The sequence below is a fragment of the Pantoea sp. EABMAA-21 genome, assembly GCF_030053335.1.
Classification (GTDB): Bacteria; Pseudomonadota; Gammaproteobacteria; order Enterobacterales; family Enterobacteriaceae; genus Pantoea; species Pantoea communis.
Window position 1 is genome coordinate 1 of sequence record NZ_JASGBX010000007.1, and the last position, 57,003, is coordinate 57,003.

The 57,003-nt window shown below is 51.9% G+C and carries 54 protein-coding genes and 2 pseudogenes; 27 read left to right on the forward strand and 29 right to left on the reverse strand.

Annotation, left to right across the window (positions count from 1 at the left end; translation table 11 throughout):
- Positions 1-173: 173 nt before the first annotated feature.
- From QMZ65_RS11935 to QMZ65_RS11950, 4 genes are read right to left on the reverse strand one after another with little or no spacing between them, the layout of a single operon-like run.
- Positions 174-1,343, reverse strand: a complete 1,170-nt coding sequence (locus QMZ65_RS11935; protein ID WP_283216034.1) for a dihydrodipicolinate synthase family protein — start codon at positions 1,341-1,343, stop codon at positions 174-176.
- Positions 1,344-1,359: 16 nt separating this feature from the next.
- The gene (locus QMZ65_RS11940) at positions 1,360-2,601 is read right to left on the reverse strand and encodes an MFS transporter (RefSeq protein ID WP_058961267.1); all 1,242 of its coding nucleotides are present in this window, start codon (positions 2,599-2,601) and stop codon (positions 1,360-1,362) included.
- 59 nt (positions 2,602-2,660) lie between these two features.
- Positions 2,661-3,494, reverse strand: a complete 834-nt coding sequence (locus tag QMZ65_RS11945) for a sugar phosphate isomerase/epimerase family protein (RefSeq protein WP_160866805.1) — start codon at positions 3,492-3,494, stop codon at positions 2,661-2,663.
- 10 nt (positions 3,495-3,504) lie between these two features.
- Entirely contained in the window at positions 3,505-4,656 is a 1,152-nt protein-coding gene (locus tag QMZ65_RS11950; protein ID WP_034827454.1) for a Gfo/Idh/MocA family protein, read from the reverse strand.
- Between the two features lie 247 nt (positions 4,657-4,903).
- Between QMZ65_RS11950 and QMZ65_RS11955 the strand changes: the two genes are divergently transcribed.
- A complete protein-coding gene (locus QMZ65_RS11955) occupies positions 4,904-5,539 on the forward strand; it encodes a TetR/AcrR family transcriptional regulator (RefSeq protein WP_283216035.1) in 636 nt (211 codons plus the stop codon).
- A gap of 4 nt (positions 5,540-5,543) precedes the next feature.
- Here the strand turns inward: QMZ65_RS11955 and QMZ65_RS11960 are convergent, their stop codons facing one another.
- The 5 genes from QMZ65_RS11960 to QMZ65_RS11980 form a co-directional block, all read right to left on the reverse strand.
- Positions 5,544-6,314, reverse strand: a complete 771-nt coding sequence (locus QMZ65_RS11960; RefSeq protein WP_097117779.1) for a 3-hydroxybutyrate dehydrogenase — start codon at positions 6,312-6,314, stop codon at positions 5,544-5,546.
- Positions 6,315-6,328: 14 nt separating this feature from the next.
- A complete protein-coding gene (locus QMZ65_RS11965; RefSeq protein WP_097117778.1) occupies positions 6,329-7,720 on the reverse strand; it encodes a GntP family permease in 1,392 nt (463 codons plus the stop codon).
- A gap of 66 nt (positions 7,721-7,786) precedes the next feature.
- Positions 7,787-8,971: an acetyl-CoA C-acetyltransferase gene (locus QMZ65_RS11970; RefSeq protein WP_283216036.1), complete on the reverse strand. Its 1,185-nt coding sequence runs from the start codon at positions 8,969-8,971 to the stop codon at positions 7,787-7,789.
- Entirely contained in the window at positions 8,968-9,636 is a 669-nt protein-coding gene (locus QMZ65_RS11975; RefSeq protein WP_283216037.1) for a CoA transferase subunit B, read from the reverse strand. Before QMZ65_RS11975 ends, QMZ65_RS11970 begins: the two co-directional genes overlap by 4 nt.
- Positions 9,623-10,342, reverse strand: a complete 720-nt coding sequence (locus QMZ65_RS11980) for a CoA transferase subunit A (RefSeq protein ID WP_034822730.1) — start codon at positions 10,340-10,342, stop codon at positions 9,623-9,625. Before QMZ65_RS11980 ends, QMZ65_RS11975 begins: the two co-directional genes overlap by 14 nt.
- Positions 10,343-10,487: 145 nt before the next feature.
- On the opposite strand from QMZ65_RS11980, the gene QMZ65_RS11985 reads away from it, so the two are divergent.
- From QMZ65_RS11985 to QMZ65_RS12015, 7 genes are all read left to right on the forward strand, one after another.
- The gene (locus QMZ65_RS11985; RefSeq protein ID WP_283216038.1) at positions 10,488-11,387 is read left to right on the forward strand and encodes a LysR family transcriptional regulator; all 900 of its coding nucleotides are present in this window, start codon (positions 10,488-10,490) and stop codon (positions 11,385-11,387) included.
- A 648-nt stretch (positions 11,388-12,035) separates the two neighbouring features.
- Entirely contained in the window at positions 12,036-12,734 is a 699-nt protein-coding gene (locus QMZ65_RS11990) for a LuxR family transcriptional regulator (protein ID WP_283216039.1), read from the forward strand.
- Between the two features lie 18 nt (positions 12,735-12,752).
- Entirely contained in the window at positions 12,753-13,295 is a 543-nt protein-coding gene (locus tag QMZ65_RS11995; protein ID WP_097117773.1) for a fimbrial protein, read from the forward strand.
- A 60-nt stretch (positions 13,296-13,355) separates the two neighbouring features.
- Positions 13,356-14,093 carry a fimbria/pilus periplasmic chaperone gene (locus tag QMZ65_RS12000; RefSeq protein ID WP_283216040.1) on the forward strand — a complete coding sequence of 246 codons (738 nt, stop codon included), beginning with the start codon at positions 13,356-13,358 and terminating at the stop codon, positions 14,091-14,093.
- Positions 14,065-16,629 (forward strand): fimbrial outer membrane usher protein, encoded by a 2,565-nt coding sequence (locus tag QMZ65_RS12005; protein ID WP_502921525.1) that lies wholly within the window; start codon positions 14,065-14,067, stop codon positions 16,627-16,629. Before QMZ65_RS12000 ends, QMZ65_RS12005 begins: the two co-directional genes overlap by 29 nt.
- A 36-nt stretch (positions 16,630-16,665) precedes the next feature.
- Positions 16,666-17,952: a fimbrial usher protein StbD gene (gene stbD, locus QMZ65_RS12010; protein ID WP_058961285.1), complete on the forward strand. Its 1,287-nt coding sequence runs from the start codon at positions 16,666-16,668 to the stop codon at positions 17,950-17,952.
- Positions 17,918-18,637 (forward strand): fimbrial assembly chaperone, encoded by a 720-nt coding sequence (locus tag QMZ65_RS12015; RefSeq protein ID WP_097117770.1) that lies wholly within the window; start codon positions 17,918-17,920, stop codon positions 18,635-18,637. Before stbD ends, QMZ65_RS12015 begins: the two co-directional genes overlap by 35 nt.
- Positions 18,638-18,881: 244 nt before the next feature.
- Here the strand turns inward: QMZ65_RS12015 and QMZ65_RS12020 are convergent, their stop codons facing one another.
- On the reverse strand, positions 18,882-19,349 hold the full coding sequence (locus tag QMZ65_RS12020) for a DUF1203 domain-containing protein (RefSeq protein WP_160833233.1): 468 nt from the start codon (positions 19,347-19,349) through the stop codon (positions 18,882-18,884).
- Between the two features lie 198 nt (positions 19,350-19,547).
- Between QMZ65_RS12020 and QMZ65_RS12025 the strand changes: the two genes are divergently transcribed.
- The 5 genes from QMZ65_RS12025 to glgX all read left to right on the forward strand — a co-directional run bounded on the left by QMZ65_RS12025 (position 19,548) and on the right by glgX (position 28,200).
- A complete protein-coding gene (locus tag QMZ65_RS12025; RefSeq protein WP_283216041.1) occupies positions 19,548-19,790 on the forward strand; it encodes a hypothetical protein in 243 nt (80 codons plus the stop codon).
- Positions 19,791-20,124: 334 nt separating this feature from the next.
- The gene (gene proP, locus QMZ65_RS12030) at positions 20,125-21,564 is read left to right on the forward strand and encodes a glycine betaine/L-proline transporter ProP (RefSeq protein ID WP_283216042.1); all 1,440 of its coding nucleotides are present in this window, start codon (positions 20,125-20,127) and stop codon (positions 21,562-21,564) included.
- A gap of 242 nt (positions 21,565-21,806) precedes the next feature.
- A complete protein-coding gene (gene treZ / locus QMZ65_RS12035; protein WP_283216043.1) occupies positions 21,807-23,591 on the forward strand; it encodes a malto-oligosyltrehalose trehalohydrolase in 1,785 nt (594 codons plus the stop codon).
- A complete protein-coding gene (treY, locus tag QMZ65_RS12040; RefSeq protein ID WP_160833229.1) occupies positions 23,588-26,083 on the forward strand; it encodes a malto-oligosyltrehalose synthase in 2,496 nt (831 codons plus the stop codon). Before treZ ends, treY begins: the two co-directional genes overlap by 4 nt.
- Positions 26,084-26,124: 41 nt before the next feature.
- Positions 26,125-28,200, forward strand: a complete 2,076-nt coding sequence (glgX, locus tag QMZ65_RS12045; protein WP_097117764.1) for a glycogen debranching protein GlgX — start codon at positions 26,125-26,127, stop codon at positions 28,198-28,200.
- A 33-nt stretch (positions 28,201-28,233) separates the two neighbouring features.
- On the opposite strand, the gene QMZ65_RS12050 is transcribed toward glgX, so the two are convergent.
- Both QMZ65_RS12050 and QMZ65_RS12055 read right to left on the reverse strand, forming a co-directional pair.
- Positions 28,234-28,572 (reverse strand): helix-turn-helix domain-containing protein, encoded by a 339-nt coding sequence (locus tag QMZ65_RS12050; protein WP_034822694.1) that lies wholly within the window; start codon positions 28,570-28,572, stop codon positions 28,234-28,236.
- Positions 28,544-28,951: a type II toxin-antitoxin system RelE/ParE family toxin gene (locus tag QMZ65_RS12055; RefSeq protein WP_283216044.1), complete on the reverse strand. Its 408-nt coding sequence runs from the start codon at positions 28,949-28,951 to the stop codon at positions 28,544-28,546. The genes QMZ65_RS12050 and QMZ65_RS12055 overlap by 29 nt, the downstream gene beginning before the upstream one ends.
- Before the next feature lie 290 nt (positions 28,952-29,241).
- Here QMZ65_RS12055 and QMZ65_RS12060 point away from each other — a divergent pair, with 290 nt between their 5' ends.
- Both QMZ65_RS12060 and QMZ65_RS12065 read left to right on the forward strand, forming a co-directional pair.
- Complete coding sequence (locus QMZ65_RS12060; protein WP_283216045.1) at positions 29,242-30,879, forward strand: methyl-accepting chemotaxis protein; 1,638 nt, start codon at positions 29,242-29,244, stop codon at positions 30,877-30,879.
- A 77-nt stretch (positions 30,880-30,956) separates the two neighbouring features.
- Positions 30,957-32,153 (forward strand): MFS transporter, encoded by a 1,197-nt coding sequence (locus QMZ65_RS12065; RefSeq protein WP_283216046.1) that lies wholly within the window; start codon positions 30,957-30,959, stop codon positions 32,151-32,153.
- Positions 32,154-32,223: 70 nt separating this feature from the next.
- Here the strand turns inward: QMZ65_RS12065 and QMZ65_RS12070 are convergent, their stop codons facing one another.
- The 4 genes from QMZ65_RS12070 to fliD form a co-directional block, all read right to left on the reverse strand.
- The gene (locus QMZ65_RS12070; RefSeq protein WP_097117760.1) at positions 32,224-32,559 is read right to left on the reverse strand and encodes an SRPBCC family protein; all 336 of its coding nucleotides are present in this window, start codon (positions 32,557-32,559) and stop codon (positions 32,224-32,226) included.
- Positions 32,556-32,870, reverse strand: a complete 315-nt coding sequence (locus QMZ65_RS12075; protein WP_034822684.1) for an ArsR/SmtB family transcription factor — start codon at positions 32,868-32,870, stop codon at positions 32,556-32,558. Before QMZ65_RS12075 ends, QMZ65_RS12070 begins: the two co-directional genes overlap by 4 nt.
- A gap of 25 nt (positions 32,871-32,895) precedes the next feature.
- The gene (locus tag QMZ65_RS12080; protein WP_283216047.1) at positions 32,896-33,504 is read right to left on the reverse strand and encodes an ATP-dependent Clp protease proteolytic subunit; all 609 of its coding nucleotides are present in this window, start codon (positions 33,502-33,504) and stop codon (positions 32,896-32,898) included.
- Positions 33,505-33,650: 146 nt separating this feature from the next.
- Complete coding sequence (gene fliD, locus QMZ65_RS12085; protein WP_283216048.1) at positions 33,651-35,069, reverse strand: flagellar filament capping protein FliD; 1,419 nt, start codon at positions 35,067-35,069, stop codon at positions 33,651-33,653.
- 340 nt (positions 35,070-35,409) lie between these two features.
- Here fliD and licT point away from each other — a divergent pair, with 340 nt between their 5' ends.
- Entirely contained in the window at positions 35,410-36,273 is an 864-nt protein-coding gene (licT, locus tag QMZ65_RS12090; protein ID WP_058961220.1) for a BglG family transcription antiterminator LicT, read from the forward strand.
- A gap of 30 nt (positions 36,274-36,303) precedes the next feature.
- Here the strand turns inward: licT and QMZ65_RS12095 are convergent, their stop codons facing one another.
- The 4 genes from QMZ65_RS12095 to QMZ65_RS12110 all read right to left on the reverse strand — a co-directional run bounded on the left by QMZ65_RS12095 (position 36,304) and on the right by QMZ65_RS12110 (position 41,247).
- Positions 36,304-37,698 carry a glycoside hydrolase family 1 protein gene (locus QMZ65_RS12095; protein ID WP_283216049.1) on the reverse strand — a complete coding sequence of 465 codons (1,395 nt, stop codon included), beginning with the start codon at positions 37,696-37,698 and terminating at the stop codon, positions 36,304-36,306.
- A 15-nt stretch (positions 37,699-37,713) separates the two neighbouring features.
- The gene (gene bglF, locus QMZ65_RS12100; protein WP_283216050.1) at positions 37,714-39,582 is read right to left on the reverse strand and encodes a PTS beta-glucoside transporter subunit IIABC; all 1,869 of its coding nucleotides are present in this window, start codon (positions 39,580-39,582) and stop codon (positions 37,714-37,716) included.
- A 205-nt stretch (positions 39,583-39,787) separates the two neighbouring features.
- Positions 39,788-40,510, reverse strand: a complete 723-nt coding sequence (locus QMZ65_RS12105) for a YoaK family protein (protein ID WP_058961215.1) — start codon at positions 40,508-40,510, stop codon at positions 39,788-39,790.
- Between the two features lie 134 nt (positions 40,511-40,644).
- On the reverse strand, positions 40,645-41,247 hold the full coding sequence (locus tag QMZ65_RS12110) for a LuxR C-terminal-related transcriptional regulator (protein WP_097117755.1): 603 nt from the start codon (positions 41,245-41,247) through the stop codon (positions 40,645-40,647).
- 198 nt (positions 41,248-41,445) lie between these two features.
- Here QMZ65_RS12110 and QMZ65_RS12115 point away from each other — a divergent pair, with 198 nt between their 5' ends.
- Positions 41,446-41,631: a con-10 family general stress protein gene (locus QMZ65_RS12115; protein WP_072016973.1), complete on the forward strand. Its 186-nt coding sequence runs from the start codon at positions 41,446-41,448 to the stop codon at positions 41,629-41,631.
- 41 nt (positions 41,632-41,672) lie between these two features.
- On the opposite strand, the gene lepB is transcribed toward QMZ65_RS12115, so the two are convergent.
- On the reverse strand, positions 41,673-42,608 hold the full coding sequence (gene lepB, locus QMZ65_RS12120) for a signal peptidase I (RefSeq protein ID WP_283216051.1): 936 nt from the start codon (positions 42,606-42,608) through the stop codon (positions 41,673-41,675).
- Between the two features lie 225 nt (positions 42,609-42,833).
- Here lepB and QMZ65_RS12125 point away from each other — a divergent pair, with 225 nt between their 5' ends.
- Positions 42,834-43,085, forward strand: a complete 252-nt coding sequence (locus QMZ65_RS12125) for a hypothetical protein (protein WP_034822671.1) — start codon at positions 42,834-42,836, stop codon at positions 43,083-43,085.
- Between the two features lie 69 nt (positions 43,086-43,154).
- Here QMZ65_RS12125 and QMZ65_RS12130 read toward each other — a convergent pair whose 3' ends face one another.
- Both QMZ65_RS12130 and QMZ65_RS12135 read right to left on the reverse strand, forming a co-directional pair.
- On the reverse strand, positions 43,155-43,280 hold the full coding sequence (locus QMZ65_RS12130) for a hypothetical protein (RefSeq protein WP_255253253.1): 126 nt from the start codon (positions 43,278-43,280) through the stop codon (positions 43,155-43,157).
- 262 nt (positions 43,281-43,542) lie between these two features.
- Entirely contained in the window at positions 43,543-43,743 is a 201-nt protein-coding gene (locus QMZ65_RS12135; RefSeq protein WP_283216052.1) for a hypothetical protein, read from the reverse strand.
- Positions 43,744-43,993: 250 nt separating this feature from the next.
- On the opposite strand from QMZ65_RS12135, the gene QMZ65_RS12140 reads away from it, so the two are divergent.
- Together QMZ65_RS12140 and QMZ65_RS12145 are read left to right on the forward strand one after the other, a co-directional pair.
- Positions 43,994-44,191 (forward strand): hypothetical protein, encoded by a 198-nt coding sequence (locus QMZ65_RS12140; protein WP_034822666.1) that lies wholly within the window; start codon positions 43,994-43,996, stop codon positions 44,189-44,191.
- Positions 44,192-44,980 (forward strand): hypothetical protein, encoded by a 789-nt coding sequence (locus tag QMZ65_RS12145; protein ID WP_160833220.1) that lies wholly within the window; start codon positions 44,192-44,194, stop codon positions 44,978-44,980.
- Here the strand turns inward: QMZ65_RS12145 and QMZ65_RS12150 are convergent.
- Positions 44,972-46,738, reverse strand: coding sequence for a sensor domain-containing phosphodiesterase (locus QMZ65_RS12150; protein ID WP_283216053.1), 1,767 nt, complete (start codon positions 46,736-46,738; stop codon positions 44,972-44,974). The two genes, QMZ65_RS12145 and QMZ65_RS12150, sit on opposite strands and share 9 nt — an antisense overlap.
- Before the next feature lie 757 nt (positions 46,739-47,495).
- On the opposite strand from QMZ65_RS12150, the gene QMZ65_RS12155 reads away from it, so the two are divergent.
- The 3 genes and pseudogenes from QMZ65_RS12155 to msrA all read left to right on the forward strand — a co-directional run bounded on the left by QMZ65_RS12155 (position 47,496) and on the right by msrA (position 49,166).
- The gene (locus tag QMZ65_RS12155; protein WP_034822655.1) at positions 47,496-47,741 is read left to right on the forward strand and encodes a ParD-like family protein; all 246 of its coding nucleotides are present in this window, start codon (positions 47,496-47,498) and stop codon (positions 47,739-47,741) included.
- Positions 47,738-48,526 carry a type I methionyl aminopeptidase gene (gene map, locus QMZ65_RS12160; RefSeq protein ID WP_182058365.1) on the forward strand — a complete coding sequence of 263 codons (789 nt, stop codon included), beginning with the start codon at positions 47,738-47,740 and terminating at the stop codon, positions 48,524-48,526. Before QMZ65_RS12155 ends, map begins: the two co-directional genes overlap by 4 nt.
- Before the next feature lie 103 nt (positions 48,527-48,629).
- Positions 48,630-49,166, forward strand: a pseudogene (msrA, locus tag QMZ65_RS12165) (peptide-methionine (S)-S-oxide reductase MsrA).
- Here msrA and QMZ65_RS12170 read toward each other — a convergent pair.
- Positions 49,163-50,068: a LysR family transcriptional regulator gene (locus QMZ65_RS12170; RefSeq protein WP_211729513.1), complete on the reverse strand. Its 906-nt coding sequence runs from the start codon at positions 50,066-50,068 to the stop codon at positions 49,163-49,165. The pseudogene msrA and the gene QMZ65_RS12170 overlap by 4 nt on opposite strands.
- 145 nt (positions 50,069-50,213) lie before the next feature.
- Between QMZ65_RS12170 and QMZ65_RS12175 the strand changes: the two are divergent.
- A pseudogene (locus tag QMZ65_RS12175) lies at positions 50,214-50,309 on the forward strand (hypothetical protein); the annotation flags it as partial.
- A 76-nt stretch (positions 50,310-50,385) separates the two neighbouring features.
- Here the strand turns inward: QMZ65_RS12175 and QMZ65_RS12180 are convergent.
- Positions 50,386-50,793, reverse strand: a complete 408-nt coding sequence (locus QMZ65_RS12180) for a hypothetical protein (protein WP_034822646.1) — start codon at positions 50,791-50,793, stop codon at positions 50,386-50,388.
- A gap of 80 nt (positions 50,794-50,873) precedes the next feature.
- On the reverse strand, positions 50,874-51,482 hold the full coding sequence (locus tag QMZ65_RS12185) for a LysE family translocator (protein WP_097117748.1): 609 nt from the start codon (positions 51,480-51,482) through the stop codon (positions 50,874-50,876).
- Between the two features lie 113 nt (positions 51,483-51,595).
- On the opposite strand from QMZ65_RS12185, the gene QMZ65_RS12190 reads away from it, so the two are divergent.
- Positions 51,596-52,492, forward strand: a complete 897-nt coding sequence (locus tag QMZ65_RS12190) for a LysR substrate-binding domain-containing protein (protein WP_160833216.1) — start codon at positions 51,596-51,598, stop codon at positions 52,490-52,492.
- 29 nt (positions 52,493-52,521) lie between these two features.
- Here QMZ65_RS12190 and QMZ65_RS12195 read toward each other — a convergent pair whose 3' ends face one another.
- Both QMZ65_RS12195 and QMZ65_RS12200 read right to left on the reverse strand, forming a co-directional pair.
- Positions 52,522-54,087 carry a methyl-accepting chemotaxis protein gene (locus QMZ65_RS12195; protein ID WP_211729512.1) on the reverse strand — a complete coding sequence of 522 codons (1,566 nt, stop codon included), beginning with the start codon at positions 54,085-54,087 and terminating at the stop codon, positions 52,522-52,524.
- 409 nt (positions 54,088-54,496) lie between these two features.
- Positions 54,497-55,003: a YciE/YciF ferroxidase family protein gene (locus QMZ65_RS12200; protein WP_283216054.1), complete on the reverse strand. Its 507-nt coding sequence runs from the start codon at positions 55,001-55,003 to the stop codon at positions 54,497-54,499.
- A gap of 453 nt (positions 55,004-55,456) precedes the next feature.
- Between QMZ65_RS12200 and QMZ65_RS12205 the strand changes: the two genes are divergently transcribed.
- Positions 55,457-55,660 carry a con-10 family general stress protein gene (locus QMZ65_RS12205; protein ID WP_034822638.1) on the forward strand — a complete coding sequence of 68 codons (204 nt, stop codon included), beginning with the start codon at positions 55,457-55,459 and terminating at the stop codon, positions 55,658-55,660.
- A 551-nt stretch (positions 55,661-56,211) separates the two neighbouring features.
- Positions 56,212-56,787: a TetR/AcrR family transcriptional regulator gene (locus QMZ65_RS12210; RefSeq protein ID WP_283216055.1), complete on the forward strand. Its 576-nt coding sequence runs from the start codon at positions 56,212-56,214 to the stop codon at positions 56,785-56,787.
- Positions 56,788-57,003 lie beyond the last annotated feature (216 nt).

Genomic DNA, 57,003 nt, shown 5'->3' on the forward strand with positions numbered 1-57,003 from the left:
TGAGAGATTACGGATTTTTGCAGAACTGCCGGATCATTCAACCGATCATTTTTGTCTTAACTGATCGGCATTACGCCAATGGCGGGCTTTTTTTCGCTCTAACCGAGTGAGTCTTCTTTTCCGTCAGAAATCCGGACGGCTTAAATAGCCTCTAACCGCGTTAAGCCGAAAGGCTAAATACCGTGCATTTTCGCCAGTAGCCACATGCGTTCAGCAGCCACATCCGCGTTATTCAGCAAACCAGCCTCATCCGCCAGTCTGAACGCTTCAGAGTAGTGCGTCAGACTGCGCGCACTCTGCATGCCGCCAAGCAAGGTGAAATGCTTCTGATGGCCATTCAACCAGGCCAGGAACACGATGCCCGCCTTGTAATACTGCGTGGGTGCCGAGAACAAATGGCGTGCCAGCGGCACTGTCGGTGCCAGTATGCGTTCAAAGGTGGCGCGATCGCCCTGCGCCAATGCATGCAGTGCGCTGGTGGCGGCCGGTGCAATGCCGTCGAGGATACCCAGAAGCGCGTGCGAGAAACCTTGCTCATCCCCGGCGATCAGTTCGGGATAGTTAAAGTCATCGCCGGTATACATTTTAACGGAAGCCGGCAGCAGGAGCCGCATCTCAATTTCACGATCTTTATCCAGCAAGGAGATTTTTATCCCCTCCACTTTTTCCTGATTTTCGCGAATCACCGCAAGGCAAACCTCCATCGCACTGTGAATCGTCGCGCCGCCCCAGTAACCGCGTAGTGCGGGATCAAACATGTCCCCCAGCCAGTGCAAAATAACCGGCTCACGCACCTGGCGCAGAAGCGTGCTGTAAACGGTGATGTAATCCTCTGGCCCTTTAGCAATGGCGGCGAGCGCGCGACTAGCCATTAAGATAATACGGCCGCCACAGGCTTCGATTGCTGAGATTTGCTGCTCATACGCGGCAATCACATCCTGTAAGGTCAGTTGGGAAAAGTCCGTCAGATGATCGGTGCCAGCCCCGCTGGCGACCCGTGCCCCCGGATACGCTTTCGCTTGCTCAACGCTGCGTTTTATAAGCTCCAGCGCGGTTGGCCAATCCAGCCCCATGCCGCGTTGCGCGGTATCCATGGCTTCCGCGATGCCCAATCCCAGCGACATTAAATGATCGCGATATTCCAGCGTGCTGTCCCAGTCAATCGCCATATCGCTATGTGGATTTTGCATGCGCTGCGGGTCGGCAACCACATGCGCAGCGGCATACACGTCACGGTTAAATAGCGGTTTCGCCGGTACGCTCCAGTGGCGCTCACCCTGCATGATGTAGCTGTAGGGCTGACCGTTGCGATCCAGTAAACGCACTTTATTGCTCACAGACATGGTTCTGTTCCTTATTTCAGTGTTTTGCCAGATGCCCGGACGGCATCACATTCTGCGAACTGTTGTGGCTTCCGATAGGCAGGCGACGCACCCCCAGCAATACCAGGCTGCTGCAGATAATGACGCAGGCGGCCACCAGCCAGACCGGTTGCAGGGTGTAATGCTGCGCGTAATAACCCGCCACAATTGGCGAGATGCCGCCCGCCGCCATCCCCATATTCATCACAAAGCCGATGGCGGAACCGCGCAGAGAAGGCGGCACCAGTTCAGCAGTGAGCGAGAGAACAATGGGTGTAATCGGATAGCCAAGGAAACCGAGGATCAGCACCAGCACAATCACCAACGGCACCGAAAGATTGAATGCCATGGCGGCCATCACCAGCCCGCTGATAAAAGTAATGGTCATCAGAATGGTGCGACGGCGTTTGAAATCGCCTTTATCACAGTAGCGTCCCAGCACAAAGCCGCCCAAAGCCCCGGTAATGCCGAGCAGGCTGGCGATGGTGCCTGCGGCACCAATCGACAGATTTTTTACCTGCATCAAATAGCTCGGTGCCCACAGCAGCACAATCCACCAGCCTGCCAGCAGCACGAAATAGAACGCAGCCATCAGCAACACCGGCGCATGGCGGAACAAGGTTTTTAATGGCACTTTTTCCGCTGCCTGGCGTGCAATCAACTCGGCAGGTTTACGATCATTTTTCACCAGCACCAGATACAACAGCGCCACCAGCATGCCCATCGCGCCCGCCACGTAGAACACCACGCGCCAGCCAAAGATCGGACCGAGCATGGCGCCCATCCAGGTGCCAAGGAATCCGCCAATCGGATACCCCATCCAATAGAGCGACATGACCGTTGTGCGCTGTTTTTCGCTGGTCACGTTGGCCACTTCGAGCGAGGCGGCAGGCCAGAAGATGCCCTCACCGATGCCCGTCATCACGCGGTAAAAAATCAGGCTGGTCATGCTGCCGGCGACACCCGTTAACAGTGTCGCCAGTGAAAACATCATCAGGCCGAGAATCAATACCGGTTTGCCGCTTAACTTGTCGGCGATAATGCCGGAAATGAACAGAAAGACGATGAAGCCAAAAAAGAAGGAGGAGAGCAGAATGCCACTCTCCGCTTTACCGAGACCAAACTCTCCAGCGATCAGCCCGATGGCTGATGACACCGTCATGCGATCCACCGAGTACATCATGTAGCCAAGGCCGCACAGCACGGTGACCAGAATCATTTTGCGGGTATCTGTATTCATCTTTTCCTCGACAATGTCTGTGACCGACGAAAACAGCTTTTCAGCTCTGTCAGATACGGTTAACCGTGCGCCAGATGGCGAGCCTTGCAGGTCTTAAGCACCTCATCTGGATCCTGAGTCCACCAGTTCAGGCGGGAGAAAATTTCCACTTCATGTAGTCCGCGATAACCCTGGGCTTCTACCGCTTCCCGCATCGCGCGGATATCGATAACGCCATCGCCCATCATGCCGCGATCCTCCAGCAGATCCCGCGTAGGCGTTAGCCAGTCGCAGATATGAAACGCCAGCAGCCGTTTCAGACCCGCACGGGCGATTTCCTGATAAAACTCAGCATCCCACCAGGTGTGATAGACATCGACGGCAATCCCCAGTCCGTCGTCGCCCAGCTCATCGCAGAGGTCGTTAGCCTGTTTCAGCGTGTTGATGCAGGCACGATCCGCCGCGTACATGGGATGCAGCGGTTCAATCGCCAGCGGCATGCCGCCCGCGCGGGCGTACTCCAGCAGAGCGCTGAGTCCATCACGCACTTGCTGTCGCGCCCCCGGCAGATCTTTCGAACCTGGCGGCAAACCGCCGACCACCAGCACAAGGCACTCTGCGCCCAATTCCAGCGCTTCATCCACCGCTCGCTGGTTGTCGGCCAGGGTCGCCTGGCGTGCTTGCTGATCAACGCCGGGAAACATGCCGCCCCGGCAGTAGCCACTCACCCGCAGATCGTGATGACGAATCAGCCGCGCCGCTTCTGCTAAACCGATGTTTGCTACCTGATCGCGCCACGGCGAGATGCCGCGAATCTCATGGCGCGCACAACCTTCAATGATTTGGCGTAAATCCCACTGCTGGCGCACGGTCGCCGTGTTGAGCGAAAGCTGTTCGGAATGGGGACGACTCATGTTCGGCTCCTTAGCGTTCCAGCGATGGCACATCAACCCAGCGACGCTCTTTCCAGCTTTTCAATGCCAGATCGACCAGTTGCAGACCTTTGGCTCCTTCCAACAGATCCCAGCGATATTCCCCTTCGCCCCAGACGTGGCGTAAAAACAGCTCCCACTGCACTTTGAATGCATTGTCGTAGACCTGGGTATCCGGCACGCTGGCCCAGTCATCGAAGAAGTTATGGGTTTGACGGATATCCGGATTCCAGACCGGCTTTGGCGTATTGACGCTAGCCTGCGTAAAGCAATCGCTAAGGCCAGCCACCGCTGAACCGTTGACGCCATCCACCTGGAATGTCACCAGATCATCGCGGCGCACGCGCACGCACCATGAACTGTTGATCTGAACAATCGCGCCGTTGTGCAGTTCGAAGGTGGCGTACACCGCGTCATCCGCCGTGGCGTCATAAGGTTGCTGCTGTTCATCCCAGCGCTGTGGAATGTGGGTTGCGCCGATGCAGCTCAGGCTTTTGATTTCACCGAACAGGTTGTCGATGACGTAGCGCCAGTGGCAAATCATGTCGAGGATAATGCCGCCGCCATCTTCGCTGCGGTAGTTCCAGGATGGACGCTGGGCCGGTTGGCGATCGCCTTCAAATACCCAGTAGCCAAATTCACCGCGCACCGATAACACACGACCAAAGAAGCCGGATTCATTTAGCAAACGCAGCTTTTGCAAACCCGGCAGCCACAACTTGTCCTGCACCACGCCGTGACACACGCCTTTTTCTTGTGCGAAATGGTATAGATCCAGCGCATCATCCAGCCCCATCGCTACCGGCTTTTCCGAATAAACGTGTTTCCCCTTGCTGATGGCTTTCTTCAGCAAAGCCGGACGTGCCTGGGTGGTGGCTGCATCAAAAAAGATGATGTCATGCGGATTATTCAGTGCTTCATCAATGTTGGTTCCCCAACGTTCGATACCAAATTCCCGCGCCAGCGCAGCCATTTTTTCCGCGTTGCGGCCAATCAGAATCGGATCGGGCATCAATCGGTCGCCATTGGCCAGCGCCACACCGCCCTGCTGCCGAATCTGCACAATCGAACGGATGAGATGTTGATTTTTACCCATTCGCCCGGTCACGCCGTGCATGATGATGCCCACTGGAATCTGCGCCATGTATTCACCTCAAAGTCGTTTGTGATGGAAGTAACACGTTCAACATCTATTTCAACGCTCCGCCGTTCGCTGATTCATAATCAATCAACTAACTGGTTGATGACGTCACTATAATGGGCAGAAAGAGACCTGACTTTGATCGAATTCACATAACCAACTAGTTAGTTGAAAATCTTTTGCCCTTGTTTTATGCGCAAAAAGAGGCACTATAATGCTCAGTAAAACAGTGATATGTGGGGATTCTGCTTTGGTTGATCGTGTTGCGAGTAACATTGAGGATGTCACGGATAAGCAGGTGCGGATACTGATGGCCGCGCGCGCAGAGTTCGCTGAGAAAGGATTCGACGGTGCACGCGTTGATAGCATCGCCGAACGCGCTCATGCCAATAAGCAACTGATTTACTACTACTTCACTAACAAAGACATTCTGTTTACCCGCGTGCTGGAAGAAGCCTATCGTGACATTCGCGAGCAGGAAGCAGCCTTAAAGCTCGATCACCTCCCCGCCGATCAGGCAATTTTGCAGCTGGTGGAGTTCACCTGGCACTATTACCTGAAAAACCCCGAGTTCATTCGCCTGCTCAACAGTGAAAATCAGCTCAAGGCGCGGCATCTCAAAGATTCTGACATCACCGTGCAGATTAATCAGAGCTGGAGCAGTATCACCCAGCAATTGCTGCAACGAGGACGCGCCGAAGGAAACGTGCGCGAGGATATCGATGTGATGCAACTCAACATCAATATCTCCGCGCTGGGCTTTTTCTATCTGATCAATCAGTCAACGCTGTCGATTATCTATCAGCAGGATCTCAGTGCCAAAGCGGCGCTGGATGAGCGCCTGCACGTGATGAAAGAGTGTATTGCCGCGTGGATAAAGCCGTGATGCATTACTGCGCCAGCCAGCCGCCATCCATGTTCCAGGCCGCGCCGCGCACCTGCGCACCGCCCTCACTGCACAGAAACAGCACCAATGCTCCCAACTGCTCAGGTGTAACAAAAGCCTGAGCAGGTTGTTTTTCTGACAATAACGCCAGGCGCGCGGTTTCGGCATCCTCGCCGGCTGCAATGCGTTTATCGATCTGCTGCTGCACCAGCGGCGTTAGCACCCAGCCCGGACAGATGGCGTTGCAGGTGATCGGTGATTGCGCGTTCTCCAGCGCAATCACTTTTGTCAGCCCTACCACCCCATGCTTCGCAGCGACATAGGCGGCTTTCTCTTTCGATGCCACCAGCCCATGCACGGAGGCGATATTAATGATGCGCCCCCAGTGACGTGCCTGCATGCCGGGTAAAACGGCGCGACTGGTGTGAAACACCGAAGAGAGATTGATGGCAATAATCGCATCCCACTTCTCTACCGGGAAAGATTCCACCGGCGCGGTGTACTGAATACCGGCATTATTTACCAGAATATCTACCGCACCATAGTGCGCTTCCGCCCACTCAATCATCGCGGCAATTTGTTGCGAATCGGACATGTCTGCCGCGTGATAGTCCACTGTTGCCCCGGTGGCAGCGATAACCGCTTTTGCGTGTTCCACTTCGCCAAAACCGTTGAGTATTACCGTGGCGCCTGCCAGTGCCAGTTGCTCCGCGATACCTAATCCGATACCGCTGGTAGACCCGGTCACCAGTGCCACTTTTCCCGTTAATTGCATCGATTCATCCTCCTTCAGACAATGCCGGTGAGGTAAAACACCCCAATCACAAACAGCACGGCCAGACTTTTGATAATGGTGATGGCGAAGATGCCACCATACGCTTCTTTATGCGTTAACCCGGTGATCGCCAGCAAGGTGATCACCGCGCCATTGTGAGGCAGTGTGTCCATCCCGCCGCTGGCCATCGCCGCCACGCGGTGCAGCACTTCCATCGGAATCCCCGTGGCCTGCGCCGCCTGCACGAAGTGTTCTGCCATCGCTGCCAGCGCAATACTCATCCCGCCCGATGCCGAACCGGTGATCCCCGCCAGCACGGTAATACTGATCGCTTCATTGAGCAGCGGGTTGGGAATCGCCTGCAGCACGCCAGACAGCACGACAAAACCCGGCAACGCAGCGATTACCGCACCAAAACCGTACTCGGAGGCGGTATTCATCGCCGCCAGTAACGCACCGGCGACCGCCGTACGACTGCCTTCTGCCAGACGACCGCGAATGTTGCGCCAGCCAAAAATCAGCACCACCAGAATGCCGCTGAGCAGCGCCGCCTGTACTGCCCAAATCGCGGTGGTTTTCTTAATATCGGTGAGAATCGGCGTGGGATTTCCCGGTAGCGTGACGCTGCTCTGCGCGCCGTACCATGACGGGATCCACCAGGTGAAGCAGAGATTGAGCACCCCGACCAGAATCAGCGGCAGAATGGCGATCAGCGGATGCGGCAAGCGAACATCTTCTGCTGTTTCTGGCTCATTCTTCAGGTTAGTGCCATAGGGTTCCTGGTTGGCCTGTGCCCGACGGCGTTGCCGATCCAGCCACAGTAAGCCCACCACAATAATGAAGAGTGAACCGATCAACCCCAACCATGGCGCAGCCCAGGCGTTAGTGCCGAAGAAACTGCCGGGAATGATGTTCTGGATTTGTGGCGTGCCGGGCAGTGCATCCATGGTGAAGGAGAACGCACCCAGAGCCACCGTTGCCGGAATCAAGCGCTTAGGGATATTGCTCTGACGAAACAGTTCTGCGGCAAACGGATAAACAGCAAAGGCCACTACAAATAGCGACACACCGCCGTACGTCAGCAGTGCGCACACCAGTACAATCACCGGGATGGCATGGCGACGCCCCAGCAGCGCAATGGCCGCCGTGACAATCGAGCGTGAGAAGCCGGATAGCTCAATCAACTTGCCAAAGATGGCACCCAGCAGAAACACCGGGAAGTAGAGCTTCACAAAGCCCACCATCTTTTCCATAAACAGACCGCTGAACACCGGCGCGACCGCAGCCGGTTCGGTTAACAGCACCGCTAACAGCGCGGCAATCGGGGCGAACAAAATTACGCTATAGCCGCGATAGGCGGCTAACATCAGCAACCCAAGCGCAGCGAGGGCAATAACGACACTCATGTTGCTTCCTTATTATTTTGTAGGGTTGAAGGTAAAGACATTGCCAAAAATTTGAATCGGTCCGCCTCAATCCGGGCGTTCAACCGCCAGGGCGACGCCCATACCGCCGCCAACACACAGCGTTGCCAGACCGCGCTTTCGCTCACGCTGCTGCAAGGCATGAATGAGCGTCACCAGAATGCGGCAGCCGGAGGCACCAATCGGATGACCCAGCGCAATGGCACCGCCGTTGACATTGATCCGTTCCGGCTGCCAGTTAAGCGCTTTGCCTACCGCCAGAGCCTGCGCGGCAAAGGCTTCGTTAGCTTCGATTAAGTCCACTTGATCCAGCTCCCAACCAGCCTGTTTCAGGGCTTTATTGGTGGCAGCCACCGGGCCGATACCCATCACCGCAGGATCCACACCGGCCATGCCGCTTCCGGTCAATCGCGCCAGCACCGGCAGCCCTAGAGCAGCGGCGCGTGATGCTGACATCAACAGCACGGCGGCCGCGCCATCATTCAGGCTGGAAGCATTACCTGCGGTCACGCTGCCGTCCTTTTTAAAGGCGGCATGCAAACGCGCCAGCCGCTCTGCTGAACTGTCCGCGCGTGGCTGTTCATCTTCACCGATCACCAATGTCTCGCCTTTAGCCTGCGCCACCGTGACGGGCGTGATTTCTGCACGGAAGGCGCCCTGCTGCTGTGCCGTCACCGCTTTCTGTTGGGATTGCAAGGCAAAGGCATCCTGATCGGCACGGCTAATGTGGTATTCGTCGGCCAGATTCTCGGCAGTGATCCCCATGTGGTAGTCGTTAAACGCATCCCACAGACCATCGTGGATCACGCTGTCCATCAGTTGACTGTGCCCCAAACGACAGCCGCCACGCGCATCCGGCAGCAAATAAGGGGATTGGCTCATACTCTCCTGACCGCCCGCGATAATGATCTCGGCGGCACCGCTTTGAATGGCTTGTGCGGCCTGAATCACCGCTTTCAGCCCTGAGCCACACACCATGTTCAGCGTGCTGGCTGGCACGCTGTAAGGCACGCCCGCCGCCACGGCCGCCTGGCGCGCAGGGTTTTGCCCGCATCCGGCGGTGAGTACCTGCCCCATAATGACCTCATCGATTAGCGCGGGATCGAGCGCGGTTTGATTCAGCAGTGTGGCAATCACCTGCTGGCCCAGTTCTGCAGCAGTAAGAGACGCCAGCGCACCGTGAAAACGGCCGATGGGCGTGCGGGTGGCTGCCACAATCACACATTCGTTCATGATGCCTCCTTTGAAAAACGCATTTCACGGACATCATCGGCGATGCGTAATTGCCCGGCCGTCTTTGCACGGATCTCATCCAGCGTGACGCCCGGCGCATACTCACGCAGCACAAAAGCGCCCTCTTCAATCTCCAGCCAGCCGAGTTCAGTAATCACTTTACGAATACAGCCGACGCCGGTAAGCGGCAAAGTGCATTCGGACAGCAGTTTTGATTCGCCATGCTTTGATGCGTGCGTCATCATCACGATGATGTTTTCCGCACCCGCCACCAAATCCATCGCGCCGCCCATGCCCTTGACCATTTTTCCGGGGATCATCCACGATGCGATGTTGCCGCTAACGTCCACTTCCAGCGCGCCCAGCACGGTAAGATCAACATGGCCGCCGCGGATCATGGCGAAAGACTGTGCCGAATCGAAGATTGCCGCACCCTTTCTTGCGGTCACCGTCTGTTTGCCGGCATTGATCATGTCGGCATCCAGTTCGGCTTCGGTGGGAAACGCCCCCATGCCCAACAAACCGTTTTCCGACTGCATCATCACGTCCATGCCCTCAGGTACGTAGTTGGCCACCAGCGTCGGCATGCCAATGCCAAGATTGACGTAATCGCCATCGCGTAGCTCCTGCGCCACGCGCTGCGCCATCTGTTCACGCGTGAGCATGTGCGCCTCCTTCACTCAGGGTGCGTTTCTCAATGCGTTTCTCGAAGTTGCCCTGTATCAGGCGATCGACATAAATGCCCGGCGTATGAATAGCTGCTGGATCCAGTTCACCTGGCGCCACAATCTCTTCAACTTCAACAACGGTGACACGGGCAGCCATCGCCATCAGTGGGTTAAAATTCTGCGCAGTGTGGCGATAGATCACATTGCCGTACCAGTCCGCTTTCCAGCCTTTGACGATGGCGAAGTCACCGCGGATCGCTTGTTCCAGAATGTAGTGGCGCCCATCGAATTCTCTGACTTCTTTACCTTCTGCCACGGGCGTGCCATAGCCGGTGGCCGTATAAAATGCGGGTATACCCGCGCCGCCTGCGCGCACTTTTTCCGCCAGCGTCCCCTGCGGCGTGAGAATCACTTCCAGCTCACCGCTGAGCATCTGCTGCTCGAACAGCGCGTTCTCACCGACGTAAGAGGCGATCATGGTTTTGATCTGCCGATTCTCCAGCAGCAGCCCGAGGCCAAAGCCATCCACTCCGCAGTTATTCGAGACCACGGTCAGCCCCTTAATGCCCTGCTGACGAATTTCGGCGATGAGATTTTCTGGAATGCCGCACAGGCCAAATCCCCCCGCCAGCAGCGTCATGTCGTCTTGCAATCCAGCCAGCGCCTGCTGATAACTGGTGACGCGTTTGTCTAATCCTGCCATTGCTGTACATCTCCTCAGCTCACCGAATAAAGCCATCCTCGCGTCACAAAAATGATTTGTTAATTTTGTTTTTATTGGCCTTTCATTTACTTTTCTTATTAATATTCTGTTAATCGTTGTTTTACATAAAGTTAACAAAAGCAAAATGAAAATGACTATCAAGCAGTTACGCGCGTTCTTAGCGGTCGCTCACACTTTGAGTTTTGCCCAGGCCAGCGAACGTCTGGCGATTTCGCAACCGGCGCTGAGCCTGGCGATCAGCGGATTAGAAGAAGCGTTGGGCGGACCGTTGTTTATGCGCACCACTCGCCACGTATCACTGACGCCGGAAGGTGAGATCTTTTTTCCCATGGCGCGACGATTGCTGGCGGATTGGGAAAATGCCGAAGAGGCGATGCATCTGCGTTTTACGCTGCAACTGGGGAAAGTGTCGATTGCCGCCATGCCCTCTTTTGCTGGCAACCTGCTGCCTGCGGTGCTGAAGGCTTTTCGCCAGCGCTATCCCGGCGTCAATATCGCGGTGCATGACGTGATCAATGAAACGGTGTTGGAGATGGTTCAGGAGGGACGCGTGGAGATGGGTGTCGCCTTTGAACCCGAACTGGCCGATGCGCTGCACTTCACCCCTCTGGGTAGCGACCGCTTTGTTGCCGTGGTGCCCGCTGATAGCCCGTTAGCGAAAAAGCCACAGCTGAGCTGGCGAGAACTGCTGCATCTGGATTTCATTACCTTGCAGCGTCCATCAGCGGTGCGTCTGCTGCTTGAGCAGTCACTGGCACAGGCCGGCAGAAGACTCGATGTTGCTTACGAGAGTCACCAATTGGTCACCGTTGGAAAAATGGTCGCCAGTGGATTGGGGGCCAGCGCCGTACCTGCACTCTGCATTCAGCAGATGCGCGAGTTGGGTGCGGTCTGTGTGCCGCTGGTCGCACCACAGATTGAGCGGCGAGTGGGCATTTTGCGATTGAAACAGCACCAGCTCTCCCATGCTGCCGCCGCACTGGCACAAACCATGAGTGACGAATGTCGCTGGCCCGACTCATAATTCAGCGTTAATTCACAACGTAACCTCAACCAGACAATATTTGTCGCCTGGTCTTCCTAAATGCACAGTCTTTTTTTATCAATTAAATAAACACCAGACATTAACAATTGATTTAGCCAAATAAAATATTTCGTAGATAAATCATAGCCAGTAAGCTGAACCCTCATCCGCTTTGATTAATTGTACTAATCAAAGCGGTCACAAGATTGCTAATGATATGTAAAAATCTTCTCCGCGCGGACATTTTAAGATCAAATCCACCCTGCATTAGGTGTAAGAATAATCCTAAGAGAGATAAATATCCCCTTCCGTAAGGTGAACTTCATTACTCAATTACCTCGCCGCATCACAACCCACAGACCAGAGGCAGTTTTCATTACATCAAATAAAAATTAAAAATCCTGAATTCTCACTTTTCACACCAAAGATAATCAGGCTCAACACTGACGAACATTCAATTATTTAGCAATTAATGCTATCTAAATTTTGATCCTAAAAGCTGATTTTCACCATTAATCCTGGGGGATTTAGAAAGTTCTTAACTCTATAGGGGTATGAAACGATGACGATCATGCCAAGTTGAGAAAAGACAATGGAATTTTAAAAATCACCATCCCGTACAACCTAAGACTTTTCTGAGGGTAAGAAATGACTGATTTCCTTAACTCGTTGAATAAAAACAATTATCCTGCCAGGATATCCGCAGCTCTTACAGGAGCGGATGAGTTTGTTATGAAAAATACCACACGAGAGGACTTACGCTGTGCCAGTTGCAAATATGGCTGCCAGCTGACGAACCGAAGCAACGATATTCTTAATCGCTGTCCAATACAAAAAATTGCGATTTGGCCGGGGAACAATCATTTCCTGATTAAAGGTGTACTTTCATTAGTCGCTGGTCGCTATGAAAGTGTGTTTTGCCGGGGATGTATATTCGTTGATTTTTCGCGAGAAAACTTACGTTATCTCACCAATAAAAACTGGATTGATTATCTGAAATCCACCGGGCTGACCATCGTTTTGGTCTCCGATCGACCGCTGGCCGCTCTGGCTGCACACTGGATAAAGAGTGAGGGAATCCACTCCGTTATTTATTGTGAAGACCGGTTAGAGGATATCAAGAAGGTGATTAACAGTACCTATTATGGTTTAAAAGGAGGCGCAACAAGGAGAGTTAATGCACTGTCGAATGAGGAAGTAACCTTTCTGGATTTAGCCTTAAAAGGGAATTCACTTTCTGCCATTTCGATAGCAATGAACCATGAGATGAAAAAAATTTACAACATCAAAGATTCGATTCGACGAAAGACCGGTACCAGCCTTAATCAGCTGATCTCGGGTCACTAAGTAAAAGGATTACACGAAATGACGCAAACACATAAAACACTGCTTTCACTGGTTATCACCGGTGCCCTTTTCTCGGCCTCTGCCGTTGCAGCGTCCGATAACACCATTAATTTCCAGGGTGAAGTGGCTGATGAAACCTGTTCCATCTCGGTGAATGGCAATGCTGCCTCACCGGTGGTGCTGATGCCAACTGTGAGTAAATCCGATCTGGCTGCCAGCGGTGATGTCGCCGGTCAAACCGCCTTTACCGTAGGTTTGACCGGTTGTACCGGCAACTCAGCTTCCTCAACAAAAATTTCAACGGTGTTTGTCGGCAACAACGTGACGGCCAATGGCAACCTGGCGAATACCGGCACCGCAAAAAATGTTGAGGTCCAACTGGTGGACAGTAAAGACGCGGTGATTAACCTGACAGGCGGCTATACCGGTGATGGCGACCTGACGCTTGCCGCCGATGAGACCGAATCCTCGGCCACTTATAAAGCACAATATTATGCCAATGGTGTCGCCGCTGCCGGAACCGTGGCTGCTTCATTACAATACGCTGTGACTTACCAGTAATAATTAATCAGCGTACGTTCGGATATCCGGGCGTGCGCTGCATGCCATGAGATTGTCTGTATGTATTTACGCAATGCCCTGGGCGCGTTATTTATCAGCGTGATGTCAGCCTCGGCAGCAGCAAGCGTCACGCTGCTGGGCAGTCGGATCATTTACCCGGCACCGGTCAGCTCCATCAATATTCAATTTAAAAACGACGATAGCATTCCCTATGTTATTCAGACCTGGTTTGATGAGGGTGATATGGATGCCAAACCACAGCAGATTAATCGCGTGCCCTTTATCACTACGCCGCCGGTATTTCGTATTCAGCCGAAATCAGGGCAGGTCGCGCGTATTGTCGTCAGCCAGCCAGACAAACTGCCTCAGGATCGAGAGTCCGTTTACTGGTTTAACATGCTGCAAATTCCGCCCGCATCACAGGCTGCCGCCGATAAGAATGCCATGACGGTCATGCTGCGCAATCGGGTGAAATTGTTTTATCGCCCGGCGGCAATAGGCAAACCGGGCAATATTTTATCGGGTATTAAAGTCCGCACTCTAATCGATCCCCAAAAAGGCAGCGGATTACAGATCGATAATGCGCAGCCCTGGCATGCTTCATTCGTCGCTATTTCCCTGCGTATCGCGGGAAAAAATTATGCGTGTGAACCTGTAATGGTTGCCCCGTTCTCCGTGCATACCTGCTGGTTCAGTCATACCAAACAACGCTTACAGGGTGTAGGCAGCGTCAAACTCGACGCGATTAACGATCAGGGAGCCAGAATAAGTGAAAATTACCCCATCAACTCCCAATGAATTGAAATTCCCCTTATTCTTTCTGACCGTTTCATTCTATTTCTCAACAGCCGTGCACAGTGAAGAATATTATTTCGATCCGTCGCTGTTTAAAGGCTCAGCCTTCGGTCAGAACATCGCGCAATTCAACCAAAGCGAGTTGCCCGCGGGGCATTATCTGGTCGATGTTTATGTCAATAATGCCCTCGTGTCATCCAGCGTGAAGCTGGAATTTTTGCCCCCGGCACAAGGAAAAGAGGCTGAGCCATGCTTGCCCTTTTCGCTGGTGAAAATGTTGCCGTTAAAAAAGGTTCCAGCACAGCCAATCGATCGCGAGTGCGCCCCGCTTGTTGACTGGACGCCACAAGGGAGCTGGGCTTTTGATGCCGCCGCGTTACGCCTGAATATCACGCTGCCCCTGTCAGAGCTTAAGCGCACGCCACGTGGTTATATTCCGCCCGAACAGTGGGATGGCGGGATGACCGCGTTATTCCTGCGCCACAACACCAATTACACCTGGACGGAAAACAGCGCGGCCGCCTACCGCTATCAATATCTGTGGAGCGGGATCACCGCAGGCACCAATGTCGCCAACTGGCAGCTGCGTCATCAGGGCAATCTTCGCTATCTCAGCAGCATTGTGGGTGGTAGCAGCTATCGCTACAACAAGGTACGAACATGGGTGCAACGGCCACTGACGTCGATCAATAGCCAGCTTTCCCTTGGCGATAGCTACACAGACAGCTCGCTATTTGGCAGCCTGCCGTTTAATGGCGTAAAACTCGCCACTGACGAACGTATGTGGCCGCAAGGCAGACGCGGTTATGCCCCTGAAATTCGAGGCATCGCCTTATCTAATGCCCGTGTGATTGTGAAACAGTTGAACAAGGTCATCTATGAAACCGTGGTGCCGCCTGGCCCGTTTATCATTGATGATCTGAACAACACCCGCAGTCAGGGAGATTTTGAAGTAGAGGTGATTGAAGCCAACGGTAAAATCGCTACCTTCACGGTGCCCTACTCCTCGGTTCCTGATTCGGTTCGTCCGGGCAATTGGCATTACTCGCTGGCGCTGGGCCGTGTGCGCCAATATTACGCTGTGAATAACGCTTTTTTTGAGGGCGTGATGCAGCGCGGCGTCAGTAATAGTTTGACGGCAACCGTCGGTTCACGGCTGGCGGAAGATTACCAGGCGTGGCTTCTGGGAGGTGTCTGGGCAACCGGAATCGGTGCGATGGGTCTGAACACCACATTTTCCCAGGCTAAGGCCGAAAATGACCAGCGCACCTCCGGCTGGCGTGCCGAGTTGAGTTATAGTAAGACCTTTCAGACCGGCACCAACCTGGTCCTGGCCGCTTATCGATATTCGACTCGTGGATTTCGCGACCTTCAGGATGTTTTAGGGGTTCGACGCCAGCATCAAGCGGACATCAACTACTACTCAGACTCGCTCAACCAGCGTAATCGCTTATCGGCGACACTCAGCCAGTCAATGGATGCGTATGGCCTGGTCAGTTTAAGCGCCAGCACCGCCGATTATTACAACAACCAGTCACGCATCACCCAGTTGCAGTTCGGCTATAGCAACAGCTGGCGCAATATCAGTTACGGTATCAATGTGGCGCGTCAACGCACCTGGTGGAATACCCAGCAATTTAACCTGAGCGTCAACGATAACCTCGACAGCAGCCGCCAGCAACGATACAGCGAAAATACCCTTTCAGTGAATATTTCAGTACCGCTTAACTGGGGTGCGGGTCTTTCATCTGTGGCCTACAACTACAACCAGTCAAAACAGAGCCAGTCTTCGATGGCGACACTAACAGGTTCGGCAGGCGAACAGCGCGATTTCTCCTATTCGCTCTACGGAGGAACTGAGCATTACCGCAATGGCGTCAACGGAGAAGCGAGCTCCTTTGGGGGCAACCTGCAGCAAAACACCCGTTTTGGCGCAGTCCGCGCCAACTACGGCCAGGGAGATCACTATCGCCAGGTCGGTTTAGGCACGTCTGGCACTTTACTGCTGCATCGTGGCGGTCTCACTGCGGGGCCTTACACCAGCGATACGTTCGCGTTGATCCATGCCGAGGGCGCCCAAGGTGCAGCGGTGCAAAACGGACAAGGAGCCGTCATTGACTACAACGGATATGCGCTGCTGCCCTCGCTCACCCCTTATCGTGAAAACACGGTCAGCCTCGATACGTTGCACATGCGCGCCGATGCTGAGTTAAACGGCGGAAGCCAGCGTGTGGTTCCTTATGCCGGTGCCGTGAGTCAGGTGAGTTTTGCCACCTTACGCGGCACCGCGGTATTGATTTCACTGAATACCACCGAGGGGATGGCACCGCCGATGGGCGCCGAAGTGCGTGATGCCTCCAACACCGTGATTGGCGTTGTCGGTCAGGGAAGCCAGCTTTACGCACGCGTTCCGCATGACTCCGGCAGTTTGCAAATCAGCTGGGATGGCAAAACCCCACGCTGCGCCGTCAATTATCAAATCACCGGAAAGACGCAACAGGCGCTTATCCTCCTCAATGGTATTTGCAGGACGCTATAACTCGTGAAAATTAAATATCTCCTCGTAGTGCTGCTGATGCTGCCGCTGACGTTATGGGCAAACTGCATCAAAGTCACCAGCACCTCATCGCTATCAGCCGCCGCTCTGGCAGCCGGCTATACCGCATCGTCCTGGACGGGTGCCTGTGATACCTGTTCAGGCAACCTGGGTTTGCCATCGGTGATCAGCATCAACAGCGGTACATCCTTTCAGCCCGCAGGATCGTTGCTGGCCAGTTCAGTCGGTTCGTTTCTCACCTCCGCCAGCAACACCGCTTACAGCCCGAATCAGATTCTCTACCGCTGTGCAGTAGCGGATGCGGGCAGTTTGTATGAGATGTACGCCACCAACGGTGACAGCGCCTATGCTGGCATGTATGCCAGCAGCGAGGTTAGCGGCGCTTATTACGATGTGGCGAAAAACGTGGCAGTGCGCATGACCAATCTGACCACCGGTGAGTATTACAGCCGCTACTGGAAGTCACGCCAGTTTACCGCCGACAGTTGGTACTCTGACGGCACCTACCTTTATATTCCGGCCAGCGCGTTTAGCAACGTGTTGTACGAAATGTTCAAAATCAGTTCAACCAGCTATTACGCCAATGGCGATAACCGCTACAGCGATCTTTGGACGCAGCCGCGCGGCTATATTGCTTTTAAAGGCCCAGGTCTGGACACCAACAGTCTGGCGGTAGGTCAGGACAGCGCCAGCTATTGGTACGGGTTTTACGGCAACTGGCCCGCCGCCTGGAGTACGTATCGCAACGTGACCTATGTGCGGGGCGCGTTGTGTGAAGTCCAGAACTACCCATCTGTGGTGCTGCTGCCAACCATCAGCGTGAACGCGCTCAAAGCAGGCGGTAGCAGTCAGGTACCGTTTTCGATCTCGCTGCAGTGCGAATCGGGCGCGCGGTCCAGCACCAGCACATCCACCAGCACTGCCGCCAATGTCGCGATGGGCTTGCTGGTGAATCAGCCCAATGCAGTGTCACAAGCGACACAGTTAGGTTTGACCACCAGCGGCGGCGGATTGACCTGGCTGCTGGATAATCAATATGGCAGCAGCGGCGTGGCCTCGGGTGTGGGCATCAAAATTTATAACGCCAGTGGTTCTGCCATTAACTTATTGCCTAACCTCGCCAGCACCGGCACCGGGAATACGCGCGGCTGGTATGCCTATACGGATCTCACCTCGCTGGTCTCTTCCGGTAGCAGCAATATTTACAGCGGTGATTTTTTGGCTTCGCTCGAAGCCATAAGTGGACAAACAGTAACAGCAGGGACAGTCAATGCGCAGTTGCAAGTGGTGGTCAGTTTTCAGTAACACATTGGCATTGAGCAGCCTGTTATTCGCTGCTCACGCCATGGCCGTGGTGAATGTGGATAGAACACGCATCATTTTTAATGCCGGTGAGAGCAGCCAGGCGCTAAATATAAAGAACGGTGCGGATACCCCCTCCGTGGTACAGATCTGGAGCGATGACGGTGATTTGATGCAGTCCCCGGAATTGAGCAGTGCACCCATTTTTGCCATGCCGCCGATGATGAAACTCGCACCTGATGAGCAGCGTGCAATTCGTCTGGTGCTCACTTCACGCCAGTCGCTGCCGGAGGATCGTGAGAGCCTTTACTGGCTGAATATTTATCAGATTCCCGCGCTGAGCAGGCAAACAGGCAGCGCCGAACAAAAAATCATGTTGCCGTTGCGATTGCGGCTTAAGGTTTTTATCCGACCGGCGGCGCTGGGCGTGCCTCAGCCTGAAGATGTGCAGAAGCTGCGTTTTATCGTGCACGAACGCCAGCTAACACTAAAGAATCCAACGGCGTGGTATATGAGCTTAAGATTACAGATTGCCAATAAGCTTAAAGTGGATGATGTGCTGGTGGCGCCGTTTGGTTCGTTCACCCTCCCATTAACGCGACCGGTTCAGGTGGGTGAGAGCGTGATTTATGAGGTGTTTGACGACAACGGTAACCCGGTGGGATATCAGAGCCATACCGATACATAAGTTAGATTGCCGCGCCGTGATGGCGCGGTAATCTGGTGTCATTCACGAAGCGTTTTTGTAAGGATCGCGAACCTGAGCCACCGCCAGTGCGCCGAATAGCAATATTACCGATACTGCTAACAGTGCCCACATAAAGCCGCCTGACATCTGTTTAAATCAACCATCTGTTGCGAGACTCACCATGCAAGCGACACATACTCGCCACCTCGCCACCCTCAAAATATCTTACAAACGTGATTTAGCCCTAATGCCTATTAATCGCCGCCAAATAGCAGCCAAATCGCGCACTATGGGCGTGGATATACACAGTTTCAGGGCGCTGTAGCAGATCTAAAACGGTTTGCTCCACTTCATCACCCGTCGCCAGCTCTGCCGCAATAATGCAGTGCTCAAGATTAAAGGCTCGCAGTGAGAGTTGACGCTTAGCGAGGTATTCCGGGATCTCGTTGTAGAAGATGCCGGACTGCATACAACCTTCATGAATGAAAATTGCGTGTTTCCCCTGGTATGGTGATTTCGCGGGTTGATAGGTGTGATTAAGCAAGATTGCATAAGCTCCTGGTGGAACATCCTTCAAGCCAATGCGGTCTGGCAAAGCCGAGGCTTGGCTGGCTAACACTCGGCGTGCGTTGTACTGTGCCAGGTACTCATCATCCTTTCCGTATAAATGTGCAAAATCGCTGCTATTCAATCCGCTAATAATGTAATGCATACTGCCTCCTGCTAATAACATGGGTTCATCAGCAGTAAACGTTATCGAGCCCATCCTTGCTCGCTGGAAACGGACAGAGAATTATTGATCGCAACCGCAATTGCATTCACCTCCTTAGCTCAATCAGCCAGGGTTTGCTAAAGTAGTGGGCATCAAGTATCAAGCGCTGCACTTGCATGTTTACACGGGAATTTGACCATGCCAGATTACATTTTCTATAAAAAAGATCAGGTCATTGCCACTGTTGAAAGAACAGATGTCGAGAGCGCCGTCTTGCTCATTTCAAAAAGCTATAAAAAGTTAGATGAAGAAGTTGAAGCGGCAACTCCGGAAGCGGCGTTAAAACGGTTAGCGGATATACAAAATCAAGACAATGTAACGCATCATGCTTTCGTGACGGGTTCGGTATTTAGCTCTATCGTCAGTGCGCTGTTCAAATGATTCTCCCTCGCCTGCTTTGCGCCGCTAAAACCCTTGTGGCGCACATTCTCCCAGCATAATTAACTCTCTGAAAAACTGTCACCGCATAATATGATGTAGAATAAAACCGGTCTCCCTCATCACGACACAATCTATTATTTCACCCCTCAAGCACTTTGACAGAATATACCTTCATCGCTACGCTTTAATGCAAGGATATATGTCACAAACTTGCACATCTTAAAGAGATTACCTAAGGTATCCGCCTTTCAGCCTCTTATAGCTTTCATTTCCATAGGTGAATTTTTTGGCTGCGAAAGCTATAAGATCGCTCTAATTTTACTCATGGAGGTTTATGAGCACCGGAACGATTTCTAAACAATCTGACTTAACCGTTGATGATATTACGGTCATCGATAACAAATTATTAAAACGCGCTGTGAGTGCTGCTGCGTTAGGCAACACCATGGAATGGTTTGATTTTGGCGTATATAGCTATCTCGCCGTGATTATCGGCCAGGTCTTTTTTCCTGGTGCCAGTAACACTGCGCAGTTAATCGCCTCCTTCGGCACCTTTGCCGCTGCGTTTTTAGTTCGCCCAATCGGGGGAATGGTATTTGGGCCGTTAGGTGATCGCTTTGGGCGGCAGAAAGTGCTCGCCTTCACCATGATCATAATGTCGATTGGCACCTTCTGCATCGGCCTGATTCCCAGTTATGCCAGTATTGGCATTGCCGCCCCGATCCTGTTGCTGGTGGCACGTCTGGTGCAGGGTTTCTCCACCGGCGGCGAATACGGTGGCGCAGCGACCTTTATCGCGGAATACTCCACCGATAAGCGCCGTGGCTTTATGGGTAGCTTCCTGGAATTCGGCACACTGGCGGGTTATCTGCTCGGTGCCAGTCTGGTCACCGGCATGATCGCACTATTACCGCATCAAGCCATGATGGATTGGGGCTGGCGTATTCCCTTTTTCCTGGCCGCACCTCTGGGATTATTTGGTCTCTATATTCGCCTGAAACTGGAAGAGACGCCGGCATTTAAAGAGCACATGGACAAGCGCGAAGAGCTTGAGCACAATAAGCCTCAACTGACCTTGCTGCAGATGCTGCGTGTACAGAGTAAACCGCTGTTGAAATGTATTGGCCTGGTGCTGTTATTTAACGTATCCAATTATATGTTGACTGCTTATATGCCCAGCTATTTAACCGGCGTATTGGGCATGAGTGAATTATCCGGGCTCATGTTAGTCATGGTCATTATGTTTATTATGATGCCATTGACGTTGATGTGGGGACATTTAACCGACCGTATGGGCCGTAAGCCGGTCATTGGCTTAGGGGCTCTGGGCTTAATATTGCTGGCTATTCCCAGCTATATGCTGATTGGTTCTGGCAATATGATGTTGGTATTTGCCGGTCTGGCGGTATTAGGTTTATTGCATACCTGCTTTAGCGGCACCATGCCCGCCACATTACCGGCCCTGTTTGTCACCGATATTCGCTACAGCGCATTAGCGATAGGCTTTAACCTCTCCGTGTCACTGTTCGGCGGCACTACGCCGTTAATCACTGCATGGCTGGTGGACACCACGCACAATGCGATGATGCCCGCTTATTACATGATGGGCGCCGGAATTGTCGGTTTGATTACGGTGCTAACGTTGAGTGAAACCGCGCGTAAACCGCTGAAAGGCTCTTCACCTGCAGTCGCCACCAAAGCGGAGGCGCATAAGCTGATTGATAAATTACGTAAGCAACGCGGCCGCAAGGTCCAGCAACACAAACCAGCATAATCTTCGGGGCGACCATCAGGTCGCCTTTCTTCTATTCACCTCCCTGATTAGCGAAGCGTAAGGCGTCGATAATTTCCTAAACACATCTGTTCGCGCCAGAAAAGCGCAAAATATCGACTATGATCTGTTCTCAGTCTTTCTTGTCGTCCCACTGTATATCGTACTCAGTCAGCATCTTTAAACGGAACGTGTACCGCTTGATGTCGTCCATTGCCCTTGCGAGGGTTAAACGAGGCAATTGAATGGAATTCAGATCATTTAAGAAATCCTGGGGAGCTGAGATTCAGGCGGATGGCAGCGTGCTATTCCGCTTGTGGGCACCGGGTCAGCAACAGATTACCTTGCGTCTCGCCGATGGCGATCATCTTATGTCAGCCTCGGACGATGGCTGGTATCAACGGCAACTGGGCGGCATACAACCTGGTGCGACTTACAACTTTGTACTGCCGGATGGCACGGTGGTGCCCGATCCCGCCGCTCGCGCGCAACAATCCGGGGTCAATGGCCCTTCCGTGGTCGTCGATCCTCGTCATTATGCATGGCAGCACACGGATTGGCGCGGACACGCCTGGCAAGAAACCGTGGTGTACGAACTGCATATCGGGACTTTCACACCCGAAGGCACTTTCGAGGCCGCCATTACCCGCTTGCCCTATTTGCAGGCACTCGGCATTACCATGATTGAGGTGTTGCCGGTGTCGCAGTTTGGGGGCAATCGCGGTTGGGGCTATGACGGCGTATTGCTGTACGCACCGCACTCCGCTTACGGCTCGCCGGATGATTTCAAAGCCTTCGTGGATGCTGCACATGGACACGGCCTGTCGGTGGTGCTCGATATTGTGCTCAATCACTTTGGTCCGGAAGGTAACTATCTGCCGCTGCTGGCCCCTGATTTCTTCCACAAAGAGCGCATGACACCCTGGGGCGCGGGCATCGCATATGATGTTGATGCCGCACGTCGTTACATCGTGGAAGCGCCACTCTACTGGTTGCAGGAATATCACCTCGATGGCCTGCGCTTTGATGCCATCGATCAAATCGAAGATACCTCCAGCAAACATGCGTTGATTGAGATTGCTGAACGTATTCGTCGTGAGATAACGGACCGCCCTATCCACCTCACCACGGAAGATTCACGCAATGTCACCTTCCTGCACCCGCGTGACAAACAGGGCCATGCGCCGCTGTTTACCGGCGAATGGAATGACGATTTCCACAATGCCATTCATGTGTTTGCCACTGGTGAAACCCATGCCTACTACCAGGATTTCGCCGACGTACCTGAAAAGCAGATCGCGCGCATTTTGACGGAAGGTTTTGCCTATCAGGGAGAAATCTCGCCGCAGAGCGGTCAACGGCGCGGCGTGCCCAGTGCGGCACAGCCTCCGGTTGCCTTTGTTGATTTCATCCAGAATCACGATCAGGTCGGCAACCGTGCGCAAGGTGACCGCTTGATTACGCTGGCAGGCGCCGATCGCACCAAAGTGCTGCTGGCCACGCTGTTACTGTCACCGCATATCCCGTTGCTGTTTATGGGCGAGGAGTATGGCGAAACCAACCCGTTCCTGTTCTTCACCGATTTTCATGGTGATTTGGCTAAAGCGGTACGTGAAGGACGCGCCCGAGAGTTTACCGGCCATGCAGGGCATGACGACAGCGTGCCCGATCCCAACGCGGCAGAAACTTTCACCCGCTCGAAACTCGACTGGAGCAAGCTGGAAAGTGAGAAAGGCAAAGCCTGGCTGGCGCTCACTCAGCAATTGCTGGCATTGCGTCAGCGCCACATTGTGCCGCTGCTCGCCACGGCGGGCGGTCACGGTGGCAAAGTGCTGAAAACGGCCAAAGGTTTTATCGCGGTGAGCTGGCAGTTCCCGCAGGGTGAACTCTCGCTGGCACTGAATATCAGCAAGCAGGCGCAGCCCTTACCCACTATGGCAGGCAAAACCCTCTTTGCCTGGCCGCAGGAGAATGATGTGTTGCCGCAACATGCCATTGTGGTGCGTCTGGCACAGGGAGAAAAAGCATGACAATTCCTTCAGCAACCTACCGTATTCAGTTCCGCAACGGCATGACTTTTGACCGCGCCATCACCTTGTTACCTTATTTGCAGCGGCTCGGTATCAGCCATCTTTACGCCTCACCTATCTTCACTGCCACCACCGATTCCACGCACGGCTACGATGTCACTGATGCCAATGAAATCGATCCTGCGCTGGGCGGACGTGACGGTTTTAACCGACTGTCGGCGGCATTACAGCAGGCCGGCCTCGGCTTAATTCTGGATATCGTGCCAAACCATATGGCGGCGTCACTGGAAAATGCCTGGTGGCGTGATGTGATTGAGTATGGAGAAAACAGTCAGTATGCACGCTATTTCGATATCGACTGGTCGCGTCCCCTCACATTGCCGTTCCTCGGCGATGATTTTGAACGCGTGCTGCAAAACGACGAATTGAGCATTAAGCCCCATCCGCAAACTGGCCATCCGGCGCTGGCTTACTACGACAGCTTCTATCCGCTGACGCCTGCCAGTTGGCAAGGACGCGCCGATGAGGTGCTGGCCATCAACGATCGCGCAGCGATTGCCGAATTGCATCAGCAGCAGCCCTGGCAGCTGATCAACTGGCGTGACGCACGAAAAGATCTCTCTTACCGACGCTTCTTTGAAATCACTGGGCTAGTCGGCGTGCGGGTCGAGGATGAAGCCGTGTTCAACGCCTCACACGCACTGATTCTGGAACTGGTTCACAGCGGTGCTGTGAGTGGTTTGCGTGTCGATCACGTTGATGGTCTGGCCGATCCGCAGGGTTATCTTCAGCGCTTGCGTCAAGCCGCAGGTGCGGATTGCTACATCACGGTAGAGAAGATTCTGGCAGAAGAAGAGCAGATTCCGGTTGAATGGCCCATTTCCGGCACCACTGGCTATGAGTTTATCGCTGCGCTTTCACATGCGTTGATCGACGATACCCAGATTGATGCGTTGCATCTGGCCTATGAAGCCGTCACCGAAGAGCGGAATGATGTCAGTGCTGGTCTGCGCGCCGCCCGTGAATTGATGGTTGATCGTAACTTCGCTGGTGAATTTTCACGCCTGCTGGCGATATTGACCGGGGTGGCACATTTAGAACAGCGAAATTTTGGCGAAGCTGAGTTGCATGTCGCCCTGCGCGAGATGCTGATCGCCTTCCCGGTTTACCGCACCTATGGTCGCCCGGCGGGCATGCCTTTGGCGGGTGAAGCGCTGCTGCAACAGGTACTGGAAGCGGTGAAGTTCAGTGCGTTTCCCGCTGCACTCAGCTTCCTGCAGGCCATATTACTCGGTGCGGTCTCGGAACAAAGTGAACCGGATGCCGCTGAATTTCGTACCCGTTTCCAGCAACTCACCGGCCCGTTGATGGCGAAATCGGTGGAAGACACCCTGTTCTTCCGAAATCACGCCATCCTTGCCATCAACGAAGTCGGCGCGGAACCGCTGCCGCACCCCTTCTCTGTGGAACACTTCCACCAGCAGATGCAAACCCGGCTGCACAAACAACCCGACGCCCTCTCAACGACATCAACCCACGATACCAAACGCGGGGAAGATGCCCGTGCCCGGCTATATACGTTGAGTGAAGCGCCCGCACGCTGGGCAGAGAACGTCACGCGCTGGCGGGAGCTGAATCAATCCAAAGTGCTCACCCTGAACGAAGGCCCGGCCCCCGAACCGGCGGTAGAATGGATGCTGTATCAGGCGCTGGCCGGTGCGTGGCCCACGACCTTACGACCAGATGACCACGACGGGTTGCGTACCCTTGAGGCACGTTTTTTACCGTTTGTGGAGAAAGCGCTGCGTGAAGCCAAGCTGCGCACTGACTGGGCGGATGGCGATGAAACTTACGAACAGGCGGTGCTGGAATATGCAAAACATCTGCTATCTGCAGAAAATTCAGCTTTCCTGACGGACTTCGTCACAGCCATTCAACCTTTCGTTGATGCCGGCCTGGTTAATAGCCTGTCACAGACCGTGATTAAGCTCACCGCACCAGGCGTCCCGGATATTTATCAGGGCAGCGAAGCGCTGGATTTCAGCCTCGTCGATCCCGATAACCGCCGTGAGCCCGATTACGCCGTGCTGGAGGCGCAACTAGTTGATCGCAGCCGTCCTGATTTCACTCAGCCCTCTGACTGGCGCAGCGGCAAACTCAAACAGCAGGTCATCGCATGCTTATTACACCTGCGCCTGGATAAGCCGCAGCTATTCCGTTTCGGCGATTATCAACCATTGTACGCCACAGGCGCGCATCCAGAGCACCTGATTGCCTATGCGCGACAGGACAGTGAAAACAGCCTCATCGTTGTGGCGCCTCGTTTAATGCTGGAGGGCACTTCCTGGGCTGAAACGTCCATTCCCTTACCTGAGTCGCTGGCCCACCGGCACTATCGCAATCTGTTAAGTGGTGCAACCTTAGCGCTTAACGAGCAACTTTCATTGGATAACTTACCGCCTTACGCGCCACTGGTGCTGATTGCCAGTTAATAACAAGCCTGTATTTCTGTTCATGGGATGGAGAGGAATGAATGTCTAACGCAAAGCCTTTAGAAATTATCGCGGGTTCGGGTCAAACGCTTGGCGCAAATTATGATGGCGAGGGCGTCAATTTTGCCCTGTTTTCAGCGTTCGCCGAGCGTGTGGAATTGTGTCTTTACGATGAGAGCGGTCAGCACGAAATCGCGCGTTTTGATCTGCCGGAAAATACCCATGAAGTCTGGCATGGCTACATTCCCGGTCTGCAGCCCGGTGCACTTTACGGCTACCGGGTGCATGGTCCGTTTGAACCGGAAAACGGCCATCGATTCAACGCCAACAAACTGCTGCTCGACCCCTATGCTCGTGAGCTGCGCGGCGATATCCAGTGGAACGATGCGCATTTTGCCTACGACCTGCTGCATGAAGATAAAGATCTGACTTTTGATGAACGCGACAGCGCACCGTTTACGCCAAAATGCCGGGTGATCGATCCCAACGAATTTGACTGGCAGGACCGTAATCGTCCCGTTATCCCGTGGTCACAGACCGTTATCTATGAGACACACGTTAAGGGCTTCAGCCAGTTGAACCCGGCAGTACCCCCTGAAATGCGCGGCACTTACGATGGCATGAGCAACAAAGCCACCGTCGAATACATCAAAAGCCTCGGTGTCACGTCGGTTGAGTTGCTACCGGTACACTGGTTCCCGGACGATCAGCATTTGCTTGATAAAGGGCTGAAAAACTTCTGGGGCTATAACTCACTGGCGTTTTTTGCCCCGGCCTCGCGCTACTTTGGCCCGCGTGGCATTCAGGGCTTTCGTGACATGGTCCGCGCCTTCCACGACGCCGGTATCGAAGTGATCCTCGACGTGGTTTACAACCATACGGCGGAAGGTAACGAATTGGGACCGACGCTGTCGTTCAAAGGCATCGATAACTTCTCCTATTACCGCACCTTGCCGGATCAGCATCGCTACTACATCAACGATACCGGTACTGGCAACACCGTGAACACCTCCCACCCACGCGTGTTGCAGATGGTAATGGATTCTCTGCGCTACTGGGCGGAATCGATGCATATCGACGGTTTTCGCTTTGATTTGGGCACCATTCTCGGGCGCGAACCGGAAGGTTTCGACCAGCGTGGCGGCTTTTTTGATGCCATGACGCAGGACCCGGTACTGTCGAAATTGAAACTGATTGGCGAACCCTGGGATATTGGCCCCGGCGGCTATCAGGTTGGGGGCTTCCCACCAGGCTGGGCAGAATGGAATGATAAATATCGCGACACGGTGCGTGAATACTGGAAAGGCGACAACGTCTCAACCGACTTTGCCGCGCGCCTGCTCGGTTCAGGCGATCTCTACGATCAACGCGGCCGTCGTCCCTGGGCCAGCATCAACTTCCTTACCGCACACGATGGCTTCACGCTCAACGATTTGGTGTCTTACAACGAGAAACATAACGACGCGAACGGTGAAGATAACAATGACGGTCATAACGATAATCGTTCGTACAATTACGGCGCGGAAGGCCCGACCGATGACGAAGGCATCAACGCGGTGCGTGAGCGGCAAAAGCGTAACTTCCTCGCGACGCTGCTGTTCTCACACGGCACGCCGATGCTGCTGGCGGGCGACGAGTTTGGCCGCAGCCAAATGGGCAACAACAACGGATATTGTCAGGACAGTGAAATCTCTTGGCTGCATTGGGAAAACTTGCCGGAGTCCGCGGATGCCTTACGCGAATTCACTCGCCATTTGCTGGCGTTAAGGGCGAAACAGCCGTTGCTGCGCCGTGAAAACTGGCGCGACGGTATGGACATAAAATGGTTTAACGCTGGCGGCGGCTTCCAGCAGGCAGACCAATGGGATGAGGGCAGCACGCTTGGCGTCTACATTGGCCGTCCGGACCTGCAAACCGAAGAAGGCATCTGGCACGATGTGTTGATGTTGTTCAATCCGTTTGAAGGCAACGTGCCCTTCCGCATCCCACAATTTGGCGAAGGCGGTTGGGTACTGGAACTCACCACCTCCGATACGGCTAAAAAAGGGCTGGTGATTACCAAAGAGAAGGATTTCGAACTGGAAGGCCGCAGCATGGCGCTGTTTAGAAGGCCATAATTTTAAAGGGGAAACTGGAGTCCAGTTTCCCCTTTAAACAACAAATGCATCAGGGCCTTTAGCAGCCAGTGTATTTAAGATACGCAGTGCCGGGCCACTCGGCTTGATTTCTCCTCGCTCCCACTTTGAAACGCTATCCACTGTCATACCTAAGGTATAAGCCAGTAATGCCTGACTCAGGCCATACTGTTTACGCATGAGTTTAATTTCCAGACCGGTCATGTCATGTACAGCTGCAACACGCTTGCGATACTCACTTGCAGAGATTCGCGTGGCAATCTGAGAGACATCTTCATCAGAAAGTAGGCCTAATCCTCGCAACTCTTCCGCATCTTCAATCATCTCATCCAATGTTGCTGGTGTAGTTTTCATCGCAGTTTACCTCTCTGAATGTCCCACGATTTTTAAGCTGTAGCAGGTCTGCCGCACTCGCTTGTAAGTAGCCTTTCGCAAGGATTTTATACGTTGCCAACACGTCATCCTCGATCTCTTTGGCATTTTTCTTATGCAACTCGCCTTTAGTCCAGCCATCATAAAAAAATAGTGTGTTTCCTCTTTTGAAGAAAATCACCGACCGGGCACCACCACTTTTCCCCTTACTCAGTGCTATACGCTTTTTAATCACGCCTCCCCCCAGGTCAGCTTCAAACTCGCCCCTTTTGACTTCCGCAGCAGCATGGCAAAGGTCAACATCATGAAGACTGGCCTTTTTGAAATTCCGATCAAAACGTTTATGTACATAAATCGCCATTCCTTAGCCCTTAACCTTTACCCGTAATGATTATTATAATAACGATTACGACCTCGCGACAATATCGGCTTGTTAGGATTTCTGAATCTGTCGCACAACATATTTCACTGGATCTATTTAAGATCGTGAGAATGGCTAAAAATGTTGCGCCTTCGCTACGTATGATTTGATCTCCATCACCGTGCAATAAAAAATAATTAACTAAATCTCGCATTCTGCCGATGGTTATTAATCTGCCCTATTCCCTGATTTTCCTGAACCAGGGGTGCTTTTAGATTAAGGATAATTAGATGACCATCTCCCAGCGTCTCTTGCTGACCCTTTCCATGTTGTTTGGCGCCATCATCCTGCAGGCGATTCTTGCGCTCTCGCTACTGTCAGGATTTCAGGACCGTTTTGAATTTGTGCAAACTAACGCCATTCCTTCGATTAAGGACATCGGCAAACTGATCGATCAAAGTAACCAGCTGGCCATTACGCTGTACAAACACCAGAGCCAGATTCACGACAGCAACATGCCTGCCGTAGAAAAACAGATCGATGAGCAAATCAATGGACTGAAAGCGCTGACCGATTACTACATGGCAAACGATATTTCGAATGAGGAAGACAAACGCCTGACTAACATCGCTTTTGATAACATCCAGCGCGTTGCATCGCAGTTACCTGCATTTCTTACAGCGTCACGTGCTCACCAGAATGAAGTGAGCTTGAGTTTGCTGGAAGGAGATAGTGGTGTGGGTGCCGCCATTCGTCAGATGATCGCTGATTATCAAACTCAACAGGCACTCAACATTACTGCGGGCGACGCATTGCGCGCCACCAATCAAAGCACCTTCCATTTTGTCTTTTGGGCCACCGTTGCAGGTGTTGCGGCGACAGTGGTGATCTTCGGTCTGTTCTCGCTGTTTACCGTGATGCGTATTCGCCGCAGTTTGGGCGCAGTTGGCAAGGTCATGCTGGCGGCCAGCGAGAACCTCGATCTGACTTTAAGCGCCGATGAAAGCCGGCGAGATGAAGTGGGCAATATGGCACACTCCTTCAATATTTTGATGCAGCGCGTCTCTGAAGCCCTCTCTTCAGTGCGTAAAGCGTCTCAGTCCGTGAGCAGCGCTTCAGTGCAGATTTCAGCGGGCAATGAAGATCTCTCTTCACGCACCGAACAGCAAGCGGCATCGCTGGAGCAAACGGCTGCCAGCATGACGGAACTCAGTGAGACGGTGCGCCAAACGGCGGACAACACCCGGCAGGCGAGCCAGCTGGCAGCCAATGCCCGCGCGCTGTCAGAGAAAAATGGAACCTCGCTCACCACCATGCTGTCGACCATGGACGAGATTCGTGGCAGCTCGCGCAAAGTGACTGAGATTGTCTCGATCATTGAAGGTATCGCCTTCCAGACCAACATTCTGGCCTTGAACGCGGCGGTTGAAGCAGCGCGCGCCGGTGAACACGGTAAAGGCTTTGCGGTGGTTGCCGGTGAAGTGCGCAGCCTGTCTCAGCGCTCAAGCAACGCAGCGCGCGAGATCAAAGTGCTGATTGAGGAATCTCATCGTTTAACCGAATCGGGTGCCACGCAAGCCAGTGATGTGGGCCGCAATATGGACGTGATGAATGATGCCATTCACCAGGTGAGTCAGTTGGTGAGTGAGATCGCTGCGGCTGCCGTGGAGCAGAGCCAGGGCATCGTTCAGGTGCAGCAAGCGGTTAATCAGATGGATGATGTTACCCAGCAGAACGCCGCCTTAGTGGAACAAGCCGCGGCCGCTTCGCAATCGCTGCAAGAGCAGGCGGGTAACCTGAATCAGTTGGTCGGTAAATTCCATGTCAGCGATGTCATTGACGCTCCACAGACCATCATCCGTACGCCATCGCACCCCAAGCCACAGCGTTTAGCGGTGGTTAATGACGCCGACTGGCAGAGTTTTTAATCACTGTTTCTCCCCGCGTCGCGCACGCGGGGAGCCTTTCTGTTACCCTTTCCGCTAATTTATGGATGGGGATGAATATGGATTTACAGCAAAAGCTACGCGGTAAATGGGCGATCTACGGCCTAATGTTTTTACCCGGTTTCACCTGGGCTTCGTGGGTGAGTCGTACACCTTACATGCGCGATATTCTGCATGCTTCCACGGAAATGATGGGCATGATCCTGTTCGGCTTTTCCTGTGGCTCAATGCTGTGCGTTCTGCTGGCAGGAAAACTCATCACCCACTTTGGCACTAGCCGTGTCATGCGTTATGGCTTTGTGCTGCTGTTGAGTGGCGTCGCAGTCATGTTAGCTGCCCTTCTACTGCACAGCGCGTACGGTGTGTTCGCCAGCCTGGTGTTACTGGGCGGAGGGACAGCGTTAATCGATGTCGTGATAAACGTTGAAGGCGCAGCGTTTGAGCGTCTGATTGGCAAATCGATCATGACCACCATTCACGGCTTCTTTAGCTTTGGCACGCTGATTGGCGCGCTGTCAGGACTTGCCATGACGGCAGTTGATGTCAGCATCACCTGGCACTTTGCCTTCGTGGTGCTGGCGAACCTGCTGATTGTCTCCGCAGCCCTGCGTCATTTACCCGCCACCAGCGACAGCGAACGACATGAACAGGCGCACAGCGGCGGTTTCCTCGCTCAGGTCGGACGAGAGCTGCGCGATCGCCAACTGCTGATCCTTGGGGTGGTGATTTTGGCGATGGCGCTGGCAGAAGGTTCTGCCAATGACTGGCTGCCGTTACTGATGATCGATGGTCATAATCTCAATCACACGCAAAGCACGCTGGTGTACGCGGGTTTCACTGCGGGCATGACCGTGGGACGTTTCCTTGGCGGATATGTGGTGGATCGCCTGGGCCGTGTGCTGGTATTACGCGCCAGCGCATTCTCAGCCGCCCTGGGTCTGGCGATGGTGATTTTCTCCAACAACCAATGGCTGGCGGCAGCGGCGGTGTTGTTCTGGGGAATTGGCGCTTCGCTTGGCTTCCCACTGACCGTCTCCGCTGCGGGCGATGGCAAAAACAGCGCGATTCGCGTGACCATCGCCGCAACGCTTGGTTATCTGGCCTTTCTGGTGGGACCGCCAGGACTGGGGTTTATTGGTGAACACGCGGGTCTGCGCATGGCGATGTTGCCGGTGCTGGTGATGGTGCTGCTGGCGTTAGTTTGTGCGGGCGCGGCAGGATCTCGTGATGTGAATAAGGCTGATCAACCCGTGTAAAGCTGGCGGCCTTCGGGCCGCCAGAAATGTACGTTTGGGAATAAGACGCGCTAAAAAAATTAGCCCGAGGCTATGCCGCCAGCATCAATCGACCATTTTCATCATTTGCGGCCTGCAAGTGCAGATCAGCAAGGCGATGGACGATAGTCAATCGGGTGCCACCCGCGTCATCGGGCGCGATTAGAAACGTCACGTCACTCTTCAGGTAAGGTGGTGCGTCATCACGTAACCGGTAACGGATCGATTTTCCAGGTTCGCAGTCAACAGGTTCAGCCTCCGCTAATACAGCGTTGGGTAGCCAGGCTTCCCGGTACTCCGCAATACTGATAGCGCGCCACACTTTCTCCGGCGTCGCATCCAGTTGATACTCTTGTACCAGTTCGTTGGATTTTTCGGCTTCACTCATTGGTCCATATCCTTCAGCAAACTTTTCAGGGCATCAATGCGTGTCGGCCAAAACGCGCGATATTTGGCTAGCCAGTTGACCAGAAACGTCATGCCCACCGGGTCAACTTCATAGTTCACAAAGCGCCCTTGCCGCTCTTCACGCACCAGCCCCGCACCCCGTAACACCGCGAGATGTTGAGACATCGCCGATTGGCTGATCTCCATCCCGTCGCGCAACGCCGTGGCATTCATGCGCCCCACCGACAGCTTTTCAAATATGGCACGGCGGGTCGGATCCGCCAGTGCTTTGAATATCGCATTTTCAATCATGTTGATGACATTAGCACTGGCTTATTTAAGCAGCAAGATAATGCGCAGCGATCTCTTGCTCGGTGACGATCACTTTCGACACCAAACCGTATTCTACCGCCTGCTCCGCACTCAACCAGAAATCGCGCTGAGTATCTTGTTCAATCCTCTCAATCGCCTGCCCGGTGGCATCCGCGAAAATATGATTGAGGCGATTTTTCATGCGCACGATTTCATTGCTGTAAATCTGCATATTGCTGGCGGGGCCTTGCATGCCGCCGGAAGGCTGATGCAGAAGGAAGCGGGTGTTGGGCAACGCATAGCGATTTGCTTTGTTGGCGGCGACATAAATCAACGCTCCTGCGCTGGCGACACAGCCTGAGCCAATCATGATCACTTCGGGGGTGATAAAGCGTATGGCATCAAAAATCATATCGCCCGATTCAGCATGACCGCCGGGAGAGTTGATGAAGATCGTGATCGGTCGATCGCTGAGAGCGGCGAGGATGTGCAGATGCTGAACCACCTCTTTGGCCATTTTTTCATCCACGGTGCCGGTAATGAAAATCTTGCGTGCGTTGATCAGATGTTCCATCAGCGATGGGTTAAGTGGCGGTGCTGCCGGTTCAGAAGGTTCGGTGTTACTGTCGCGCATGGAATCACTCCGCAAAAAATGGGGACACCAAACACATTAGCACTTACTTATCCATTAGGCGAATATGATGCAACGTCAATCGATGACGATGTTAATCAGTAGGGCACCGAAAAGTGCCCTGACACGCCGCTATTGGCGGGGAATAATTATTTTTTGCTGTTGCTGCTGGTCATATTATCAAACTGCTGTGTGAGATAGTTGCTGGTGCTATTCAGTACGCTGACCACTTTATCCAGATTGGTGAACTGAGTTTTGTAGCGTGCGATTTTGTCATCAATGCGTTTACTGGTGGTGTTGTACTGATCGGTCAGCTGGTTCAGTTTTTTACTGATGCTGTCCGTCGCCCCCTTAATCACGCCTTTACTGCTGAGAAACGCGGTAAAAGTGGTATCCAATACCGTGCTGACGCCGGTTTTCTTACCATCGCCGGTGTACATATCACGAATGGCGTCAGGCCTGACTTTCAGTGCACTGGAAAGTTTGTCCGCATCCAGCTTCAATTTCCCATCGGTGGGATCAGTGGTAATACCCGCCTGGCTGAGCGTTTTGTAAACTCCCGAACCGGAGGCGTTGGCAAGAATGCTCTTTAACTGGGTCTGGATGTTACGCAGCGTGCCGTCACCCAGCAGTGCACCGTTTTTGCTGTCCGGTTCTTTACCCGCATCCACCGCTGTGTAGCGGGTAAGATTGCCCATCGTATCTTGCAGCGAATTGTAGGCATTCACCCAATCGGTGATGGCGCTTTTCGCCTTGCTGGTGTCAGCGCTGACGGTCAACGTCTGAGTGCCGGTCGTCTGATCGTTCAGCTTGAGCGTAATCCCTTCCACGGCGTCTTCAATGGTGTTGCTGCTGCTTTGAATTGCCACATTGTTGACGGTCAGGCTGGCATTTTGCGCTTCCACACTCTGAACCATGTGACTGTTAGCTTGATCGGATTTATCAAATCCAACAAAACCGTGCAGCGTATCATCACCCGTTACGCTTAAAGAGGTCACTGCGTGGTCGGTTCCCGTCGCCTTCGAGGTTAATGACAGACGGTATTCTGTTCCTGACACTTTGATCAAACTGGCGCTGATCCCCACATCGGACTTGTTAATGGTGTCACGCAGCGCTGTCAGGGATGTTTGATCTTTGGATAACGAAATGCTCTTCTCTTTGCCATCCGCAGTGACAAATTTCAGGGTACGCGATGCCGCATCGCTGCCTAGAGCCGCTTTGACATCGGTTTTCGCATCGCTGGTCAGCGTTTGCGATTGCGCCAGATGATCTACGCTGATGGTGTATTTCCCTGCCAGCGCGCTGCCATTGGTATCCGCGCTAAATGCACTCGAACTGGAAGTGGTACTGGTCGCCGTATAGAGACTCGCATCTTTTAATTTGGTGTTAGCCGTCTGAAAAGCCTGAATCGCGGTTTTAAGTGTGCCATAAGCAGAAAGCTTCGCCGTGGCGGCAGACTGCTGTTTGGAAATCGGTGTCAGTGACTGTTTTTCAGCGGCGGTCAGCTTGTCCAAAATGGTACTTAAACCCAGTCCTGAACCCACACCTAAAGTTGAAATCCCGGCCATGTACGTAACTCCTGTTATTTTGACGTTACGGTACTATCGGCGACTTAACGCAAACCTTTAAGAAAACCTGATCATTTCTTTACTATTTCCTTACAAATATCCTTACAGTTTGCACAGCATCAGTGCAGACGCGGCTTCAGGGGCCATTGCCCTGTTTTTCCTCCATCGCTTCACTACGCAATAAAACATGACGTGTCTCACATTTAACGGTCAGTATGCTTGTCGGAATCACAGAGCGGCTTATGATCTCGCCAGATTGTTACTGCGCGCAAACGCAGGCAAAACCTGACACGCCGCCCTCCCGGTGGGTCAGGTTTTTTCTTTTTCAGGGCTGATAAAAATGAAAATCGCGAAGATCCTCAATAACAATGTCGTGGTCGTACTGGGCGAGAACGGCAAAGAACAAGTCGTGATGGGTCGCGGGCTGGCTTTTCAGAAGCGTGTGGGTGATGCGCTGGATGCGCAGCAGATTGAAAAAGTCTTCGCACTGCAGAGTGACACCCTGACAGGAAGGCTCAGCGAGTTGCTTTCTGATATCCCACTGGAAGTCATCACCACCAGCGAGTTAATCATCGCCAGCGCACGTCAACAGTTGGGTCAGCCGCTGCATGAGAGCCTCTCGATTGCGCTGTGCGATCACTGCCATTTCGCGATTGAACGCCATCAGCAAGGCATTCCGATTCGTAATGTATTGAAGTGGGAGATCAAAACGCTCTACCCCAAAGAGTTCGCGATTGGCATGGAAGCACTGGCCCTGATCAACAAACGCCTCGGGGTGGCGTTGCCTGACGATGAAGCAGGCTTTATCGCCCTGCACTTAGTCAACGCGCAACTGGGCAGCAACTTTGCCGATGTCTCTCACGTGACGCAATTTATGCAGGAGATTTTGCATATCGTGAAGTATCGGTTGCAGCTGGATTACCGCACCGACAGCCTGAGCTATAACCGCTTCGTTAACCATTTGAAGTTTTTTGCCCAGCGCATGCTGGGAAAACGCGGCGTGTGCAGCGAAGATGAGTCATTGCATGATGTGGTGCGCGACAAATATCCGATTGCTTATCAATGCGCGGTGAAGATCGACAGCCACATCCAGCAAAAATATCTCTATGCCCTCTCGGCGGAAGAGCGCATGTTTCTCACCATCCATATTGAGCGAGTTCGCAAAGAGACATTAGCGTTGCAGGAAGATGCCGACGAGGCGTAAAAACGGGCGCCAGCGCGCCCGTTAGCGGGTTTATTTCAATGCCGCGCCGTGGCTACGGATCACATCCTGATACCAGAAGAAGCTCTTTTTACGCGAGCGTTCCAGCGTGCCGTTGCCCGCATCATCACGATCAACGTGGATGAAACCGTAACGCTTCGAGAACTCGGCTTTAGAGGCGCTGACCAGGTCAATCGGTCCCCAGCAGGTGTAGCCCATCACTTCCACACCATCCTCAATCGCTTCCCGCACCTGCACTAAGTGATCATTGAGATACTGGATGCGGTAATCGTCATTGATGCTGCCATCGGCCTCAACCACATCTTTGGCACCCAGGCCATTTTCCACAATAAATAGCGGCTTCTGATAACGGTCGTACAAGATGTTAAGCAGAATACGCAGACCTTCCGGATCTATCTGCCATCCCCACTCTGAGCTGGCGAGATGCGGATTCGGCACCATCGACAAGATATTGCCCTGCGCTTTCTGGTTCTCTTCTTCATTGGTGGTGACGCAACCGGTCATGTAATAACTGAAGGAGATGTAATCCACAGTGTTGCGCAGGTCGCGTTTGTCCTCATCCGTGATGCTGACGGTGATTCCGCGATCGGCGAAGAAGCGTTTCATGTAAGCCGGATAGGCACCGCGCACCTGTACATCACCAAAGAATAACCACTCGCGATTCTGTTGCAGCGTTTCCAACACATCGGCCGGACGGCAGCTGAGCGGATAGAGCAACGCACCCAGCAGCATGTTGCCGATCTTACCGTCCTTAACAATCTCATGGCAGGCTTGTACGGCGCGGCCGCTCGCCACCAGCTGATGATGAATTGCCTGATAGATCGCCTGTTGATCGCTCTCCTCCGGTAATCCAACGCCAGTAAAGGGCGCATGCAATGACATGTTGATTTCATTGAACGTCAGCCACAGCTTCACTTTATGCTTGAAGCGAGTGAATACCGCGCGCGCATAGCGTTCAAAACAATCAATAGTGATGCGATTGCCCCAGCCGCCGTATTTTTTGATCAAACCGTATGGCATTTCGTAATGTGACAACGTCACTAGCGGAGTGATGTTGTACTTTGCCATCTCATCAAACAAAAGATCGTAAAAGGCCAATCCCTCCTCGTTTGGCTGAGCTTCATCGCCCTGCGGGAAAATACGCGTCCAGGCAATCGAGGTACGCAGAACGGTAAAGCCCATCTCTGCGAACAGCTTGATGTCTTCCGGGAAGCGATGATAGAAATCAATCGCCGTGTCTTTGATGCCAAAATCATTGCCGCTGCGTTCAACGCGCGCGCCAAAAATACCTTTGGGTTGCAGATCCGAGGTCGATAGCCCTTTACCGCCCTCCTGCCAGGCACCTTCCACCTGATTGGCGGCAACGGCGCCACCCCATAAAAATGCATCCGGGAAACGTGTAGTCATTTACTTGCTCCTTGGTTATTTCAGCACGGCCAGCAGCGGCGAGCCTTCACTCACTGCGCTGTTGTTCAGGGTTAATACATCAATAAATTCATCGCTGTTGCTCACCAGCACCGGTGTGGTGAGGTCGAATCCAGCGTGTTTGATCGCCTCAATATCAAACTCCAATAGCACATCGCCCACTTTCACTGGCTGATCGTTTTGTACCTGAGGACGGAAATATTGCCCGTCGAGTTTGACGGTATCGAGTCCAACATGGATCAGCACTTCCGCGCCTTGATCTGACGTCAGGCCAATCGCATGTCCGGTGCGGAACATGGAGGAAACTACGCCATTGACCGGCGATACTACGCGGCCCACGTGCGGCAGAATAGCCGCGCCCTTGCCGAGTAAACCGCTGGCGAAAGTTTCATCTTTGACTTTCTCCAGCGGCAATACGTCACCCGCAATCGGGCTCACCACGCTTTCACGGCGCGTTAATGTCGCAGGCGCGGGATCGGCGACGGGTTCAGCCACAACAGGTTGTGCCGCAGACTCTCGTAAACCAAACACATAGGTCATGGCACAGGCGAAAACTAGCGCGACCGCTGCACCGGCAAAGGACGCCAGCACGCTGGCATCAATACCCGTGCTGGGCACGACCTGAATAAACGTGAAAATACTGGGGAAGCCAAAGGAGTAAATGGTGGTGTGCCAGAAGCCCAGAATGGCGGCACCCAGCGCGCCACCGATACAGCCGAAGATAAACGGACGACGACGCGGCAGCGTAACGCCATACACTGCGGGCTCAGTGATACCAAAAATGCTGGCAGTTAATGCCGATCCCGCCATCGCTTTGAGTTTGATATCACGCGTGCGCAGGAAGATCCCCAATGTCGCGCCCGCCTGTCCTAATACCGCCGGCATCAGTAATGGCAGTAGGGTGTCGTGACCGAAGTTGGCCAGATTATTGAGCATGATCGGCACCAGACCCCAGTGCAGACCGAATATCACACAGATTTGCCAGATCGCGCCCATCACCGCTCCTGCAACCATGGGGCTGAGGCTGTAAATCCACAGATAGCCCTCCGCCAGCAAGCGGCTGAGCCAGGTGGCTGCCGGGCCAATCGCCAGAAAAGTGAGCGGCACGGTGATTAGCAAGCACACCAGCGGCGTAGTGAAGTTACGCACCGCACCGGGTGAACGCGGATGTACCCAACGCTCAATCAGGCTTGAGACCCACGCAGCAAAGATAATTGGGATCACCGAGGAGCTGTAATTGAGCATTTCCAGCGGGATACCGACAAAGGTCAGTGGCTTTCCTGCCTGCTGCTGTTGCATCGCTTCAAGTATCAACGGATGCACCAGCGCTGCGGCAATCGCCATGCTGACAAAGGGGTTACCGCCAAATTTTTTCCCGGCGCTGTAGCCGAGCAGAATCGGCAAGAAGTAAAAGAGTCCATCACTGGCAACAAACAGCACTTTGTAGCTGCCGCTGCTCGCGTCCATCACACCGAGCACCAGTGCCAACGCCAGCAGTCCCTTGATGATGCCTGTCGCAATCATCACACCAATAAAGGGTGTAAAAATGCCGGAAACCAGATCGATAAAACGGGCAAACAGGTTTTGTGGCGTAGTGTCCTCCACGTTATCGGCATGGTCGAGGGCATAGCGTGCCGTTAACGCGCGGTAGACCTCCGCAACCTGGTTGCCGATCACCACCTGATACTGTCCCCCGCTCTCCACCACCATGATCACGCCAGGATTATTTTTCAACTCGGCGGTATGCGCTTTTTGGCTCTCTTTTAATTTGAAGCGCAGGCGCGTTGCGCAGTGCATCACGCTGATAATGTTGTCTTTTCCCCCCACGCCAGCCACAATGTCATCTGCCAGTTCCTGATATTGCATCTTCCTTTCTCCTGCAAAACGCCTCGAATTTCGCGCAAAAAAAAACCTGAGGCGCGCCCTCTGCTATCGAGAAAGGGCGCGCCTCAGGTTTTGCCTGCCGAACAGTAACAATCCTTAATGACGGTTATCTTGCTGAGCATTGCCAAAAAGTAGCAAGCAGTTTTCAAAAATCGCGCTGAAATATGTGAAGCGCATCAATTATTGTTCAGGAGTGCAGCGCATGCCCGGCACGTTGTAATGCTGACAAAGCGAGGGCAGATAGCATCACACCAATCAAAATTAACAGTTTATAGCTCAGCGCGTTCAGCAGCAGAATACCCAGCACGCCGCCGAACAGGAATGCCATCACCGTGAAGAAGTGCAGTTTTAAACGCTCGATATAGAGCGGCGCATCTTTCGGGGATTCTTTACGGCGTAGCACATCAAACAACATGGCCAACTCAATGCCAATGTCGGTAGCGGTACCGGAGACATGGGTGGTGCGCACGCGTGCGTTGGAAATCCGGGTCACCACGGCGTTTTGTAATCCCATCAAAAAACTCAAACTGAGCACCAGCAATACGCCCGATTCACTAAAGCTGAACCAACTCTCAATGACGCCCAGCGCGAATAATGCCACGCCTTCCAGCAGGATGTTGATGGCATAAATCCCGCGAATTTGTCGCCTGCGTCCGGAGTTGATAATCAGGGTCGAGACAGAAGAACCCGCTATAAAGAGCAGCACGATGAGCAGGAAGAACAATCCGACATGCAGATTTGCTTTCGCCAGATGATCGGAAAGTGACGAGACGTTGCCCGTCATGTTGGCAGAGAAAAAACCGACGGTTTCAAATGCAGCCGTATTCAGCGCGCCCGCCACAGCCGCCAGCGTGCAGGCGAGTCGGGTATCCGTATTAAAAGTGCGCGTGTTTTCGGAGGTGATCAGCATGGCTATTCCCGACCCTGGCAAAGGGGAATATCTTCCTCCTGCGGGCCGGAATTCTCAAGCCTCAGGCAAAAGACACCCTTTACTAACCGGGCATAACAGGGAGTTATGAGCGAGGGATCCAGTCAGTGTAGGTATTAATCGACATGGGTTCGATTAAACCCGTATTGCGTAAGCCGATGATGAAACTGAACATTATTCTCACAATTCAGTTTCGCGTAAATCGATCGCTTATAGTGACTGATGGTTTTGTTATTCAGTCTGACACGCAAGGCTATGTCCTGCTGACTGCTGTATCGGGCAAGCCATTTCAGCATGTGAAATTCTTGCAGCGAGAGCGAAGGAACACGGCTGCGTGTTGATGTATGCGGTCTCTTCTCAGCAAGTGTATTGACGTTTTGAACAATGCTGGCTAATGAGGATTTTTTTGTCAGAAATAAAACCGAGTGAAATTCATGGGCAAGAAAATTAAGGAGCGCAGCATCATTAATGTCGGTCAGTACCAACACGCGGATACTAGGATAAAGTGCCTGCAACAGGCGTAAAAACGCATAGGAAGATTCAATATCATCCGCTTCGGTTTTTAACTCAATAATCATTACTTCGATAGATTGATCGATTAATATTTTTTTTGCATCACTTAAAGATGAGCAGGATAAGAATTGATAACCTGCAGATATTAATAGCTTTTCTAAGCCAAGTGCGGCCCATAAATTGGCTTCAACATTTAATATTTTCATGTTTATTACTTAAACAATTAAAAAACCATTTAATCGTGATTAGTGGCTATTTTAAATCGGACAACATTTCTTTTTTTGTGCGATAAAGACTACAAAATATTAATTATCCCGTGCTGGCGAAGCCGCAATCGCGCACTAAAATTATGGAGTGACTAGCTAGTCCTTATCTCTCACGGAACATTGATATGAGGTCTTCCTATGAAACAACAGAGCTACAGAGGCGGTGCAGGGAATTTTGCTAACGATCCGGCACGCGCAAGAGAAGCTGGTAAAGCGGGAGGCAAAGCCAGTGGAGGCAACTTCAGAAACGATCCTGAACGCGCCGTTGAAGCGGGTCGGAAAGGAGGCAAGATAAGTCGCCGTCCTCCAACAAAGTCTGAGTAAAGCGCTTTAGGATTTGTTCTGCCAGGGACTGGCATCTTCTCTTAATTGATCCGCCCGATGCGACATGGCCTCAGCCCTGTCGGCCACTGCCCTTCCTGTTTTTCCATACTAAATCCAATCGCCACCGCTTTGCCTACCAGATTACGCTCAGGGACAAAACCCCAATAGCGGCTGTCATAGCTGTTGTTACGATTATCCCCCATCATAAAATAGCTATCCGCCGGCACCACCCACTCTCCAGTCTGCTGACCTGGTTGATGGAAAAACGCCGATGCTGAAACAGTCAATTCAGGCTTCTGCAAAAGGCGATGCGTCACCCCCGCTAGCGTTTCAGTGCCCATCAATAAACGCTGTTCATCAGGCTTTTCGTCGCCAATCGGTCTGGCATAAAAGCCCGGATGCATTCCGGCAGTCTCGACGAACTCGCCCGCTTTGAGCGCACTGTAATGAATGGCTAGCGCTGGTGCACAAGATTGATGGTCCTGGCAAAAAGGGAAAACAGTGAGCTGTTGTGAGGCTGGATTGAATATGACTTTGTCACCGGGCAAACCGATCACTCTTTTAATGAACAACTGCGTTTCGTCCTGAGGAAACGTAAATATCGCAATATCACCACGTTTAGGGTGTCCGGTGGCAAGCAACGTTTTCTGATTGAATGGATTTCGCAGCCCGTATGAATATTTATCTGCCAGCACCCAGTCGCCGGTGAGTAGAGTTGGCATCATGGATCCAGAAGGAATGCGAAAAGGCTCCCAGCCAAAGGCCCGAACCAGTAACACGATGACCAGTAACGGAAAGAGCGATGCGGGCGTATCCAGCCAACTCGGGAGGCGCTGAGTTTTACCCTGCTGTATGAGCGAAGATTCTGCCTGGTTTTTCTCAACGGTGATGCGCGTCAAAGCCCAAAGCCTGTATGTCCAACTCAGGCCGCTAAAAACCACAGCAATGGCCAGTATCAGGGCGAAGATGTTCATCATAAGAGGGTTCCAGCGCTGCCGCGTTATTCATCCGCATCAATCATTGCGGCTCGTTAATTTGCGCCGTCAATATAAACCAAATGTTAGGTTATCGCTCTCCTATCTGTGCTTTACGGCTCGCTTAATATGATGCGAATGGTGAGGCTTGAGTTATAGGCTTTTCAATGCCATATTCTTTTCAATAATGTGGCTTGCTTAATCTACATAACTTAATAGGGAGTGATAATGTCCACCGAAGAGAGAATAAAGGAACTTGAAGAAACGGTTCAGCGTTTAAAAATCGAAACTGAGGTGTTACGTGAACTGATGATTAAACAGGTCGCGGTGAATAACATCACCTTCAAAGGGAAATATGATGAAGTCATTATTAACATGGCTAAAGAGTATGAAGAGCGCGGACTGGAAGTTGACCGTAACCGAGCCATGCATGAAGCGATACGGCAATACATCAAAGATGATGCATCATCCAATGATTGAAATGCTGTACCGCAATAATACCCTTGCAAATTACGCAAAAGAGCCGCTTACGCGGCTCTGAATTGAGAATCAGATCATCGGTTTTTGATCATCAGGTAGATCACGATCGTCAGTCTCATCACCCTCTTCATCGGGTAAGGGTAAATCGTCGCCAGGCAGCGGCTTAACATCATCTGGATCTGGACGTTCTGACATATATACCTCCATTCACCCTGATTGGGTATAAGTAGTTTAGTGGGGTGATGATTGATACGGTGTAGAAAATACGCGATTTTGTGAATCAAGCGTAGGATATTTTATAAAATATTTTAACCACTAGAAAATCTTACTTTATAAACTACATGCTTCGTTTATTTCGAAATTACAGGGTAATTAATCAAAAATTTCAATTGATTAACACACTCTATAATTAGAGAGATGTTTTTTAAATGTCGGGTGCGATTAATTGTCAGCGAGGCTATTTATCCTGATAAGGATCCTGCTTGTGATCTTTACTATCATCGCGCGTGCGCGGAATCTCTCCATGATCTTTAGGGTTGTCTTTTGCTGGATGGTCATCCTCTTCATACGCATTGCCGACATTGGGGGCGACTTCGGGAAGTCCCTTATGCACATCCCCTTCTTTATTACGTTGTTCATTCGTATGATGTTCTTTCATAATTAACCTCATATTTAATGTCTTTCTTATTGTAGTCTAATTTTAACGACAGGAAATGAATACTGAACCCCTAAGCCATTCATTATTAAAACTGGTAAATTTTTCCGTTCACCTACGGTTTCGCTTACTTCAGCTTTTTAGACAGATTAATCCGTAATTTCGAAAACACGCCTCTTATTCAAGTCACTAACCCAAATTCACATCGGATAGTGTGCCATACTCTCACTACCCAAATTAATTGGAAAATAACATGTTTCACTTTGTTATCGCCCTCTTCAAGAGCCCTGAGTCATTGCTACAAGTGATGAGCCAGCAAGATATGAAAGAATCCATTCAGGAGGGTGACAGGATCATTATTGATGAAGACGGCAACGCTTCGGTTAATCCGTTAAGTCCCAAAGTTCAGCGCGATTTTGCCCATCATGTCAAAACCTTGAAGGATATCTAAATGGGAACGGCAATATTTATGGTGCTGATGGTGTGTGGCTATTGGTACACCAGCCGGGACATGTCGAGTCGCTTAAAAATAAAGCGTTCCTTTGGCTGGGATGTTTACTTTTTAATTGCCCTTTATGGTTGTATTTTTGTCTTACAGGGCGTGTTTGCCACCGGGATTGTCTGGCTGATATTACTCGCCGCTTCCGCGATCAATAATACTTTTGCACTTACCCGCCTGGTGCATGCTCGTTGGCATGTGGATTTTATGACCTGGAGCTTCCTGGGTATTCAGGCACCGGTCGTGATTATGCTCGCCTTTGCCGTGCTGTTTTGTGTGTATCGCTCAAACTGGGCTGGCAGCGCGCGATTAACCGCCAGCAGCCGCCGCGACCTCTATCAGCGATTGTCACGTTCGAACGGTATTGAACAGATTTTGTTGCAGTGTATGGAAGAAGGTGAGTTAGCCTGGATAACGCTAAAATCCCGACGCATCTACATCGGCATGATTCATGCCGCCACCTTCGAATATGCCAGCACGGCTAATATTGTATTAATACCGATGCTCAGCGGTTATCGCGATTCACGTACGCTAAATCTCGCCGTTGAGCACAATTACAGCCGTTGGTATCATCAGCACCGGATTGATTTCATGTCGAAACCCAAAACAGCTTTAGCGTTTCGTAAAGTGATTATGGTGGAACAAATCGAGAGTCTGTCACTATTTGATCCCGCCAGCGCCAGTGCTCTGGCAATGGGTGAGGCAGGAACCGATGAAGTCAGGACAGACGCATCACCCTAACTTCCAGCGTAACCAATTATCCAGTTCGCTTTCAGGTAATGGGCGGGAATGAAAGAACCCCTGCGCCTGATCGCAACCGAACTCTTTTAACGCTTCGAGCGTCTCAATATTTTCCACGCCTTCCGCTAACACCACATAATCCAGTTCTTTGAGCATAGCGATAATGCTGCGGGTGATGATGCGTGACGCGGTATCTGTGGCAAGTCCGCCGACAATCGAACGGTCGAGTTTGACCACATCCAGAGGCATTTTTCGCAGATAACTGATATTGCTGTAACCGGTGCCGAAATCATCCAGCGCAATACCAAAACCGCGCAGTTTCAACATTTCCAGTCCCTTAATGGCCGCCGCGCTTTCGATGATGCGCTCAGTTTCCAGGCACTCAATGCCGAGCAGATTCGTCGGCAGACGTGCCTTGATCATCTTATTCTCGAGCCTGTCAGCAAAACTTTCCTGGCTAAAGTCGCGCACGCTAACGTTCACCGTGACAGGCAACTGGATACCTTGCCCGTTGAGCCGTTTCAATCGCTCAATGGTTTTATCAATGACCCATTCGGTGATCTCTTGCAGCAACGTGGTTTGTTCCGCGAGCGGGATGAAAACTGAAGGAGAAAGTTCACCTCGGGTGGGATGGCGCCATCGGATCAGCGCTTCGAGCCCAATCGGTAAACCGCTGCTCAGACAGATTTTCGGCTGGAACACCAGATACAAGCCATGATTGTGCCGTACAGCAGTGGCCAGGTCGTTGACGAGAGTAAAGTCATCCGTACGCCGCTCATCGTTTTCCTCACTGAAGTTCATACACGGGATCCCGCGACAAATGGCTTCATGCAAGGCACTAACGGCTCGACGCAGCGCTTCCTGAGCGGAAATTTCTGACGGCGAAAAGAGGGTTTCACCGGTATGTGTCGCTAAATCGACCGATAAACCTTCGCCAATCTCGGCGCGTACGCCTTCCATGCTTCGCGCAACCCACTCGGCGCACAATGGACTTTCTTGTTGAGTTAATAGCGCAAACCGCCCGGTTGCCACGGTATAGAGCAGTTCATTTTTGCCGGGACGCAGACGTAGCGGCAGTAACGTTGCCATATCTTTGAGGAGCCCTTCGACAGGTGCCATGCCCAACGAACGCGCCAGCTCATAGGCTCGCGGCATATCGATGCAGTCGATCAACACCAGTCGATACCGCGTGTTATCACCCGCATTACGCAAGGCTTGCAGGTCTCTAATCAGTTGCTGTCGGTTAGGCAATCCTGTAACCAAATCGGTAAAACCGACAGAATGCCAGGCTTCAAGAAAGGAAATTACCAGCTGTGATAGCAACGTCATCGTCGCCAGCTTTTCAGCGCTAAAGGTATGTGGTTTGCTATCCACCACGCACAGCGTGCCTAAGACCAGCCCTTCCTGGCTCTTTAGTGGCACGCCCGCATAAAAGCGAACAAAAGGTTCACCTATAACAAAAGGATTGACGGAAAAACAGGCGTCCAGTTGGGTATCGGGCACCACCAGCGGTTGATCCCCCTCGACCACGTACTGACACAATGAATCGGCACGCAACGTTTCACCGACGTTAAAGTTGTGCGCAGCTTTGATGTATTGGAAATCATCGTCAAGGACAGAGATGAAACTGCTGGGAACATCCAGCGTTTTACTGACCAAATCAGTGAATTTGCTCAGTACATCGTCACGGCAGATATCCGGATTTCGAAGTGCCTGGAGCGTGATGCAGCCTGGCTTCAATTCGTTAGTTATGCTCATTTGCACTCGCCCATTCCATTGGCACGGATAGCAATGCTGAACTCAAAAGAATAACTTCATTATTATTAAGGAGAATATCCGCCATTTTGCGTCTATTTTGCTCATTATTAACCGGTGAATATCACCATATTATGCCCGCCATCACGGTTTGTCATGCTGAAATATCTTTACAAAAAGCTTACATGAAAACTGAGTAAAGGGATCCTTCACCCCATTCAAGCGAAGCGTAAATTAATAACAAGGATTACGGCTGCCCAGAGATCTTATCAATAGCGCACACATTAATAGGATTTAATGATTACCGCATAAAATTCAGTCTGTTGTCCGTAATTCAACAAGCACAGAAAACAATCAAATAAGCGATGCATCACGGCATATATATTCCTGTCATATCGCTAAGTCGGTCCAGGTTTTCTCTTGATGATGCGTTTCGCTTATTAGCTTCATCTCTCAATCGAGGGATTATTTTATTTTAGCTGAGCTTTCAAATGCCGAACTTTCAACACCCTGCTCTGGGGAAATCCAGAAATATTACTCTGCAACGATTATTAAGCCGCTTCGCAGGGTATTTTTTCTTTAGTCTATCTTTTCCTCAACACATCACGCCACCCTGTCACGCTGTAGCAGGCTTAAACGGCTAAGAGGTGGAGATGCTGTACAGGGTCACGGCAAACTTCCCAACATTTCCCCTTCCATCTTATCCGGACACAGCGTAATCTATATGCAAAACGACTACGTTTCATATACGGATCGCATAATGGGTATCGTAAAAATTTCTGATCTGATGCATGAGAATCTGCGTATCGCGAGCACGGCGTTAAGCCGTTCCATCAATGCGCAGGCAGAACACTGGATGAAGATTGGCATGCTGGCTGAGCTTTATCCTGACCTCAACCTCCAGGAACTGACGCGCCTGTTGATGCGTGTCGAACGTGACGGCGGCGCAGATTTAGCGCAGCTGCTTGACCAGCCTACATTAACCTCGCAGGGAATCGCGCAATGACCATCAAACTACATTCCGCTGAAGAAATCGAACTGGCACGCGCTGCCGGACACGCCGCGGCAAAAGTGCTGGAAATCATCACCCCTTACGTCAAACCCGGCGTGACCACAGATGAACTGGACGCCATTTGCCATGACTATATTGTCAATGAACTGAAGGTTGTTCCCGCGAATATTGGTTATCACGGCTATACACGCACCACCTGTACCTCGGTAAATCACGTGGTGTGCCATGGCATTCCAGGTGAGAAGAAGCTCAAGAATGGCGATATCGTCAACATCGACGTCGGCATCATCAAAGATGGCTGGTACGGGGATACCAGCCGCATGTATTACGTGGGTGAGCCATCGGTGCGCGCTAAACGTCTGGTCGATATCACCTACGAATCGATGGTGGCGGGCATTAAAGTCGTCAAACCCGGTGCGACATTGGGTGATATCGGCGCCGCGATCCAACAGGTGGCGGAGAAAGCCGGATTTTCAGTGGTGCGTGAATATTGCGGTCACGGTGTTGGTGAGATTTATCACGACGAGCCTCAGATTCTGCACTACGGTACGCCGGGCACAGGGATTGAGCTGCAGGCAGGCATGATCTTTACCATCGAGCCAATGATCAATGCCGGCAAAGCAGGCACCAGTGTTTTATCTGATGGCTGGACGGTGGTGACAAAAGATCGCTCGCTGTCGGCGCAGTGGGAACACACTCTTGCTGTGACCGAGACCGGCTTCGATTTGCTTACGCCATGGCCTGAAGGCACAGGCGATTACGCAGCAATAGAAGGCTGAGTGCGGCTTAGCGCGCTGACAGGCATTCAGGATGCGCCAATGCAGTGGCGTTACTTTTCACCGCCGTGTAAGGTAACGTCACTTTTTTTATCCGGAACTTAGACTGATGCGTGAACAAGCCATTTTTGCCGGCGGCTGCTTTTGGTGTACTGAAGCGATTTTCCAATCCATCCATGGTGTATTGAGCGTGGAAAGTGGTTATATCGGCGGCCATGTCTCGTCACCCACTTACGATCAAGTTTACAGCGACACCACCGGTCACGCCGAGGCGGTGAAAATCGAGTTCGATCCCGATCTCGTCAGTTACGACGATTTGCTCGACATCCACTTCGCGACACATGATGCCACGTAGGAAAACATCAAAGACGGCGTGGTGCGTTCACGTTATCGCTCCGCACTGTTTCCGACCAGCGATGCACAACGCATTGCCGCTGAACAAGGGATAGCGCGTGCCGCTGCCGAACTCAGCAAGCCGCTGGTGACAAAGCTGGAACCGTTAGCCGAGTGGTACGCAGCCGAAGACTATCATCAAAACTTCTGGGAGAAAGAAGGACAAGAAAACGCCTTCTGTATGATGAATATCCCGGCAAAACTGCAGAAACTGCGCAATAAATTTCCGAAACAGGCATCGGACGCTTAACGCGCCATCTCATCGATAACCTGTGTGATGCGCTGAATCACCCTCTGCGCCGCCCGCGATAACTGTCGGGATGGCGCAGTACAAAGTGCCAACGTCAGCGGACGCATCACGCTGTTTTTCAGCGGCACAAAGCACAGTTGCTGCTCCTGCACTTCAGTCATCACATCCAGCAAACTCAGCACGCATACGCCAGTGCCCTGAGCAACCAAACTGCGTATCAGGCGAATATCGTTACAGGCAATAATGTTATCCGGCGCCATGCCCTGCTTGCGGTATAGCGCATCGACCCGTTCATGGACCACCAGCGAATCACCAGGAATGATATGCCGCTCCTGGCTCAATTGACTGAGCGATAGCGCATCGCACTGGCTCAATGGATGATCGGGCGCCATGACTATACCCATATCCAGTTCAGCAAACGCCAACACATCCAGTCCAATCTGACCCGCCGGATCCAGGATTAAGCCAAAATCAATCGCAGACTGTCGAATCAATTGGCTGATGGCGTGGCTGTTGTCGACGGTAAGTTCCAGCCGCAGCCACTGATGTTCACGTGCAATATCCGCAATCGCATCAGCCACCGGTCCCTTAGTCAGTGATTGCACCAGACCCGCGCTGACGTTGCCGCGCTTCAAGCCCTGTATATCGTCGAAACGCTGGCACGTAACGCGAAACTCGCGCTGCCAGCGCATCACATCGTCGTACAACAACTCACCGGCGGTGGTCATCCGCAACCCATCCGGCAAACGCTCAAACAGCGGCGTACCAAAGCTCTCTTCCGCCTGCAGGATCTGCCGGTTAATGGCGGACGCGGAGACGTGCAGTTTCTCGGCGGCTTTACGTAAGCTGCCGCTGCGAGCCACTTCTGCAAAGTAAACGGAAAAGCGGGAAAACGGACTCATGCATCACCTGTACTGTTTTTTGCAACACTTGATTGAATTCTGTCGGATGGATTTATACAGAGCTAATTATTCACAATGTCCTGATAGAAATGAAGTCTTTCAATCGCCCTCGTGAGCCAATGGCAGGAACATCACCATGAATACCCGCAACGTCGAACTGCGGGTCCAGGTAGAAGATGTGCACGCTTTCAATCTGCGGGTATTTGAAGAGGATTGCCTGAGGGTGGAAACAAAAAAACCAGCGCCAGCCGCTGAACAGTTTATCGCGCTGTGCTGCTCACGCATTAAATCACGCAATCGGGTGATCGACCTGTAACTTATTTAGTGCGCCACATGCGGTACTGTCCCCAGAAGCCTACTTCTGTGGCGTACTCCTGTGGCGTGCCGTCAGCCACAATATCCAGCGACTTGCGCATCCCCAGACTCATCACTGAACAGTCATTACTGACGCGCAACTTGTGCAGACCATTTTCCAGATAAGCAGTGACAAACTGGTTTTGACGCAACATCGCGACATCCTGACCATCCACGTTCACCACGAATTTGCAGGTTCCACCGCTGGCACTTCCTATAAACTGCTTGAGGCGCGTAACAGTCACCGGTGTCTGCTTCTTGCTGGCATCCGGTGTCACCATTTGCTGATTGATGATGGTATCGGCTGATCCATAAGGTCTGGCGCACCCTGCCAGGGTTAAAACCGCTAACGCTATCAATGCTTTTTTCATTATTTTCCCTTTAGTCTGCTGCTCCATGCAGCCATTCGCTATGCGTTATCGGCGTTATGGGTGAAATCTTCAATACCACGCTATAACAACAATTGCCTCAGGTTGTAGAACGCTCCCGCCAGCGCGATCAGCAACAACATCAGCATTGATATCCGCTCCAGGCGCTGCTGATGTGCTCCCGGCAGCCAGCGCTTTACGGTGATGATATAAAACGCCAGCACCGCAAAATCGAAGGCCATCCACACCAGCGCCAGGGTGATCAGGCTGCTGCTCAGATCGGGCGTGATGGCGATAAACTGTGGAAACAGCGCGGCAAAAAACAGAATATCTTTTGGATTAGAGATGCCCACCACAAAGCCTTTCAGCAATCCCCCCTGTGCTGCAGGCCGGTGGGCGGTTGCACTTGTCGCAGCACGTAAGCCTCGCCATGCAATCACGCCAATAAACAGGGAACCCAGCAACCCGGCGACTTGCAAACTCAAGGGATCGAGAGAGACCAATCCCGTCAACATCAGTGCAGCCAGCGCAATCAACACCAGTGATGCCGCGTTAGTGCCCACCGCTGTGGCAAAAGCGCGGCGATAACCGTGTCGCGCGGCCGTGCCCGTGATCAGCGCCACCACCGGGCCTGGCGTCATTAACAGCAATAAAATCGCCAGCATATACGCCAGCAGCAGTGAGAGGTTCATGGTAACGACCTGAAACGTATTAGAAGGTGGCCAGTATGGTTTTTCGTTTCCACATTGAAAAACGCTTTAAAATGCCGTTGAATGTGAGTTTTACTCAATATTGAGTTTACCTTATGACGCTTCCTCCACTTTATGCGTTGCGCGCCTTTGCCAGTGCGGCGCAATTAGGGTCTTTTAGCCAGGCCGCTGCGGCACTCAACGTCACCCCTGGGGCGATTAGCCGCCACATCCGCACCCTTGAAGCGTGGTTCAATTGCCAACTGTTTATCCGTAAAGGCCCCAGGGTCGAAATCAGCGCTGCCGGTAGCGTATTAGCGGCACAATTACAGGCCGGATTTGCCTCTTTAGAGCAAGCTTGCGCCGCCTTCACGCAGCATGGTCATCAACTCCGTCTCAAGGCCCCATCGACACTGACCATGCGGTGGCTGCTGGATGCACTTCAACTCTATCGCGAGCAAAACTCAACACCTGAAGTGCAGATTACCAGCGTTTGGATGGACACCGACAACGTCGATTTTGCCCGTGAACCTTTTGACTGCGCCATCTTGTTGGGCGACGGTCATTTTGGTGCAGACACTGAGTGCCATTTGCTGTTTCAGGAGTGGTTAATTCCGATTTGCGCCCCCGCACTGGAACGACAGGCACAAAAGCAACTGGCAAGTTGTGAATTGATTCACCCCTCACACGATCGCCGCGACTGGCTGAGGTGGTCACAGGGGGCAGCTGATGCACCGGCTATCAATCTGTGGCAAGGCAAACTGTTCGATACGCTGGAACAGGGCACGATGGCGGCGATCAGTGGACACGGCGTTTCAATTGGTGACTTGCTGCTCAGCCAGGAGGCGATCAACAACGGCTTACTGGTGCTGCCATTTAACCAGCCGGTGGCGACAGGGGACGGTTATTATCTGGTGTGGCCGAAAACCCGGCCGGAAGCGCCCAACATCAAGCTATTGCTTCAATGGTTGCTTGATCAGGTGCCCGTGTTAAATAGCAAGAATTTAGAGTAATGGCGGCCTTGACGCCGCCTGTCATCTGGTTATGCGCTCTGACGCAGGGTAAACACGCTGACGCTGTTCACCATGTTTGCCGCTTGCTCGCTGAGCATGGCGGAAGCAGCCAGGGATTGCTCCACCAGCGAGGCATTTTGTTGCGTCGTGATGTCAATTTGGCTGATAGCAGTGTTGATCTGACTGATCCCATCGGCCTGTTCGGTGCTGGCCTGATTAATCTGTGACAGCACCTCCTTCATGTTCACCACGTTGTTCATCATTTCCGACATCAGTTTGTTGGCATCCGCTACCATGTCACGGCCATCAACGATGCGCGTGGAAGACTCCTCAATCAGATGGCGAATCTCATGCGATGAGGTGGCGGTTTTTTGCGCCAGCGCGCGCACTTCCTGCGCGACTACCGCAAAACCGCGACCGTGCTCCCCTGCTCGTGCCGCCTCAACAGCCGCATTGAGCGCCAGGATATTGGTCTGGAAAGCAATCGAATCAATCAGATTGATAATGTCTGCCATGCGACCGGCTGAATCATGGATCTCAGCCATTTTGGTCGACACGTTGTTCATCATGGTGGCGTTCTGCCCCACGGCGCTTTCCGCCTTTTCAGACAGATCGGCAGCAAAGTGGGTGTTATTGCGCGTGTTGCTAATGGTGGCGGTGAATTCTTCAACCGATGCTGCTGTTTGTTCAACCGAACTGGCTTGTTCTTCAGTACGCGCGGCCAAATCATGTGTACCCGACATAATTTCGCTGGCACCTCCTGAGATTTGCTCTGCGCTGATACGAATATGACTGACAATGGTCGACATTTTATCCTGCATCTGCTGAATGGCGTTTATTAACTGGCCCATTTCGTCTTTACGTTTTTCATAGAAGCTCGTACTGAGATCGCCATCAGCAACACGGCCAAGAAACGCAATAACGTTTTTTAATGGCACAGTAATGGATTGGATAATAATCCAGCCAATCAACGCAGAGAGAATAACCGCCGCAATAAATATCACCACCATTGAAATTTTAGTGGTGTGATAGGAATCCATAAAGTGTGTGTAGGAACCATTCATCTGCTGCTCTTGCAGTGCAATAAAACGCTGCACTTCAACCGTATAATCCTTTTGTTTACTCGCCAATGCTGTCAGATAATAATCCAGCGCTTTATTAGGATCCTGACTAGTGAGTTGCAAAAATTCATTACGGCCTTCTAAATAAGCTTTGCGTTTATCATCCAAAATTTTGAGATAAGCAATGGAATCGTCATCTGTTGACAGTGCATGAAGTTGACGATAAATCTCCGTAATTTGCCCGGTTGCCCCCTGAAGCTCATTCATGATGGCGCTGCGGCGCTCCGCATTGATTGGGCTGAGCAGCAAAGCCTGTCGCTGAATGGTAGTGTTAATCTCATTGATTAACTGATTGCCCAACGCAATGGTTGGGTAATCATCTTTCATCATGCCGTTGACGCCGGTTTGTGCCATAAACAGCGAATTTAAACCCAGTACCGCGACCAAAAGCAGCATACCGATATTGATGAGCGAAGAAATAATGAGTTTGCTGCGTAATTTAATATTACGTGAAAATCCTTGAACTATGTCCATTTAGAAACCTCAATGATTTTATTAGTGAGTCATGAAATCCAGGTGTTATTAAAACAAAGAAATGGAGACGCTCCGCGTTCTCATCGGCAGCATCCCTGCTGTTATCGTCAGCATGCTCACTAACCTTAATGCTTTTACTTAAATATAACTTACTCGTGCAAAACAATTCACTTCCTGTGGAATTGCGCAATTAAACAATTTGATCAGTTATATTAAATTGTTGGCAATAATAGTCACCTGAGTGATCAGTGCGCTTTACTTATTAAACTGAGTTTGTAGCGCTTGATCCTCCGTTTAGATAAACGTAGCGGCTTTTTACTGCAGTTTATGCAATTGCCGTTAACGAGCAATCATTAATAATGTTGGCTATTTTCTCTGCGGGCAGCCAGCAAGCTGCCCGCTGAAAACACTACACCGCGCTTGATGCTTCACTTTCAGCCAGCGAGTCTATCGATTGATTCGCTGCTTCAGGCAAGTCCGCAAGCAGTTTGGCCGCCATTTGCGCTTCCTGTTGCAAGATCCGCTGAAAAATGTCCGCGCCTTCACTGTCATCAGCCTGTCTGGCGGCGGCAATTAACGTGGTGTAAGTCGCAACTTTATAACTACAAAAGACATAGACGCTGACGGCCATCCGTGCGTCCTGCTCAACACGCAGCATATCGCTTGCTGCCTGCCCCACCACAGACAGGCGGCCTAATGCCTCTTTCAATGCCGACCAACTATCGTCATGGCATTTCAGAACCTCTTTCACCTGCAACTGCTGTGCGCGTGATTGCGCAAGATAATGCGCGATGTGACTCCCGATGGAAGAATCACTGTCGAGACGCTCCATCGCTTGTTTTAATAACGTTTCACCGTGCTTCTCCATCGCATGTGCATCACGTAGCCAATCCAGATAAACAAATTCCCTCGTCATTCATTCACTCCTGGTTGATGTGCTTTTAATGAACTACCTTTGGGGATGGTATGCAGTTGCTTAGCAAGCTAACCGCCTCAACGCCGTCGCTAATGGAATTATCTGGAAATAAGCGAAGCGTTAATTAACGGACTGACAATCATCTTAATTAAACGTAGCAAGTAAGCCCTTCTGCGCAAGCCAATCAACGCAGAACTGAGAGGGAGGATTAATATCACCACTTTGCCGCTTCGCTTATATTTAGCCTCACAACACTCTTTACTCAACATCTAAAGTGCGCTAACAATCATCATTCAAGTGAGTTTCATCCGCTTATAAACAAAAATCGACTTATCCTTAAACAAACAGTCCGCAAAATAATAAAACTTAAGATTAATCCTGACTTGATTATGGTAAAAACAACGCTACATTTATTTTTGCTTTATGTTGGTACAAATATAATGAGGAGAACGCATGACGGACCCTAACAAGCATCCTGAAGAGGAAGAGAAAAAGACGCAACGTCGTGGGGGCACAGGGAACTTCGCCGAGGACAAGGAGCGTGCAGCTGAAGCAGGCCGCAAAGGCGGTCAGGTAAGTGGCGGCAATTTTAAAAACGATCCGAACCGCGCCGTTGAAGCTGGCCGGAAGGGAGGAAAGATCAGCCGCCGGAAATAACACTATCAATAATTCAACATTGGGTTACGTTCGCTAGCCTTTATCACAACACTCTCCTGACGTGCATTAGCGCTTCGCTTAAATGCGAAATTCGCTACGTTAGGAGGGTTATTCCCATCGCTAACAATAAAAAATCGATCATTTCTTAATCAATCGTTCGTCATTTGCCGCTTCGCTTATCCAGAACTTTTCCTATATATATTAATGATCAATTTAGATCCCAGAATAAATAACCAAACACGAATTAACCAACATATTTGTACACGGAGATTCAAGTTGTACACCTTAGTCAAAATTAAGGTTGGTGATGATTAACTTAATTACAAAAGTGGAGGGGAACTGACCTTCTTGTCGGTGAGGGGATGAAATAGCTATTCACTATAAAGACTTTTCCCTCCCCCCTCATTCATACTGACTGGTGTCTGCAAAGCCTTCCGATCAACGTCCTTTCCTTTGGGTCCTTCCAGCTATCGCAAGAATCTAATGACTTTTTTACAGGCTCTTTGATAAAAAGCGTTGACGTGGTAGAACGATAATTCTACTTTTAACCCATGATCAAAAAAACAACTGATACACGGGATAAAATCCTTAAAACCGCCGAAGAGCTCATCTACCAGAACGGTATCCACGCTATGGGCATGGACCTTTTGGTCAAGACCTCTGGTGTCGCCAGAAAGAGTATTTACCGTCATTTCGCGAACAAGGAAGACGTGGCATCCGCCGCGTTAACAGAGCGCGACGAACGGTGGATGCAATGGTTCAGAACAGAGTCTGACAAAGGCAAGACTCCTCAGGAGCGTATCCTGAACATGTTCACTGTTCTGAAGAGCTGGTTCGAGTCCGACGGATTCCGGGGTTGCGCGTTTATCAACACGGCGGGTGAGGTTGGCGATCCTGAAGACCCTGTGCGCCAGATAGCCAAGATGCATAAACAGAAGTTGCTGGATTACGCTCTGGAGCTTACCGAACAGCTGAACGTTGAGCATCCGGAGGATTTGGCTCGACAGTTACTGATCCTGCTGGAAGGCGCGATCACCATGTCATACGTCATGGGCGACGGGAGTGCTGCCGACAACGCTCAGGACATCGCGAAACTCATGCTGGAACGAGCCTCCTCCGGGCCCTGAGGTTCGCGAACGCTTTTCCCTGCATGAAGATTTAAATGCGTTTTTGAATTCGATTTATCTTCAGACAGGCGGGACCGATAAACGGTCTCGCCTTCAATCTGTGCGCATACCCGCAGCCATCATCATACACAACAGCGATGTCACCACACCGCCTGCCCGAACGTTCGCGCCGCACATACAGTCAACAGTCAAAGTCATCTTCTGCAACGGGATAGT

Excerpts from the sequence above, each read along its gene's own strand:
- QMZ65_RS12075 (WP_034822684.1), bottom strand. The coding sequence starts at position 32,870 with ATGATTGAAAATGCGATATTCAAAGCACTGGCGGATCCGACCCGCCGT.
- QMZ65_RS12115 (WP_072016973.1), top strand. The coding sequence starts at position 41,446 with ATGAAACAACAGAGCTACAGAGGCGGTGCAGGGAATTTTGCTAACGAT.
- QMZ65_RS12025 (WP_283216041.1), top strand. The coding sequence starts at position 19,548 with ATGCCAGATTACATTTTCTATAAAAAAGATCAGGTCATTGCCACTGTT.
- QMZ65_RS11935 (WP_283216034.1), bottom strand. The coding sequence starts at position 1,343 with ATGTCTGTGAGCAATAAAGTGCGTTTACTGGATCGCAACGGTCAGCCC.
- QMZ65_RS12050 (WP_034822694.1), bottom strand. The coding sequence starts at position 28,572 with ATGAAAACTACACCAGCAACATTGGATGAGATGATTGAAGATGCGGAA.
- QMZ65_RS12155 (WP_034822655.1), top strand. The coding sequence starts at position 47,496 with ATGGGTATCGTAAAAATTTCTGATCTGATGCATGAGAATCTGCGTATC.
- QMZ65_RS12080 (WP_283216047.1), bottom strand. The coding sequence starts at position 33,504 with ATGCGCGACAGTAACACCGAACCTTCTGAACCGGCAGCACCGCCACTT.
- QMZ65_RS11965 (WP_097117778.1), bottom strand. The coding sequence starts at position 7,720 with ATGAGTGTCGTTATTGCCCTCGCTGCGCTTGGGTTGCTGATGTTAGCC.
- treZ (WP_283216043.1), top strand. The coding sequence starts at position 21,807 with ATGGAATTCAGATCATTTAAGAAATCCTGGGGAGCTGAGATTCAGGCG.
- treY (WP_160833229.1), top strand. The coding sequence starts at position 23,588 with ATGACAATTCCTTCAGCAACCTACCGTATTCAGTTCCGCAACGGCATG.
- QMZ65_RS12095 (WP_283216049.1), bottom strand. The coding sequence starts at position 37,698 with ATGACTACACGTTTCCCGGATGCATTTTTATGGGGTGGCGCCGTTGCC.
- lepB (WP_283216051.1), bottom strand. The coding sequence starts at position 42,608 with ATGATGAACATCTTCGCCCTGATACTGGCCATTGCTGTGGTTTTTAGC.
- QMZ65_RS12200 (WP_283216054.1), bottom strand. The coding sequence starts at position 55,003 with ATGACGAGGGAATTTGTTTATCTGGATTGGCTACGTGATGCACATGCG.
- QMZ65_RS12055 (WP_283216044.1), bottom strand. The coding sequence starts at position 28,951 with ATGGCGATTTATGTACATAAACGTTTTGATCGGAATTTCAAAAAGGCC.
- QMZ65_RS12110 (WP_097117755.1), bottom strand. The coding sequence starts at position 41,247 with ATGAAAATATTAAATGTTGAAGCCAATTTATGGGCCGCACTTGGCTTA.
- QMZ65_RS11945 (WP_160866805.1), bottom strand. The coding sequence starts at position 3,494 with ATGAGTCGTCCCCATTCCGAACAGCTTTCGCTCAACACGGCGACCGTG.
- QMZ65_RS12190 (WP_160833216.1), top strand. The coding sequence starts at position 51,596 with ATGACGCTTCCTCCACTTTATGCGTTGCGCGCCTTTGCCAGTGCGGCG.
- QMZ65_RS12140 (WP_034822666.1), top strand. The coding sequence starts at position 43,994 with ATGTTTCACTTTGTTATCGCCCTCTTCAAGAGCCCTGAGTCATTGCTA.
- bglF (WP_283216050.1), bottom strand. The coding sequence starts at position 39,582 with ATGCAATATCAGGAACTGGCAGATGACATTGTGGCTGGCGTGGGGGGA.
- QMZ65_RS11950 (WP_034827454.1), bottom strand. The coding sequence starts at position 4,656 with ATGGCGCAGATTCCAGTGGGCATCATCATGCACGGCGTGACCGGGCGA.
- QMZ65_RS11985 (WP_283216038.1), top strand. The coding sequence starts at position 10,488 with ATGAAAATGACTATCAAGCAGTTACGCGCGTTCTTAGCGGTCGCTCAC.
- QMZ65_RS12070 (WP_097117760.1), bottom strand. The coding sequence starts at position 32,559 with ATGAGTGAAGCCGAAAAATCCAACGAACTGGTACAAGAGTATCAACTG.
- stbD (WP_058961285.1), top strand. The coding sequence starts at position 16,666 with ATGCTGCCGCTGACGTTATGGGCAAACTGCATCAAAGTCACCAGCACC.
- QMZ65_RS12210 (WP_283216055.1), top strand. The coding sequence starts at position 56,212 with ATGATCAAAAAAACAACTGATACACGGGATAAAATCCTTAAAACCGCC.
- licT (WP_058961220.1), top strand. The coding sequence starts at position 35,410 with ATGAAAATCGCGAAGATCCTCAATAACAATGTCGTGGTCGTACTGGGC.
- QMZ65_RS11990 (WP_283216039.1), top strand. The coding sequence starts at position 12,036 with ATGACTGATTTCCTTAACTCGTTGAATAAAAACAATTATCCTGCCAGG.
- QMZ65_RS11940 (WP_058961267.1), bottom strand. The coding sequence starts at position 2,601 with ATGAATACAGATACCCGCAAAATGATTCTGGTCACCGTGCTGTGCGGC.
- QMZ65_RS12170 (WP_211729513.1), bottom strand. The coding sequence starts at position 50,068 with ATGAGTCCGTTTTCCCGCTTTTCCGTTTACTTTGCAGAAGTGGCTCGC.
- QMZ65_RS12000 (WP_283216040.1), top strand. The coding sequence starts at position 13,356 with ATGTATTTACGCAATGCCCTGGGCGCGTTATTTATCAGCGTGATGTCA.
- QMZ65_RS12145 (WP_160833220.1), top strand. The coding sequence starts at position 44,192 with ATGGGAACGGCAATATTTATGGTGCTGATGGTGTGTGGCTATTGGTAC.
- QMZ65_RS12015 (WP_097117770.1), top strand. The coding sequence starts at position 17,918 with ATGCGCAGTTGCAAGTGGTGGTCAGTTTTCAGTAACACATTGGCATTG.
- QMZ65_RS12105 (WP_058961215.1), bottom strand. The coding sequence starts at position 40,510 with ATGCTGATCACCTCCGAAAACACGCGCACTTTTAATACGGATACCCGA.
- map (WP_182058365.1), top strand. The coding sequence starts at position 47,738 with ATGACCATCAAACTACATTCCGCTGAAGAAATCGAACTGGCACGCGCT.
- QMZ65_RS12195 (WP_211729512.1), bottom strand. The coding sequence starts at position 54,087 with ATGGACATAGTTCAAGGATTTTCACGTAATATTAAATTACGCAGCAAA.
- QMZ65_RS12130 (WP_255253253.1), bottom strand. The coding sequence starts at position 43,280 with ATGTCAGAACGTCCAGATCCAGATGATGTTAAGCCGCTGCCTGGCGAC.
- QMZ65_RS12180 (WP_034822646.1), bottom strand. The coding sequence starts at position 50,793 with ATGAAAAAAGCATTGATAGCGTTAGCGGTTTTAACCCTGGCAGGGTGC.
- QMZ65_RS12125 (WP_034822671.1), top strand. The coding sequence starts at position 42,834 with ATGTCCACCGAAGAGAGAATAAAGGAACTTGAAGAAACGGTTCAGCGT.
- QMZ65_RS11975 (WP_283216037.1), bottom strand. The coding sequence starts at position 9,636 with ATGCTCACGCGTGAACAGATGGCGCAGCGCGTGGCGCAGGAGCTACGC.
- QMZ65_RS12205 (WP_034822638.1), top strand. The coding sequence starts at position 55,457 with ATGACGGACCCTAACAAGCATCCTGAAGAGGAAGAGAAAAAGACGCAA.
- QMZ65_RS11995 (WP_097117773.1), top strand. The coding sequence starts at position 12,753 with ATGACGCAAACACATAAAACACTGCTTTCACTGGTTATCACCGGTGCC.
- QMZ65_RS12135 (WP_283216052.1), bottom strand. The coding sequence starts at position 43,743 with ATGAAAGAACATCATACGAATGAACAACGTAATAAAGAAGGGGATGTG.
- QMZ65_RS11980 (WP_034822730.1), bottom strand. The coding sequence starts at position 10,342 with ATGGCAGGATTAGACAAACGCGTCACCAGTTATCAGCAGGCGCTGGCT.
- fliD (WP_283216048.1), bottom strand. The coding sequence starts at position 35,069 with ATGGCCGGGATTTCAACTTTAGGTGTGGGTTCAGGACTGGGTTTAAGT.
- QMZ65_RS11970 (WP_283216036.1), bottom strand. The coding sequence starts at position 8,971 with ATGAACGAATGTGTGATTGTGGCAGCCACCCGCACGCCCATCGGCCGT.
- QMZ65_RS12185 (WP_097117748.1), bottom strand. The coding sequence starts at position 51,482 with ATGAACCTCTCACTGCTGCTGGCGTATATGCTGGCGATTTTATTGCTG.
- QMZ65_RS12065 (WP_283216046.1), top strand. The coding sequence starts at position 30,957 with ATGGATTTACAGCAAAAGCTACGCGGTAAATGGGCGATCTACGGCCTA.
- QMZ65_RS11960 (WP_097117779.1), bottom strand. The coding sequence starts at position 6,314 with ATGCAATTAACGGGAAAAGTGGCACTGGTGACCGGGTCTACCAGCGGT.
- proP (WP_283216042.1), top strand. The coding sequence starts at position 20,125 with ATGAGCACCGGAACGATTTCTAAACAATCTGACTTAACCGTTGATGAT.
- glgX (WP_097117764.1), top strand. The coding sequence starts at position 26,125 with ATGTCTAACGCAAAGCCTTTAGAAATTATCGCGGGTTCGGGTCAAACG.
- QMZ65_RS12150 (WP_283216053.1), bottom strand. The coding sequence starts at position 46,738 with ATGAGCATAACTAACGAATTGAAGCCAGGCTGCATCACGCTCCAGGCA.
- QMZ65_RS12060 (WP_283216045.1), top strand. The coding sequence starts at position 29,242 with ATGACCATCTCCCAGCGTCTCTTGCTGACCCTTTCCATGTTGTTTGGC.
- QMZ65_RS12020 (WP_160833233.1), bottom strand. The coding sequence starts at position 19,349 with ATGCATTACATTATTAGCGGATTGAATAGCAGCGATTTTGCACATTTA.